58 protein-coding genes and 1 pseudogene (1 of these 59 running past the window's edge) are annotated in these 56,087 nt (G+C 57.0%); 44 read left to right on the forward strand and 15 right to left on the reverse strand.

Going from position 1 to position 56,087, the window contains the following annotated elements:
* Positions 1 to 544: pseudogene (locus ACR1XU_RS19870) on the reverse strand (tyrosine-type recombinase/integrase); the annotation flags it as partial.
* Between the two features lie 230 nt (positions 545 to 774).
* Here ACR1XU_RS19870 and ACR1XU_RS19875 point away from each other — a divergent pair.
* Positions 775 to 1,440, forward strand: a complete 666-nt coding sequence (locus ACR1XU_RS19875; protein WP_050605729.1) for a hypothetical protein — start codon at positions 775 to 777, stop codon at positions 1,438 to 1,440.
* 4 nt (positions 1,441 to 1,444) lie between these two features.
* Here ACR1XU_RS19875 and ACR1XU_RS19880 read toward each other — a convergent pair whose 3' ends face one another.
* Positions 1,445 to 2,464 carry a transporter gene (locus tag ACR1XU_RS19880; RefSeq protein WP_170775027.1) on the reverse strand — a complete coding sequence of 340 codons (1,020 nt, stop codon included), beginning with the start codon at positions 2,462 to 2,464 and terminating at the stop codon, positions 1,445 to 1,447.
* 326 nt (positions 2,465 to 2,790) lie between these two features.
* Here ACR1XU_RS19880 and ACR1XU_RS19885 point away from each other — a divergent pair, with 326 nt between their 5' ends.
* From ACR1XU_RS19885 to ACR1XU_RS19905, 5 genes are all read left to right on the forward strand, one after another.
* On the forward strand, positions 2,791 to 4,785 hold the full coding sequence (locus tag ACR1XU_RS19885; protein ID WP_170417870.1) for a heme lyase CcmF/NrfE family subunit: 1,995 nt from the start codon (positions 2,791 to 2,793) through the stop codon (positions 4,783 to 4,785).
* 4 nt (positions 4,786 to 4,789) lie between these two features.
* Positions 4,790 to 5,359 carry a DsbE family thiol:disulfide interchange protein gene (locus ACR1XU_RS19890; RefSeq protein WP_170417873.1) on the forward strand — a complete coding sequence of 190 codons (570 nt, stop codon included), beginning with the start codon at positions 4,790 to 4,792 and terminating at the stop codon, positions 5,357 to 5,359.
* The gene (locus ACR1XU_RS19895; RefSeq protein ID WP_170417876.1) at positions 5,356 to 5,844 is read left to right on the forward strand and encodes a cytochrome c-type biogenesis protein; all 489 of its coding nucleotides are present in this window, start codon (positions 5,356 to 5,358) and stop codon (positions 5,842 to 5,844) included. Before ACR1XU_RS19890 ends, ACR1XU_RS19895 begins: the two co-directional genes overlap by 4 nt.
* Entirely contained in the window at positions 5,841 to 6,989 is a 1,149-nt protein-coding gene (gene ccmI, locus ACR1XU_RS19900) for a c-type cytochrome biogenesis protein CcmI (protein WP_170417878.1), read from the forward strand. The genes ACR1XU_RS19895 and ccmI overlap by 4 nt, the downstream gene beginning before the upstream one ends.
* Positions 6,990 to 7,103: 114 nt before the next feature.
* A complete protein-coding gene (locus ACR1XU_RS19905) occupies positions 7,104 to 7,562 on the forward strand; it encodes an ATPase (protein ID WP_170417881.1) in 459 nt (152 codons plus the stop codon).
* Between the two features lie 9 nt (positions 7,563 to 7,571).
* Here the strand turns inward: ACR1XU_RS19905 and ACR1XU_RS19910 are convergent, their stop codons facing one another.
* From ACR1XU_RS19910 to ACR1XU_RS19920, 3 genes are all read right to left on the reverse strand, one after another.
* Positions 7,572 to 9,668, reverse strand: coding sequence for a protein-disulfide reductase DsbD family protein (locus ACR1XU_RS19910; RefSeq protein WP_170418009.1), 2,097 nt, complete (start codon positions 9,666 to 9,668; stop codon positions 7,572 to 7,574).
* Between the two features lie 117 nt (positions 9,669 to 9,785).
* Positions 9,786 to 9,959, reverse strand: coding sequence for a hypothetical protein (locus ACR1XU_RS19915; protein WP_170417885.1), 174 nt, complete (start codon positions 9,957 to 9,959; stop codon positions 9,786 to 9,788).
* Between the two features lie 39 nt (positions 9,960 to 9,998).
* Positions 9,999 to 10,310: a DUF2933 domain-containing protein gene (locus ACR1XU_RS19920; protein ID WP_255612174.1), complete on the reverse strand. Its 312-nt coding sequence runs from the start codon at positions 10,308 to 10,310 to the stop codon at positions 9,999 to 10,001.
* A gap of 374 nt (positions 10,311 to 10,684) precedes the next feature.
* Here ACR1XU_RS19920 and ACR1XU_RS19925 point away from each other — a divergent pair, with 374 nt between their 5' ends.
* The 9 genes from ACR1XU_RS19925 (at position 10,685) to ACR1XU_RS19965 (ending at position 17,568) form a co-directional block, all read left to right on the forward strand.
* Complete coding sequence (locus tag ACR1XU_RS19925; protein WP_050605720.1) at positions 10,685 to 11,338, forward strand: L,D-transpeptidase; 654 nt, start codon at positions 10,685 to 10,687, stop codon at positions 11,336 to 11,338.
* Positions 11,339 to 11,972: 634 nt separating this feature from the next.
* Positions 11,973 to 12,563 carry a L,D-transpeptidase gene (locus ACR1XU_RS19930; RefSeq protein ID WP_170417888.1) on the forward strand — a complete coding sequence of 197 codons (591 nt, stop codon included), beginning with the start codon at positions 11,973 to 11,975 and terminating at the stop codon, positions 12,561 to 12,563.
* Between the two features lie 67 nt (positions 12,564 to 12,630).
* Positions 12,631 to 13,080 (forward strand): c-type cytochrome, encoded by a 450-nt coding sequence (locus tag ACR1XU_RS19935; RefSeq protein ID WP_170417891.1) that lies wholly within the window; start codon positions 12,631 to 12,633, stop codon positions 13,078 to 13,080.
* A 153-nt stretch (positions 13,081 to 13,233) separates the two neighbouring features.
* Positions 13,234 to 13,416, forward strand: a complete 183-nt coding sequence (locus ACR1XU_RS19940; protein WP_157054267.1) for a hypothetical protein — start codon at positions 13,234 to 13,236, stop codon at positions 13,414 to 13,416.
* Positions 13,417 to 13,476: 60 nt separating this feature from the next.
* Positions 13,477 to 14,046, forward strand: coding sequence for a c-type cytochrome (locus ACR1XU_RS19945; RefSeq protein ID WP_170417895.1), 570 nt, complete (start codon positions 13,477 to 13,479; stop codon positions 14,044 to 14,046).
* Positions 14,047 to 14,055: 9 nt separating this feature from the next.
* Entirely contained in the window at positions 14,056 to 14,955 is a 900-nt protein-coding gene (locus ACR1XU_RS19950; protein ID WP_170417899.1) for a c-type cytochrome, read from the forward strand.
* A gap of 39 nt (positions 14,956 to 14,994) precedes the next feature.
* A complete protein-coding gene (locus tag ACR1XU_RS19955) occupies positions 14,995 to 16,365 on the forward strand; it encodes a multicopper oxidase family protein (RefSeq protein WP_170417903.1) in 1,371 nt (456 codons plus the stop codon).
* On the forward strand, positions 16,365 to 16,838 hold the full coding sequence (locus tag ACR1XU_RS19960) for a c-type cytochrome (RefSeq protein ID WP_170418019.1): 474 nt from the start codon (positions 16,365 to 16,367) through the stop codon (positions 16,836 to 16,838). The genes ACR1XU_RS19955 and ACR1XU_RS19960 overlap by 1 nt, the downstream gene beginning before the upstream one ends.
* A gap of 1 nt (position 16,839) precedes the next feature.
* On the forward strand, positions 16,840 to 17,568 hold the full coding sequence (locus ACR1XU_RS19965; RefSeq protein ID WP_414478956.1) for a DsbA family protein: 729 nt from the start codon (positions 16,840 to 16,842) through the stop codon (positions 17,566 to 17,568).
* A gap of 37 nt (positions 17,569 to 17,605) precedes the next feature.
* Here the strand turns inward: ACR1XU_RS19965 and ACR1XU_RS19970 are convergent, their stop codons facing one another.
* Positions 17,606 to 17,803 (reverse strand): heavy-metal-associated domain-containing protein, encoded by a 198-nt coding sequence (locus ACR1XU_RS19970; RefSeq protein WP_170417905.1) that lies wholly within the window; start codon positions 17,801 to 17,803, stop codon positions 17,606 to 17,608.
* A gap of 173 nt (positions 17,804 to 17,976) precedes the next feature.
* Between ACR1XU_RS19970 and ACR1XU_RS19975 the strand changes: the two genes are divergently transcribed.
* From ACR1XU_RS19975 to ACR1XU_RS20000, 6 genes are all read left to right on the forward strand, one after another.
* A complete protein-coding gene (locus tag ACR1XU_RS19975; protein ID WP_170417908.1) occupies positions 17,977 to 20,487 on the forward strand; it encodes a heavy metal translocating P-type ATPase in 2,511 nt (836 codons plus the stop codon).
* A 15-nt stretch (positions 20,488 to 20,502) separates the two neighbouring features.
* Positions 20,503 to 20,889 carry a Cu(I)-responsive transcriptional regulator gene (cueR, locus tag ACR1XU_RS19980; RefSeq protein WP_152460772.1) on the forward strand — a complete coding sequence of 129 codons (387 nt, stop codon included), beginning with the start codon at positions 20,503 to 20,505 and terminating at the stop codon, positions 20,887 to 20,889.
* A 617-nt stretch (positions 20,890 to 21,506) separates the two neighbouring features.
* On the forward strand, positions 21,507 to 23,702 hold the full coding sequence (locus ACR1XU_RS19985; RefSeq protein ID WP_170417912.1) for an efflux RND transporter periplasmic adaptor subunit: 2,196 nt from the start codon (positions 21,507 to 21,509) through the stop codon (positions 23,700 to 23,702).
* Positions 23,699 to 26,878: an efflux RND transporter permease subunit gene (locus ACR1XU_RS19990; protein WP_170417917.1), complete on the forward strand. Its 3,180-nt coding sequence runs from the start codon at positions 23,699 to 23,701 to the stop codon at positions 26,876 to 26,878. The genes ACR1XU_RS19985 and ACR1XU_RS19990 overlap by 4 nt, the downstream gene beginning before the upstream one ends.
* A gap of 29 nt (positions 26,879 to 26,907) precedes the next feature.
* Positions 26,908 to 27,249, forward strand: coding sequence for a copper-binding protein (locus ACR1XU_RS19995; protein WP_170417920.1), 342 nt, complete (start codon positions 26,908 to 26,910; stop codon positions 27,247 to 27,249).
* Between the two features lie 565 nt (positions 27,250 to 27,814).
* Positions 27,815 to 28,435, forward strand: a complete 621-nt coding sequence (locus tag ACR1XU_RS20000) for a class I SAM-dependent methyltransferase (RefSeq protein WP_170417923.1) — start codon at positions 27,815 to 27,817, stop codon at positions 28,433 to 28,435.
* 73 nt (positions 28,436 to 28,508) lie between these two features.
* On the opposite strand, the gene ACR1XU_RS20005 is transcribed toward ACR1XU_RS20000, so the two are convergent.
* The gene (locus tag ACR1XU_RS20005) at positions 28,509 to 29,906 is read right to left on the reverse strand and encodes an ATP-binding protein (protein ID WP_050605707.1); all 1,398 of its coding nucleotides are present in this window, start codon (positions 29,904 to 29,906) and stop codon (positions 28,509 to 28,511) included.
* Positions 29,903 to 30,628, reverse strand: a complete 726-nt coding sequence (locus tag ACR1XU_RS20010; RefSeq protein ID WP_170417925.1) for a response regulator — start codon at positions 30,626 to 30,628, stop codon at positions 29,903 to 29,905. The genes ACR1XU_RS20005 and ACR1XU_RS20010 overlap by 4 nt, the downstream gene beginning before the upstream one ends.
* Before the next feature lie 172 nt (positions 30,629 to 30,800).
* On the opposite strand from ACR1XU_RS20010, the gene ACR1XU_RS20015 reads away from it, so the two are divergent.
* The 9 genes from ACR1XU_RS20015 to petA all read left to right on the forward strand — a co-directional run bounded on the left by ACR1XU_RS20015 (position 30,801) and on the right by petA (position 39,179).
* Positions 30,801 to 31,316, forward strand: coding sequence for an EF-hand domain-containing protein (locus ACR1XU_RS20015; RefSeq protein ID WP_170417928.1), 516 nt, complete (start codon positions 30,801 to 30,803; stop codon positions 31,314 to 31,316).
* Between the two features lie 251 nt (positions 31,317 to 31,567).
* Complete coding sequence (locus ACR1XU_RS20020) at positions 31,568 to 32,290, forward strand: TVP38/TMEM64 family protein (RefSeq protein WP_331252139.1); 723 nt, start codon at positions 31,568 to 31,570, stop codon at positions 32,288 to 32,290.
* A complete protein-coding gene (locus ACR1XU_RS20025) occupies positions 32,287 to 32,655 on the forward strand; it encodes a hypothetical protein (RefSeq protein WP_157054266.1) in 369 nt (122 codons plus the stop codon). Before ACR1XU_RS20020 ends, ACR1XU_RS20025 begins: the two co-directional genes overlap by 4 nt.
* A gap of 84 nt (positions 32,656 to 32,739) precedes the next feature.
* Positions 32,740 to 33,099: a hypothetical protein gene (locus tag ACR1XU_RS20030; RefSeq protein WP_152460765.1), complete on the forward strand. Its 360-nt coding sequence runs from the start codon at positions 32,740 to 32,742 to the stop codon at positions 33,097 to 33,099.
* Positions 33,100 to 33,231: 132 nt separating this feature from the next.
* Entirely contained in the window at positions 33,232 to 34,281 is a 1,050-nt protein-coding gene (locus tag ACR1XU_RS20035; protein ID WP_170417931.1) for a YncE family protein, read from the forward strand.
* A gap of 132 nt (positions 34,282 to 34,413) precedes the next feature.
* Positions 34,414 to 36,699, forward strand: a complete 2,286-nt coding sequence (locus tag ACR1XU_RS20040; RefSeq protein ID WP_170418025.1) for a copper-transporting P-type ATPase — start codon at positions 34,414 to 34,416, stop codon at positions 36,697 to 36,699.
* The gene (locus ACR1XU_RS20045; protein ID WP_255612171.1) at positions 36,696 to 38,030 is read left to right on the forward strand and encodes an APC family permease; all 1,335 of its coding nucleotides are present in this window, start codon (positions 36,696 to 36,698) and stop codon (positions 38,028 to 38,030) included. Before ACR1XU_RS20040 ends, ACR1XU_RS20045 begins: the two co-directional genes overlap by 4 nt.
* The gene (locus ACR1XU_RS20050) at positions 38,027 to 38,305 is read left to right on the forward strand and encodes a DUF2933 domain-containing protein (protein WP_170417934.1); all 279 of its coding nucleotides are present in this window, start codon (positions 38,027 to 38,029) and stop codon (positions 38,303 to 38,305) included. Before ACR1XU_RS20045 ends, ACR1XU_RS20050 begins: the two co-directional genes overlap by 4 nt.
* Positions 38,306 to 38,630: 325 nt before the next feature.
* The gene (gene petA, locus ACR1XU_RS20055; protein ID WP_050605700.1) at positions 38,631 to 39,179 is read left to right on the forward strand and encodes a ubiquinol-cytochrome c reductase iron-sulfur subunit; all 549 of its coding nucleotides are present in this window, start codon (positions 38,631 to 38,633) and stop codon (positions 39,177 to 39,179) included.
* A gap of 292 nt (positions 39,180 to 39,471) precedes the next feature.
* Here the strand turns inward: petA and ACR1XU_RS20060 are convergent, their stop codons facing one another.
* The gene (locus tag ACR1XU_RS20060) at positions 39,472 to 40,722 is read right to left on the reverse strand and encodes an MFS transporter (RefSeq protein ID WP_170417937.1); all 1,251 of its coding nucleotides are present in this window, start codon (positions 40,720 to 40,722) and stop codon (positions 39,472 to 39,474) included.
* Positions 40,709 to 41,737 carry a lysylphosphatidylglycerol synthase domain-containing protein gene (locus ACR1XU_RS20065; protein WP_170417940.1) on the reverse strand — a complete coding sequence of 343 codons (1,029 nt, stop codon included), beginning with the start codon at positions 41,735 to 41,737 and terminating at the stop codon, positions 40,709 to 40,711. The genes ACR1XU_RS20060 and ACR1XU_RS20065 overlap by 14 nt, the downstream gene beginning before the upstream one ends.
* An 89-nt stretch (positions 41,738 to 41,826) precedes the next feature.
* On the opposite strand from ACR1XU_RS20065, the gene ACR1XU_RS20070 reads away from it, so the two are divergent.
* Both ACR1XU_RS20070 and ACR1XU_RS20075 read left to right on the forward strand, forming a co-directional pair.
* The gene (locus ACR1XU_RS20070) at positions 41,827 to 42,240 is read left to right on the forward strand and encodes a heavy metal-responsive transcriptional regulator (protein WP_170417943.1); all 414 of its coding nucleotides are present in this window, start codon (positions 41,827 to 41,829) and stop codon (positions 42,238 to 42,240) included.
* Between the two features lie 530 nt (positions 42,241 to 42,770).
* Positions 42,771 to 43,001 (forward strand): DUF411 domain-containing protein, encoded by a 231-nt coding sequence (locus tag ACR1XU_RS20075; RefSeq protein WP_480915654.1) that lies wholly within the window; start codon positions 42,771 to 42,773, stop codon positions 42,999 to 43,001.
* A gap of 211 nt (positions 43,002 to 43,212) precedes the next feature.
* Here ACR1XU_RS20075 and ACR1XU_RS20080 read toward each other — a convergent pair whose 3' ends face one another.
* Both ACR1XU_RS20080 and ACR1XU_RS20085 read right to left on the reverse strand, forming a co-directional pair.
* On the reverse strand, positions 43,213 to 43,431 hold the full coding sequence (locus ACR1XU_RS20080; protein WP_237215937.1) for a GDCCVxC domain-containing (seleno)protein: 219 nt from the start codon (positions 43,429 to 43,431) through the stop codon (positions 43,213 to 43,215).
* Between the two features lie 4 nt (positions 43,432 to 43,435).
* Positions 43,436 to 43,759, reverse strand: a complete 324-nt coding sequence (locus ACR1XU_RS20085) for a hypothetical protein (RefSeq protein ID WP_170418031.1) — start codon at positions 43,757 to 43,759, stop codon at positions 43,436 to 43,438.
* A 145-nt stretch (positions 43,760 to 43,904) separates the two neighbouring features.
* Between ACR1XU_RS20085 and ACR1XU_RS20090 the strand changes: the two genes are divergently transcribed.
* Positions 43,905 to 44,324 (forward strand): MerR family transcriptional regulator, encoded by a 420-nt coding sequence (locus tag ACR1XU_RS20090; RefSeq protein WP_170417953.1) that lies wholly within the window; start codon positions 43,905 to 43,907, stop codon positions 44,322 to 44,324.
* Positions 44,325 to 44,587: 263 nt separating this feature from the next.
* On the opposite strand, the gene ACR1XU_RS20095 is transcribed toward ACR1XU_RS20090, so the two are convergent.
* From ACR1XU_RS20095 to ACR1XU_RS20105, 3 genes are all read right to left on the reverse strand, one after another.
* On the reverse strand, positions 44,588 to 45,541 hold the full coding sequence (locus tag ACR1XU_RS20095) for a LuxR family transcriptional regulator (protein WP_170417956.1): 954 nt from the start codon (positions 45,539 to 45,541) through the stop codon (positions 44,588 to 44,590).
* Positions 45,542 to 45,728: 187 nt separating this feature from the next.
* The gene (locus ACR1XU_RS20100; RefSeq protein WP_170417959.1) at positions 45,729 to 47,018 is read right to left on the reverse strand and encodes a helix-turn-helix domain-containing protein; all 1,290 of its coding nucleotides are present in this window, start codon (positions 47,016 to 47,018) and stop codon (positions 45,729 to 45,731) included.
* Between the two features lie 367 nt (positions 47,019 to 47,385).
* Positions 47,386 to 47,880: a hypothetical protein gene (locus tag ACR1XU_RS20105; RefSeq protein ID WP_170417962.1), complete on the reverse strand. Its 495-nt coding sequence runs from the start codon at positions 47,878 to 47,880 to the stop codon at positions 47,386 to 47,388.
* A 383-nt stretch (positions 47,881 to 48,263) separates the two neighbouring features.
* Here ACR1XU_RS20105 and ACR1XU_RS20110 point away from each other — a divergent pair, with 383 nt between their 5' ends.
* The 11 genes from ACR1XU_RS20110 to ACR1XU_RS20160 form a co-directional block, all read left to right on the forward strand.
* Positions 48,264 to 48,620 carry a hypothetical protein gene (locus ACR1XU_RS20110; protein WP_142638830.1) on the forward strand — a complete coding sequence of 119 codons (357 nt, stop codon included), beginning with the start codon at positions 48,264 to 48,266 and terminating at the stop codon, positions 48,618 to 48,620.
* A gap of 48 nt (positions 48,621 to 48,668) precedes the next feature.
* Entirely contained in the window at positions 48,669 to 49,082 is a 414-nt protein-coding gene (locus ACR1XU_RS20115; protein ID WP_170417964.1) for a thermonuclease family protein, read from the forward strand.
* A gap of 462 nt (positions 49,083 to 49,544) precedes the next feature.
* Positions 49,545 to 50,228 carry a lytic transglycosylase domain-containing protein gene (locus ACR1XU_RS20120; RefSeq protein WP_331252774.1) on the forward strand — a complete coding sequence of 228 codons (684 nt, stop codon included), beginning with the start codon at positions 49,545 to 49,547 and terminating at the stop codon, positions 50,226 to 50,228.
* Complete coding sequence (locus tag ACR1XU_RS20125) at positions 50,225 to 50,506, forward strand: HAD family hydrolase (protein WP_152460685.1); 282 nt, start codon at positions 50,225 to 50,227, stop codon at positions 50,504 to 50,506. The genes ACR1XU_RS20120 and ACR1XU_RS20125 overlap by 4 nt, the downstream gene beginning before the upstream one ends.
* Positions 50,507 to 50,509: 3 nt before the next feature.
* A complete protein-coding gene (locus ACR1XU_RS20130) occupies positions 50,510 to 50,788 on the forward strand; it encodes a VirB3 family type IV secretion system protein (RefSeq protein ID WP_152460684.1) in 279 nt (92 codons plus the stop codon).
* Entirely contained in the window at positions 50,781 to 53,147 is a 2,367-nt protein-coding gene (locus ACR1XU_RS20135; protein WP_170417967.1) for a VirB4 family type IV secretion/conjugal transfer ATPase, read from the forward strand. Before ACR1XU_RS20130 ends, ACR1XU_RS20135 begins: the two co-directional genes overlap by 8 nt.
* On the forward strand, positions 53,144 to 53,281 hold the full coding sequence (locus tag ACR1XU_RS20140) for a hypothetical protein (RefSeq protein WP_170417970.1): 138 nt from the start codon (positions 53,144 to 53,146) through the stop codon (positions 53,279 to 53,281). Before ACR1XU_RS20135 ends, ACR1XU_RS20140 begins: the two co-directional genes overlap by 4 nt.
* Positions 53,281 to 54,027, forward strand: a complete 747-nt coding sequence (locus ACR1XU_RS20145) for a type IV secretion system protein (protein WP_170417973.1) — start codon at positions 53,281 to 53,283, stop codon at positions 54,025 to 54,027. Before ACR1XU_RS20140 ends, ACR1XU_RS20145 begins: the two co-directional genes overlap by 1 nt.
* Positions 54,024 to 54,524 carry a hypothetical protein gene (locus tag ACR1XU_RS20150; protein WP_170417977.1) on the forward strand — a complete coding sequence of 167 codons (501 nt, stop codon included), beginning with the start codon at positions 54,024 to 54,026 and terminating at the stop codon, positions 54,522 to 54,524. Before ACR1XU_RS20145 ends, ACR1XU_RS20150 begins: the two co-directional genes overlap by 4 nt.
* Positions 54,521 to 55,576 carry a TrbL/VirB6 family protein gene (locus ACR1XU_RS20155; RefSeq protein ID WP_170417979.1) on the forward strand — a complete coding sequence of 352 codons (1,056 nt, stop codon included), beginning with the start codon at positions 54,521 to 54,523 and terminating at the stop codon, positions 55,574 to 55,576. Before ACR1XU_RS20150 ends, ACR1XU_RS20155 begins: the two co-directional genes overlap by 4 nt.
* 17 nt (positions 55,577 to 55,593) lie before the next feature.
* On the forward strand, positions 55,594 to 56,087 hold the 5' portion of the coding sequence (locus tag ACR1XU_RS20160; protein WP_170417982.1) for a VirB8 family type IV secretion system protein. The gene runs 151 nt beyond the window's last position; the window shows 494 of its 645 coding nt (coding positions 1–494); the start codon lies at positions 55,594 to 55,596; the stop codon falls past the right edge of the window.

The following is a 56,087-nucleotide window of genomic DNA, read 5'->3' on the forward strand; positions in this document are numbered from 1 at the left end:
CCCGGTCGCGGCAATCGCGCCGCGACCCCCGGCAGGTGGTCAGCAACTGCTCGAGAACATCGCGGGTAATCGGGTGCTGCGATTTTGGGGCAGGGGGCCGGGCTGTAGCCCGGCGCGCCTTGGCACGGGCCTGCTTCACCTGCGGCGCACCGAAAGGACTGGTCAGGTTCTTCATTCGATGAAAGGCAAGCCAGGAGGCGATGCGCCGGTCCAGCGTCGAAGGGGCAGGACAGGCGAGGGACTTCCGCAGCCCCTGAGTAATCAGCGCTTCTGCGGTTTCGCGCGCCACATCCGTTTCTGGTGCGTCATTCAGATCGCGAGCGTGATCGAGAATGAAGGTGAGAGCGGTGGCCTCAGATTCCGGCCAGTCCAGCGTCGCTGCGAACCGCGCGGACTTCCAGGCGGTGATATAGAGCAGGTCGCGCTCATAAGCGCGCAGCGTATTGGCTGGCGTGCCGCGCACATAAAGATCGGTGAGCGCCTCCTGATCTTCTGCGGAGAGGGCTGGGGAGGGGCTGGGGAGGTAAGGCGCAAGGGGCTTCATGAGGCACATTCTGCGCGCATTTTCCGGCGAAATCAATCAGTCATGATAAGCGATACTTATCGAGTGTAACTTGAAACTGATAGCGCAACAAAAGTAACGAGCAAAAGTAACAGATTTTGCGCGTAAAGTAGGTAGAGGGCTTGCGGAATAATAAAATCGGAGGTTCTGTCGCAGGTCTGTAAACCAATTGGCATCGACATTGCGCTGGAACCGTTGGCAAACTAAATGAAATGAACAGATATTTTGCCACTGAATTGCCTTTCTGGAAGTTTGCCAGAAACACGCTGATCGTCAGTTGCCTTGCGTTGTTTCCGCTGTTGGCCATCTTCGTTTTGCGCACGCCGGGCTTTGCGACGCACCTCCTGAACAGTGGTCCCGCGTTTGTTCGGTTTTTGCGTCAGGTGGTGACGAATGGGTTGCCGGTCGTTTTCCTTTTAAATTATCTCAGCTTTTTTCTTTTCGCCGTTGGGGTAAGGGCGCGGGGCAGGGGGGCCATCCCGGCCCGGTATCTGCTAATTGACCTGCTGCTACGGGCCGTCCTGTTCATCGCGCTGCACGCGCTGATCTACGCGCTTTCGGCAGACTGGTTCGGGTCTTTCGGCGGTGATCCCGTAGTGGCGTTGCGGGTAGTCGGTCCGACGCTGGTACGCTCCGCCTACTTCGAGAACATCTCAGGCGTTTACCTGTACGCCACGCTGGTCGGAGCGCTGCCGCTATACCTATCCGTCGTTCAGAGCCAGATCGCCCACGGTACTGGATTTGCAGCCCAACTGGCACGTCGCGTACCTGGGCGCGGCGGACCTGTGACATTGGCCCTGCTACTGATGGCGGTGTCAGTGGTCGTTCTGACCACCGCGGCGGCGCTGATTGTCCGTTTACAGTCGGTTTGGGGCTGAAGGGTCAGAACGCCCTGCGTATCGCGAAGGAGACTGCGTAATCGCGTTCAAGCTGGGGCCCATCCAGATCTTGATACACAGGGATCACGCCCTCGATACCCAGGCGCGTGCCCGCCAAAACGCCCGACCCCGGCACAAGGTAATTCACTCCGATTCCGATACTCAGAAACTGGCCGCCGCGCAGGGTCGGATCAGCGGTGGGCACCATGCCTGGGTTCAGGCGCGCATCCGACCCGTCAATGTTTTCCACGATGTCGCCGACCACCCGCAACGAGGAGCTGAACTGGTCATTCCAGCGCCGTGCACCCCAAACTGTTGCTGAATAGACGTCACCCAAGGTGTAACCGGCATCATTCTCACCCATCCGGATCACGGCGGCCAGCTGGGCGCCCCAAGACCAATCCGCGTTCTGGCCCGTATAGGTGACGCCCGGCAGCAGGTCGTAGGTGCCTGAACCCAGTTGCATGGGGTAGGGCAGCAGCTGGTCCGGCCCAGCTGGCGTGGTGTCGGTCTCGTCTATCGAGCCAGTCGGCAGACTGAGGCCAAGAGATAGTTCCAGCACCTGCCCGTCGGATTTGTAGATATCATATCCGCCGATGATCTTCAGATCGCCAAACCCCTGTGCCCTGGTCTTAAAGGTCTGGCCCATGCGGGTCTGGTGCTTCATCGTCTTGCGGGTATAGGGCAGCATCGCCATCACCGAGATCTCGTCGGTCACACCGTACATCAGGCCGACCATCGCCATGTTCATGCTCATGCTGAGCGGCGCGATCGGATACTGCGACAGAACGTTCGAGGTAGACAGCGACTGCGTTCCGGTACGATTTCCGTCCATCTCCATGTTCATGTAAGAGAACACAGGCATCAAAACACCCTCGGGTGGATGCATACCGCCAACGACACCCGTTGGCGGCACCGCGTCGGGGCGCATCATCCTGGACATGCTTCCCATACCTGACATGTTGCTGGAGGCTTGCGGGTTCATCGCCACGTTGTCAGCCGGACGGGTTTCCGGTTGGGCCATGGCAGTTGACCCAAGGCTCAGCCCCCCAGCCAGTATTACAGCCTGGAGGCGTTGCCAGACGCACGTAATCTTGCTGTTGCTCCGTGTCATGATGCCCTCGTGTTCGTTTGTTTCCTGAGTCCCTGCCCTGAAAACAAAGTGTTCGGTACGTCCATCGGTGAAGTCGAAATGGTGGGGGTCTCCAGCGCTGGAAGGTCAAGGCCGCCGGCCAGATTTGCGCTCGTCAAGCATGCATCAGCCGAAGGGGGTGCGGCAATAATGCGCTTGACCCTCCAGCGCTGGATTGTCGGACAAGGCCGCAAAACCGGAAATCCGGAGGGATTGGAATGATACCGGAAATCGGGCAGTTCGCCCTGGCGCTTGCCCTGGCCGTGTCCTTGGTGCAAAGCGTATTTCCCTTGATTGGAGCAGCACGGAACAATGTCATGTGGATGCGATCGGCATCTGCGACCTCGGTCCTACTGACAGCGCTGGTTGCTATCGCCTTCGCCGCTCTGATGTGGTCCTTCGTGGTCAGCGATTTCACTGTGCTAAATGTGGCCAGCAATTCTCATTCGCTGAAACCGATGCTTTTCAAGGTGGCTGCGACCTGGGGTAGCCACGAAGGGTCGCTGCTGTTGTGGATTCTGATATTGGTGATTTTCGGGCTGGGTGTGTCTCTGTTGGCTCGGAACATCCCACTGAAACTCAAGGCGCGCACTCTGGCAGTGCAGGCCTGGATCAGCGCGGGGTTCCTGTCATTCATGCTGTTCACCTCGAACCCGTTTGACCGGGTGTTTCCGGCACCGCTGGATGGTCAGGATTTAAATCCGCTGTTGCAGGATGTCGGCCTGGCTATGCACCCGCCGTTCCTATACCTGGGTTACGTCGGCTTCTCTATCGTATTTTCTTTCGCCGTGGCTGCCCTGATTGAGGGGCGGGTCGATCCGGCATGGGCGCGGTGGGTCCGACCCTGGACATTGGCGGCCTGGGTGTTTCTGACACTTGGTATCGTTCTGGGCAGCTGGTGGGCCTATTACGAACTGGGTTGGGGCGGCTGGTGGTTCTGGGATCCGGTCGAGAATGTCTCGTTTATGCCCTGGCTTGCTGGCACAGCGCTGTTCCATTCGGCCATTGTGACCGAAAAGCGCGGCAGCTTCAAAAGTTGGACGATCCTACTGGCCGTTTTGACCTTCTCGTTGTCCTTGTTGGGGACATTCATTGTCCGCTCAGGCTTGCTTACATCGGTCCATGCGTTTTCGGTCGATCCCGAACGCGGCATTTACATCTTGGCGCTGTTGGCTGTCGCGATCGGTGGTTCATTGACGCTGTTTGCCATACGCGCACCGGAGATGGAGGGCGGCGGTCTTTTTGCCCCGATCAGCCGCGAGGCCGGTTTGCTTATTAACAACCTGCTGCTGGCCACCGCAACGGCGACGGTTCTATTCGGTACGCTTTATCCGCTTTTGCTTGAGGCTGTGACAGGTGAAAAGATTTCGGTTGGACCACCTTATTACAACGCCAGTTTCGTGCCGATCATGCTGGTTCTAGTCGTTGTAATGGGGATTGGGCCGCTGTTGTCATGGAAGCGGGCGGATTTGCGCGGTGTTCTGTCCCGGCTCAAATGGGTGGCCGGGGTTAGCCTGCTCGTAGCGTTGCTTGTGTGGTATCTGGATACCGGCGGCCCAGCCTTGGCGGTAGTGTCGATCGGCCTTGCGGTTTGGTTGCTGGGCGCTGTGCTGACAGAGTGGGCCAGCCGAATTAAGCTGGGTGAGGCACCGTTGGCCGAGTCCCTGCGTCGGGCCCGCAGCCTACCGCGTTCTCATTACGGCATGGTCGTGGCCCATGCGGGGTTGGCTGTCTGTATGATCGGCTTTATCGGGTCCAGCGCTTGGAAATCCGAGGTCGTGACTTTTGCCGAGCCCGGAACACAGATTGAGATAGCAGGGTTCGACGTGCGTTTTGACGGTGTGGAACAGCTTCGCGGTCCGAACTATCTGTCTCGCGCGGCCACACTGACGGTATTTCGCGATGGCGCTTATGTCACCACGCTTCAACCCGAGCGCAGGGCCTATCTCGTGGCGGGTACCAGTACGACCGAGTCAGCAATTCGAACGACGTTGGCAGGGGACCTTTACGCCTCAATATCGGAACCGGCGGCGGAATCAGAACAGAGCAAATGGACCCTGCGTATCTTGTATGAGCCATTGGTGGTCTGGATCTGGATAGGTTCAGGATTGTTAGCATTTGGTGGTGTCTTGTCACTCTCCGATCGGCGTCTACGCGTCGGTGCACCACGAAAACGGACTGGGCAGAGCTCCGTTGCGGTGGCGGCGGAGTAGGGCAATGAAACGTCTATTTGCACTGTTCCCAATTACGATTGCCGGCATCCTGGGTGCCTTCCTGCTATGGGGACTGAATCCCGATCGCGATCCAAACGAAATCCCGTCTGTTTTGATCTCGCAGCCGGTGCCTGAGTTCGACTTGCCGCCGGTCGAAGGGCTGGATACCCACGGGCTGTCCAGTACCGATCTGGTGGAAAATGACGGGTCAGCTCCGATCGTGGTCAACGTGTTTGCGTCCTGGTGCGTGCCCTGCCGGGCCGAACATGCGGTGCTGACGCGTATGGTACGCGATGAGGGCATTCGCCTGATGGGCATTAACTACAAAGACAAGCCGCAGGACGCGCGGAAATGGCTCGACGATCTGGGCAACCCTTATGAGCGCATCGGTTCCGACCTGGACGGCCGAGCCGGGATCGAATGGGGGATTTCCGGCGTGCCGGAGACCTTTGTGATTGATGGCGCGGGCAAGGTCGTATTCCGTTTTGTCGGCCCGGTGCTGGGCGACGAGGCAATTTCAAAGATGCGCACCGCGCTGGATCAGGCGCGGGCGGCCGGAGGAGAGGCGTCATGATACGTCGCATTGTAATTACCGCGGTCACTCTGGCGATGCTGGTGTCGCAGCCGGCATTCGCGGTTGAGCCCGACGAGATACTTGCAGATCCGGTATTGGAAGAGCGGGCCCGGGCGATTTCGAAACAGGTGCGATGCGTGGTGTGCCAGAACCAAGACATCGACAGTTCTAACGCTGGCGTGGCGCGCGACCTTCGTCTGCTTGTGCGCGAACGGCTGGTGGCAGGCGACACGGACCAGCAGGTTATGGACTTTCTGGTTGCGCGTTATGGCGACTATGTTCTGTTCAACCCGCCATGGAAGCCATCAACTTACATTCTGTGGGTTGCGCCTATCGTCATCCTGGGGCTGGGTGGTATCGCGACTGCAGCGGTATTGACCCAAAATGCGCGCCGATATCGGAAGTCGCGAAAACAAGAGACGGAACGCGGCGCGAGCGAAGAACGGAATCCCGAAAACCATTCACTCACGGAGCCGCACGCATGATCTGGATTATCTTTTCATTCATGGCCGTGGCGGTGTTTCTGACGCTCGCCCTCTCCGGCCTGGGGCGCAAGACCTCGGACTTGTCGAGACGCGAAAGCGCCTCTGCCATCTTTTCCGACCAGATCGGCGAAGTGGAGAAGGACCTGGAACGAGGAATTATCTCAGCCGAAGAGGCCAAGGCCGCCAGAGCCGAGATAGAACGTCGCCTGAAGGCGATTGACCGGCAATCGGACGACAAAGCGATAATGGGCCATTCCGGGCGTGCGCTGATTTTACTTGCCGCGCTGGTAGTTCCAGCGCTCGGAGCCGGTCTTTATTGGCAACTGGGTAGTCCCTACATCCCCAGCCAGCCATTTGCCCAACGCGAGGGGGAGCAGGCCGAAGCCCGTGAAATCGCCGACCTTGCCGTGCGCCTGAAGTCGCGGCTTGAGGCGGATGAAACCGGCGGGCCAACCGAGGGATGGGTGTTGTTGGCTCAGACCTATATGCGTATGGGACGCTTTGGAGATGCCGCAGACGCGTTCGAGGGGTTGCTGGACCGACCCAATGCGAATTCAGCGCTGGTGTCGCAATATGGCGAGGCGTTGGTCTATGCCGATGACGGTGTCGTTACGCCCAAGGCCGATCGGGCGTTTGAACGAGCCTTGGAACTGGACCCATCGAACCCAGCAGCGACATTCTACAAAGCCATTGGTCTGGAGCAGGCTGGATCGCCTGATAAGGCCTATGACCTACTGAAGACGCGGATGGACGCCGAAGAGGAGTTCCGGCCATGGATGGAGAGTTTTGTGGCCCAGCTTAACCGCATCGCCCCGTCGATCGGACGGGCTCCGGTGAATCTGGCGGCTTTTGCCCCTTCCATGCCCGGCCCAACTGCCGATCAGGTGGCGGCGGCCGAGGAGATGTCAGACGAAGACCGGCAGGCCTTCATCCGCTCGATGGTCGAACGGCTTGCGAGCCGGATGCAGGAAAACCCAGGCGATCTGGACGGCTGGATGCGGCTGGGCAACGCCTATTCGGTGCTGGGCGAGACCGACGGCGCCCGGAACGCCTATGGCAGGGCAAGGGATCTGGCGGATGACCTGCCGCAGGGGGATCCGCGCAAGGTGGCAATCGACCGGGCATTGCTGGAACTGGGGGGTTGATTCCCGCAGCCCGGCGTGGATCGGGCCGGCGCCGACTTCGCGCTGATGCCCAGTGAGCCATCTGGAAAATTCCGGTTTAGGCTATCGCATGCCGATCTTTAGGAGGTTGAGACCATGAAAGTTGAAACGTTTTCTGATCTAATTGTCTGGACGCGGGAAATGCATCATTGGCTCGCCGAATGTTTGGCCCACTGTTCGACACAGTCAGAGCAGGAGCTGGCCAGGATGTTGCTTACCTACCTCGCCGATCATGAGGCTGCTCTGGAGAAAATCGTCGATGGTTTCGTGAAACGAGCCGATCCCAAAGCGCTCAACACCTGGGTATATGACTATTTGGGCAATGAGCCGATCGACCCACATCGCGCCTGCGACAGGCCGTTCGCACAGATGAGCGTCGATGAGATCTGCGAAGCGGTCTTCGATCTTCACAATCAGGTGATCGACTTATATCGGTATTTGCACGGGCGTGCCGAGATACCCGAGGCACGCGAACTCTTTCAGGCGATACTGGATATGGAAGAGCACGAGACCATGCGTTTAGCGCAGCAGAGCAACCGCGTCCGGGATATGTGAACTCCGGGGTCAGGATCCGCTTTCCACGGCTCCGCCCGCAATCGGCGCGGCCTGTTCCATCGCGTCGAGAATGGCGTTCGTGGTCAAGATCTCTGGCAGGGCGATGCCTTCGGGGGCCGACGGGCCGTAGACGATGTTGAAGGGGATCCCGAACCGTCCATTGTCCTCAAGGAAACGGGCGATCACATCGTCGGGGCGGGTCCAGTCGGCCTGCATCGGAATTGCTTTGTCCGATTGCAGTGTTGCCAGAACCTCGCCGCGTTCCAGCACCAGCGCTTTGTTGGCCTTGCAGGTCAGACACCAGTCGGCTGTGACATCGACGAAAACCACCTCGCCGCGCGACACAAGGCGGGCGATTTCGGGGCGGCTGAAGGTAATCCAAGGGATCTCTCCGGCTGGTTCAAGCAGCCTGGACCGGTCTTTGCCGGCAATCGCAACCGGTGCGGCAAACGCTGCGGTCAGCGTCAGCAACAGGGCTGTCCAGCGCAAAACGGGTGGCATCATCGTACTTTTCCAGATCAACAGGACCAGAACAGTTGCAGCCAGCACGGTAGCAGTTGCAGCAGTGTCTCCGGCCACCCCGACCATCACCCAGACCAACCAGCCGATCGTGGTCAGCAGTGCCGCCGACAGGGCCCATTTTAATCCCACCATCCAACGCCCCGGTTTAGGCAGAGCGGCGGTAAGTTTCGGGTGCACTGCAACCAGCAGGTAAGGAATGGCCAGCCCGACCCCCATTGCGGTGAAGATCGCCACGATATCCACCGGTCGGCCGGTCAGGGCAAAGGCCACCGCCGTGCCGAGGAAGGGGGCCGAGCAGGGCGTCGCCAGAACTGCTGAGAAGGCTCCGGTCAGGAAATCCCCGACCAGCGACACGCGGCCCTTTTCGACATGGGCAAGCCGGGTGTTCAGCGACTGCGGCAGCGTGATCTCGAACAAGCCCGCGAGGCTGGTTGCAAAAACCGCCAGCACCACGATCATCACCGCAAGGAAAAGCGGATTCTGGAACTGGATGCCCCAGCCGACGGAATAGCCCAGCGACCGCGCCGCAATGGTGATAGCCGCCAACAGCCACATGAATGTCAGGATTCCGGCTGCCGAAGCCAGGAACCCGGCGCGAATCTGAGCCGCAGAGCGGTCGCGAGCCTTTACCGCCGAGGAAAGCTTGATCGAAAGCACTGGCAGTACGCAGGGCATGACATTCAGAATCAACCCGCCGCCCACCGCCAGCAAAATGATCCAGACCAGCGCGCTGGCTGAAGTTTCGGCGGCCGCGATCTCATATGGTGGCGGGGTAGGGGGAGCGTCGGTACGGGGCGAAAACTCGGCCACGCGGTTGGTGTCGGTAACCGTGACGGACAAGGCGGGGGGGTCCTGTGCCAGAGCGAGGACCGGGAACTGCACCCATAGCTGACGCCTGTCGCCAGCGAGCCGGATGTCGGGTGCACCAAACGCGGTGTCACGTCCCATGTCGGGAAAGACATCAGGCGCATCAAAGGGCAGGTCGCTGGTGAAATTCAGCGTCAGCATCTCGGACTCGGTATCCAGGGTCGCGGCGTCGGACTTCATTCCGCTTGTGTTTCCCGTGGTTGGCACCCGCGACAGAAAGGCATTTATAAGCCGGGCCGAGTCCTGATCCCGACCCGTTCCCTGAGTCAGCGACAAGTCCAGCGAAAACTCGACCGGCACACAGATATCGGAACAGATCAGCGTTGTCACAGCGGCCTTCAAGTCAACTGGCGCTCCGGGGTTCTCGAGTGTGACGGTCAGCGGAAAGACCACTTCGTCCTTGTACCCGAAATTCTCGATCCCGAAGGCGCGAAAACGGATCGGCGCGGGCCAGTGAAACTGTACGTCGCTGACGTTTTGCGAGCCGTTCCAAGTGATCTTGGGCGGAATTCCCACCTCACCAGGCGACTTCCAGTAGGTTTTCCAATCTTCGCCCAGTTTCAGATGCAGTCCTGCAGTGATCGTCTTGACGTCAGGCGCGATCCCGTCCTGCGCGGTAATTATGTGTGCGACCAGGGGCTCTGATTCATACGCTTGGGATGTAGCTGCAAGGCTTGTCCCGGCGGAAGTCTGGCCAAAGATTAACCCCAAGATCATAATACATAAATTTAGGAGTGTTCTTGCCATTGCGCGTTGCCATCGGTTGTTTTGCACCCGTCTCTGCCAGATTCCAGCGCTGGAGGGTCAACGAGCCGGAATGTCACATCCCCACGATCAGCTCACGAAACCTTCGCGCCCGTCTTCGCAGATGAAATAGGCCCCGCCATCCGCGCCCTCCCATTGAACCCGGCAACCTTGGGGCAGGGCGTATTCAGGCTGCGGCGGTTGCAGCGGGCATAGTTTAGGGCGTGGTGCGCAAGCCGCCAGCGAAAGAGCGGCCAGCGACATGGCGGCCAACCTTGAGCACCAAAGCTTCATGATTGAAGATTATTGCCGGTGTACTGGGTTCGGTCCGACCGCGGCGTCTGTTGCCTTTGGTCTTTCCGATTCAGATTTGTTCGAATGACAGGATTTTTCCATCGCCTTGTGCATAAAGAAATGGGCTCCGAGGCACAGGATCAACGGTGCGAAAAGACCCAAGGAGTCAGAAAGCCCACCAACCGTCCCGCCGGCGATCAAGTAGAGAGCGATCGGCGTTATCATGGCAATGCAACATACCATCATGCCCCATTTCATTATCTTGCCGCCGCTAACCGGTACTGACGCCTGCGGCGCGTTTGCAGTCTGTTTTTCTTTCACATTCAACTCCAAAATTTGGATTGGAGACCTCTGCTAACGCCTTCCCACGATGGAAGGTCAAGCTGTTTTGGCGCGAAGCGAATTTGACGCTGTCAAACCAGTCCAGCATTTGCTTGGGCCTTACTTGGTGCATAGACACGGCCGGAACAGGGAAGTTTTTAGGGGTATGAACAGCAGGCATTGTCGTCCCGACGCCTGGTGAAGTTTCAGGTTAAACACGAAGCTGCCTAGGTCACTTTAAGCCTTGAAAACTCGCGGGTGGGTCGAAGCGATATCGAACGAATAATTGAATGGACAAATCTTCCCCCGTCGCGGATTGTCTAATCCCCTGGGTACTAACTCCAGACACCAACCAGCCAATAGGAGCGCTATCAATGCTGACCAGACGACATTTTGTTGCAGCCTCGCTCGCCATTTTCTCTCAGCCGGTTTTTGGAGTGACGTCGGCGGCGGCCTCGCAATGGTCGGAGTGGGATGCGCAAGTAACTCCAGCCAATTTTGATCCCGCAACATCCAATCCCTGGGGTTTACACCCACGTTTCCTGCCTCAGCGTGTGCAAACCAATCGACCACTTACTCCGGGTGACATTCATGTCGACGCGGTGGCACGATATCTGTATTTCATCGAAGACGGTGGCACAGCAATGCGTTACGGCGTAGCCATTGCCCGAGGCAATCTTTACGAGCCCGGAGTCTACACGATCAAGCGAAAGGCCAAATGGCCGCGTTGGACTCCTACAGCCGAAATGATTGAGCGCGACCCTGATGAATATGCGCAATTCGCAGATGGTGTGCCCGGTGGGCCGACAAACCCATTGGGATCAAGGGCGTTTTATCTGTTCGAAGGTGGTCGCGACACATACCTGCGAATTCACGGAACGCCTTATCCAAGATCTATCGGAGGTCGCGCAAGTTCTGGCTGCGTAAGGATGGCGATGCCACATATCATCGGGCTTTATGATCGTGTCAGGCCAGGGTCCACGGCTCATCTCTACCCTCCCGAGCGGCTTCTGACCGCGACCAGCTGACAGGCGCTTGTCAGGCGCGCGTACAGATTGGGCGCCCTTCAATAGTCCTAAGTGGTAGGTAGGTTGTTTCAACTGGCCCAACATAGCGATACCAATAGCAACCGTCCTCAGGCATGATTTTCACTGCGTTCAGGTCCTGGCCCGGAGCAGCAATCTGGGCTACGGCGTCAGGAACTTGGGAAAGCGTTCCGGGCTCGCTATCTGCAGATATTGACGTTGTTTCGGTACAAGCGCCGATGAACAAAAGTGCGGCCAGTGCTTGGAAAGCTTTCCTGAAGGACATGGTGTTTAGTCCACTGTGATTGTCATTTGTAGTGCCTGCTACCCTCGCATCGACGGGTGATCACATCAATTCACCAAGAACTAAGCAATTGTTAGCGTTGCTTTTTTGTGTTCGGTTGATTCAAGAAAGTCAGGTTTTGCTTAAAGCAGCCTGGAGTTACGTCCAAGAAAAATTGCTTTTCCACAATGACTTGATGATTTGGGTCCGCCTTCTAAGGAAATATCCCTGCGCCAACGGCAACGACAATTCAGACGAGACATCCCATATGAAATGTCATTTGCGTGTTGACCTTCCAGCGCAGGAACCGGGCATACGAGTTATTTGAGTCGGAAAAAAAGAATAAACTTTGGGATGGCAGGCATGAAACGGAGCAAAGAAGGAAAGGTTGTTACGCGACGTGGAGTGATTGCCGCGTTTGCTGCGACGACGCTTTTTCCAGCACCGGCCGTTTGGGCCCAATCAACGGCAACTGAGGGGACGCGCCGCAATGTTTCCTCATTCCGCGTTGCTAAATGGCAGGACCACTTTGATACGCTTAAGAATGGTGTGATCCTGTCCGATACACAGTCCAAGGTCCTGCAATATTGGTCGGAAGACGAAAGCGTCTACCGAATGTATCCAACCAGCGTACCGCTGACGGAAGACCTTACAAGGCTGGGCTACACCACAGTTACTCGCAAGGTCGAAGGGCCGTCTTGGCGACCGACACCAGCAATGAAAAAGCGCAACCCCGCTTGGCCCGATTATGTGGGCCCGGGTCCGGAGAATCCTCTGGGGACACATGCACTTTATTTGAGCTGGCAATACTACCGGATCCACGGCACCAACGACACGCGCAAGATCGGGAGAAGATCCTCCAACGGCTGCATTGGCTTGTACAACGAGCAGATTGCGGAATTGTTCGAACTGGCCACTGTGGGCACTCAGGTAAAACTGATCTGACCTTGGTCAGGCCGATTTTTTTTGCGCGCGTTGAACCTAAGAACTGACAATCATGTGAAGAACAGAGATGGATAAACTTACACTCTTGATCGGCGGAGTAGTGATCGCAGGCGCCGCCGCGTTCGTCTACAACTTAAATCAGCAACCAACAGGTCACTCGATGACGCCGCCCGATACGTCAGCACTGGAGCAAGGAGACCCAATCGAAAACGTCACTCTGCCGGACCAGCTAAGCGAATTTGCGGCCGTCGGCAAAGTGGCATTCGACGCCAAATGCTCGGCGTGCCATGGCGCGAATGCAACAGGTCTGGAAGGCCTTGCACCACCTTTGGTGCATAAAATCTATGAACCAAGCCACCATTCGGACGAGTCATTTTATGTGGCAGTCCAGAATGGAGTTCGGGCACACCATTGGAAGTTCGGCAATATGCCGCCGGTCGATGGCTTGACCCGTGCGGATGTGAAGGGCATCGTGGCGTATATCAGAGAGCTGCAGCAGGAAAACGGGATTTTCTGAAGGTGACGAGCCGAATGGGCAGTGCAATTCGTTACATCATACTGTCAATGGTGCTGACCATTGGCGGGCTGCTTGTGACGGCCGATTCTGCTCATGCACATGGCAGTGGTTCTCAGCACGTGATTGACCAAACGGACTCCGCGGACGTTGAGCATGTCAAGCAGGGTCATCCCGGACATTGTCATGGCGGAACGATTTGCAACGCTGTTGGTCTATTTTCGATGGGTCCACCACCGCCTGGCCCCCAAGATACTGAACAAAGATACTCGATCCCTCGAGCCCAATACCGGGTTCTCGGTATCGCGGCGTTTGACCCACCACCGCCGCGTGTCCTGATCTGACCAGTCGAATTGCGCTCAACCTGGGCGCGTCGAAGCAGACGACAAGGACAAAACAATGAACATTCTGAAAATGACCACAGGCGTTGCCCTGGTTTCTCTGTTTGCAGCCGCCGCCCTGGCGCATGGTGGCGCAACCGGCATCGTCAAAGAACGCATGGATGGTATGTCCGCGATGAAGGACAGCATGAAGATCCTTACGCCGATGATGCAGGGGAAAACGCCCTACAATGCGCAAACGGTACGAAGCGAGGCCAAGAAAATCGGGCGTCACGCTGGCGAGAGCATGACAAAGCTGTTTCCAGAGGGATCTGATGGCAAACCCTCGGAGGCCAAATCGGAGATCTGGCAGGATTGGGGTTCATTTGCAGAGTTAGCCAGGCAGTTGGAATCCTACTCTGAAGGCCTTGTGCTTGCGGCGGACAACGGGTTGATGATGTCCGGGTCGGGCCATGGTTCGGGCATGATGGGCGGCGCATCCATGATGGGTGGCGGTTCTATGATGGGTGCCGGAATGATGGGCGGCAGTCCAAACCAGGCACAACTTTCTGAAATGCCGGCAGATGGTGTGTTCATGATGCTGAGCCAGACATGCTCGGCGTGTCACACGCAATTTCGGTCGGAATAGGAATGCGTCATGAGACCGATATTCCGATTGGGCCTTGCTGCCGCCGTAGCGGCGTCAGCGGGACTTGTTGCTGTGATGGCTTGGCCGATTGGCCAGCCCTTACAAGCTCTCGACATTCAGGGTGACGTTAACCGCGGGGCGTATCTGGCAAGGGCAAGTGGTTGTATCGCTTGCCACACAGATTTTGCCAAAGGGGGCGCGGCCTTGGCCGGTGGGGTGGAGTTGGATACCCCGTTCGGCACGCTCTTTTCGCCGAACCTGACCACAGATCCCGATCACGGGATCGGTGATTGGACAATCGAGGAGTTCGCCCGCGCGGTGCGTCAAGGCGTATCACCCGGCGGACAACCCTATTACCCGGCCTTTCCTTATCCATTCTATGCCAATTTCACGGATCAGGACATCGCCGATCTCTGGGCCGCATGGCAAACAGTTCCACCGGTAGCGGAACCGTCAAAAGAACAGGAAATGGCGTTCCCCTTCAATCAGAGATGGGGCCTGAAGCTGTGGCGCGCGGCTTTTCTGGAACCACCCCGCACTGATCCCGTGCCGGGCAATGACGAAGTGTGGAACCGGGGCCGGCTACTGGTCGAAGGTGCCACACATTGTGCGGCCTGCCACACCGGGAGGAACCTGGCTGGCGCAAGAAATTCGGACACGGAACACTTCAAGGGAAGTGACTCTCTGCCGGGCGGTGACAAGGCACCGGCCATCGACTTTGAGACCCTGCAAAAGCGTGGTTGGACGGTAGATGATTTGGCCTACGCGTTGCGCACCGGCGTCATGCCTGATGGCGATGTCTTCGGCGGCGCCATGGGAGAGGTCGTAAACTATGGCACCAGCTTTCTGACAGACGAAGACCGGAAGGCAATGGCGACCTATCTGCTGGATGTGCACGACGGGGGGTAATCGAGTGAGAGATCAAATTTTCTTTGGAGGGAAGTCCTCATGAAGCTCAATCGCAGGCAATTCGTTGCAGGCACGTCGGCACTAATCGCAGTGCCGACTATCGGGAGGGCGGCTACCGCCCCCCGAATAATCGAGGCGCGTTCAGGATTGGCACGTGTTGCCCCCGACAGCTATCCTGAAACCGAGATATGGGGATATGATGGCGGTGTTCCGGGCCCCGAAATTCGTGCCCGGCAGGGCGAAACGGTTCGCCGGACACTCCTGAACTCACTGCCTCAGCCTACGGCAATCCATTGGCATGGACTGCGGGTTCCAAACAACATGGATGGGGTGCCGGGTCTTACACAGGAGGCTGTACCAACAAGCGGCGAGTTTCAGTATGACTTGCCTCTGAAGGATGCAGGAACCTTCTGGTACCACTCTCATAACCAGTCAACGGAACAAGTGGCCAGGGGCCTTTACGGCGCGTTCATCGTCGACGAAATGGACCCGCCGGACACGGATCATGACATTACGATCCTGCTGGATGACTGGAGGTTGGGTCAGGACGCCCAAATCGTCGATGATTTCGGCGCGATGCATGACTGGACGCATGCAGGCCGAATGGGAAACTACGTTCACGCACACATATCGCCCATGACAGAAGTTCTGACAAACCAGCGTTTGCGACTTCGAATGGTCAACGTGGCAACTGATCGGATCATGTATGTCTCAGTAGGTGGCGCAAACGGGAAACTGGTCGCTTATGATGGCATGCCTGTAAGGCAGCCAGAGGATTTTGAAACCCTTGTTTTTGGGCCTGCACAGCGAGCAGACTTAATTGTTGATGTCACAGCGGAATCGAACGAAGCCGTTCAAATAACTCTTCACGAACGCGATGAATCGTTTGTCATTGCTGAAATCCCGGTTTCGGGAAGCGGTGCATCCGCAAACCGCGGTGCAATAGAAGCCCTGCCACCCAACCCTGTTTCCTTTCTCGAAGATGTTTCTGACGCTTTGACAATCCCATTAGTGATGGAAGGCGGGGCGATGGGCGGACTGCGTCAAGGCACTTTTAACGGCCAGGTCATGAGCACCAATGAATTGGTTCAGGAAGGGCAGATCTGGACATTCAACGGTGTCGCCGGGTTACCTGAAAACCCCCTTGCTGCCGTTTCGCGTGGCGACATAGTCCGGATTCAGATGCAGAACGACACCGTCTTTCCGCACGCTATGCACTTGCACGGGACGCACTTTCAGGAAGTTCTGCCAAACGGCAACCTAGGGCCGCTGCGGGACACAATCCTGGTTGACCGGATAGAAAAGCGGGAGATTGCGTTCGTTGCGGATAACCCGGGGGATTGGCTGTTTCATTGCCATATGCTGTCGCATCAGGCCGCTGGTATGAAGACCTGGCTGAGCGTGGCATGATGAACAAGAGTTCGGCGAAATGGGTGTCACTGGCTGCTGTAGTGATCATTGTCGCGGTCGCTGGCTGGGGCCTGAGTGGGCGTGCGCAGAACAGTGCATCAGCGGATTCGGCACGTGGTGCAGTTTTGTACGCCGAAAACTGCGCGTCATGCCACGGGGCAAATTTGGAGGGTCAGCAGGATTGGCAAACACCTGATCCGGATGGCGTCTTGCGGGCGCCCCCGCATGACCGAACCGGGCATACCTGGCATCACGGCGACAAGCTGTTGTTCGACTATACAAAGTTTGGCGGGGACCAAACTTTGAAACAGATGGGTGTCGCTGACGTCAAAAGCGGCATGCCAGGCTTCGGGGACACTCTGTCGGATCAGGATATCTGGGACATCCTCGCCTTCATCAAGGAGAGTTGGCCGGATCGGGAACGCAAGCTGCAAGAGCAACGCACCGAAGCAGAACAAACGGAAGGAAACTGATGTGAAACGAATACTTGCAGGCTTAGTCGCTATCGCCATGTCGATTGGCATTCCTATGGCACGCGCCGACGAGCTGTCTGACTCCGATGTAAAACGGCTGGCTCTCGAAGCCATTTTGGAAAACCCTGAGATCATCATGCAGGCGATTCAATTGCTTCAACAGCGCGAGGATCAGGCAAAAGCCGAAGCAATTGGAAGCGTCTTGGAAAATCAGCGTGAATTGCTGGAACAGGATCCGAATGCGCCTGTAATCGGAAACCCGGAAGGCGATGTAACCGTGGTCGAGTTTTTCGACTATAACTGCCCATATTGCAAACGCGCTGCCCCGGTCGTGAAGAACGTAATCGCGGGCGATTCCGATGTGCGAATTGTTTATCGAGAATGGCCCATACTTGGAGAAGGTTCCGACTTCGCGGCACGCGCTGCGCTGGCCTCACGAAACCAGGGAAAATACGAAGAATTTCATTGGGCGCTTATGGCTCTGAACGGTCGTGCCACTGAGGCCAGTGTACTGAAAGTTGTTCGGGAACTTGGCCTGGACGAGGATCAATTGCGCGCAGATATGGAAGCGCCGGAAGTCGACGCGCATATTCAGATTTCCATGGAATTGGCCCGACAGCTTGGCTTCAGTGGCACTCCTTCGTTTGTGATTGGAGATGCGCTTGCCCCGGGTCTGATCACCGAAGATGAAATGACCCGGTTAATCGTGGCAGTCAGAGACGCAAGATAGAACCAAGGGGGCGACAGCATGTGCGCTCCTAAGTTTATCATGCGATCGTGGCTTCGTATCCCTCGGACTTCAGCGCTGCAAGGATATGATCAAGTGAATTGGTGCTTAAGACACGTACCCTGCGGTTTTCCATGTCAAAGTCCAACTGTGCGGAGGAATCCACCGTGGCAACGGCTTTTTCGATAGCTGACTTGCAGTGCCCGCAGCTCATATCCGGGATATTTAGGGTCGTCATGGATGTTTGCTCCTGTGTTCCGTCGTCCCGGCTAAAGTATTCCAGCACAGGAAGGTCAAGTCGTGATTATTGGATCGTCAAAATTAGTGGCAAAGAAAGTCAGCCCCATCCCTTGACCTTCCACTTGCTGGAACCCTTATGTTTCCCGTCAGCAGAACATTGGTGGTGACAATATGACTGAAATTTCACATGCAAGGTTTCAAGTTCAGGGTATGAGCTGTGCGTCCTGCGTAGGGCGGGTTGAGCGCGCGTTGAAAGATGTGCCAGGGGTAGATGCCGCTTCGGTTAATCTCGCCAGCGAAAGCGTTCAGGTCGATTTCCGCGATCCAGCCGATAAAGCGGCCATTGCTGATGCGTTAAACAGCGCCGGATATCTGGCACGGACGGAAGAGGTAACGCTGGATATTCAGAACATGTCCTGCGCATCGTGCGTGGGGCGCGTTGAACGGGCATTGCAAGCAGATGATGGCGTCTTGTCCGCGTCGGTCAATCTGGCCACCGAAAGTGCAACTGTACGTTATGCTGAGGGAGTCACAACACCCGAAGCCATCGCGGCGCTTGCGGCATCTGCTGGCTATCCGGCGAGCCTGCGATCCGCGACGCAGACCGAACCACAAGACCGCAAAGCCAAAGAGATTCGCCAATTGGCCCGGCGAACAAGCTTTGCCGCCTTGCTCGCTTTGCCGGTCTTTATCCTTGAAATGGGCTCGCATGTTATTCCGGGCATGCACCACCTGATAGCGAGCACGATCGGCATCCAGAACAGCTATTACCTGCAATTCCTTCTAACCACGATCGTTCTTTTTGGGCCAGGTTTGCAGTTCTATACTAAGGGATTCCCTTCCTTGTTCAAAGGCGCGCCGGACATGAATTCTCTGGTGGCTCTGGGCACTTCGGCGGCTTATGGGTTCTCGCTTGTTTCCACCTTTGCGCCGGGTGTTCTTCCCGCCGGAACCGCAAACGTCTACTACGAGGCCGCAGCGGTGATCGTGGTTCTCATATTGCTGGGGAGGTTCCTCGAGGCGCGCGCCAAGGGGCGAACTGGTGAAGCGATCCGAAAACTGGTCGGTCTGCAGGCAAAAACAGCGCGCGTTGAGCGCGACGGATCGGTTGTCGAGCTACCGATCGAGCAGATCGTTGTAGGGGATATTGTGCACGTTCGACCGGGCGAAAAAATCGCGGTGGATGGTGCCGTAGTGACCGGCGCGTCATATGTCGATGAAAGCATGATCACCGGCGAGCCGGTTCCTGCCGAAAAGACCGAGGGCGCAACTGTGGTCGGCGGAACAGTTAATGGCGCGGGCGCATTGACGTACCGGGCTGAAAAGATCGGCGCAGACACTATGTTGGCCCAGATCATTCAAATGGTCGAACAAGCACAGGGTGCCAAGCTTCCGATTCAAGGCTTGGTTGACCGCATCACGCTGTGGTTCGTGCCGGTAGTGATCGCTGTGGCCGTAATGACTGTGCTGGTTTGGATGTTGTTCGGACCCGATCCTGCGCTCAGCTTGGCGTTGGTAGCCGGGGTTGCGGTACTGATCATTGCTTGCCCCTGCGCCATGGGGTTGGCCACACCCACCTCAATCATGGTCGGCACCGGCCGCGCGGCCGAGATGGGTGTCCTGTTTCGAAAGGGCGACGCCTTGCAAATGCTGCAGGAAACCACCGTTGTTGCGGTGGACAAGACGGGGACCTTGACCGAAGGGCGTCCGGAGCTGACCGACCTGATTGTGGCCGAAGGATTGGCCGAGGATGAGGTTCTGCGCCTTGTTGCTGCCGTTGAGGTCACATCCGAACATCCGATCGCCACGGCCATCGTGCGCGCGGCTGAAACCCGTGGTCTGGAGCTTTCGAAGCCAGAAGACTTCACGTCGATCACCGGTTACGGGGTAAGCGCCTCAGTCGAAGGCCATACAATCCTGATCGGGGCCGACCGCCTGATGAGTCGCGAAGGGGTTGAAATGGGCGCGTTGTCTGATCGGGGCGCTGAACTCGCAATCAACGGAAAGACTCCACTTTATGCCTCCGTAGACGGAGTTATCGCAGCCGTCATCGCCGTGGCGGACCCAATCAAGACCACCACGCCAGACGCAATTGAAGCTTTGCACGGACTGGGGCTGAAAGTAGCGATGATTACCGGCGACAATACCGCTACAGCCAAATCCATCGCGGCGCAGCTTGGCATCGATCATGTCGTGGCCGAGGTTCTGCCAGAGGGTAAAGTATCCGCGTTGCAAGATCTGCGCTCAAATGGCGGAAAACTGGCCTTTGTGGGTGATGGCATCAATGATGCCCCCGCTCTGGCGGCGGCTGACGTAGGAATTGCGATCGGGACAGGCACTGACATCGCCATCGAGGCGGCTGACGTCGTTCTGATGTCAGGCGACCTGACAGGCGTGGTCAACGCCTTCGATATTAGTCAGCGCACCATGCGTAACATCCGCCAAAACCTGTTCTGGGCTTTCAGCTACAACACGCTGCTCATACCGGTTGCAGCGGGGGTGCTCTATCCGTTTGGCGGCCCGTTGCTGTCGCCGGTTTTGGCTGCAGGTGCCATGGCGCTGTCCAGTGTATTTGTCCTGACCAACGCGCTGCGGTTGCGCTGGGTTAAGCCGATCAAAGTTGGGCGAGAACAGATCTCGCAGAATGAAGAGCAGGCGCTGCGATCAGCGCCTGCTGAATAGAATAGGAGAACCGCTGTGAATATCGGAGATGTAGCAGAACGTTCGGGTCTGCCTGCCAAAACCATCCGTTATTACGAGGATATCGGATTCATCAAACCCAGGCGCAGTCTGAACGGGTATCGACATTTCGACGAAAAGGAACTGCACAAACTGGCCTTCATCGGGCGGGCCCGCTCATTGGGCTTTACCATTGAGGATTGCCGTTCACTACTGGCGTTGTACGAGGACAAAGAACGCGCAAGCGCGGACGTGAAGGATATCGCCAAACAGAACCTAAAAGAAATAGATGCCAAGATCGCGGACCTGAAGGCCATGCATGCTACACTGTCTCATTTAATCGATGAATGTGCCGGAGACCACCGTCCCGACTGCCCGATCCTGAAGAACCTCGGCCAAACTTAGATGCGCTCATCGTATGAACTGCCTCCTATTTTGGCAGTTTGTTACGTGTATTCGCGGGAATCCGCTTCATTTCGATACAGCGCACCAACTCACCTGTTTTTTCCTCCGACTGGCTTGAACACTCGTTACGTTCGTCCTAACTGCACGGGATGAAGTGGAAGTTTTTCTCAGTGTTGCGAATGACGTTTCTGACATGCGTCTGCTTGGCGATGACCTTCGTCGGCACTGTTGTGGTCGCGAGCAGTGACGTCAAAAACAGTAGCACCTCTGAGCCTCACGGCGTTTCAATGGCTGCAAAGTCATCAGACTTCAAACACGACCATAGCGGTTTGCATCCGACGACTGGCCAAATCCACACGGATAGCCACGTAAATCACAGCGGAGAATGTCATTCCGGTATCTGTTGTGTTGGCGAATATCCGACCCACGTAGGACTTGCGGTTTTGGCTGAAGCTTTTGGCCAGAAAAACCGTAACATGGATTCCGACATCCACAACTCTCAAGCGCCTCTGACGCCCGATCGTCCTCCACAAATCTCCTAACATCCACAGGCCCGTCAGCGCGGGTTTTCATGTTGTTTCGGTTCGAGCATGCACTGCGACCGTCAGGAGATTATTATGCGTGGAAGATATGCGGCACTATCAGTACTTGCCTTGGCGATTGGCCTGGGTGGAGGTGTCTTTCTTGAAAGACTGTACCTGAATCCAATTGATCAGGGCCAGTCGAACGAACCAGAGGTCCTTTATTGGGTAGCACCGATGGATCCGAATTTTCGGCAGCCTGGACCTGGAAAATCGCCGATGGGTATGGACTTGATCCCGGTTTATTCTGGGCAGGAACCTACCGGCGACCCTGAAGAAGTCACCCTGAGCGCTGCGGAAATCAACGCAATTGGTGTGCGAACTGCGGTTGCACGCATGACTGATATCGAACCTCGCATCGAAACGGTGGGTTTCGTCGGCTTTGACGAACACCTGACCAATCACGTTCATACGCGTGTTGAAGGTTGGATTGAGCAACTGAAAGTTCGAGCGGTCGGTGATCGCGTTGAGAAGGGGCAAGTTTTATTTGAACTCTTTTCACCACTGATCGCAGCTGCGACCGGCGATCTTGTACGCGCAGTCGAAGCTGGTGACCCGCGGATTTTGGACGCGGCGCGCAATAAGTTGATCAGCCACGGTATGTCCGCTCGTCAGGTTGCTGAGATTGAGGCGGGCGGTGAGTTGGTTCGAAATGTGGAAATTGAGGCACCTCAAAACGGTGTCGTCATAGCTCTGAATGCCGCCGATGGCATGTACCTGCAGCCAGGCACGCTTGCTTTTTCGGTAACCGATCTTTCTGAAGTATGGCTGATCGTTGATGTATTTGAACGAGATATTGCACGTTTGTCGGAAGATATGCGCGCGATAGCAAGGTTCGAGCACCTACCCGGTCGCACCTTCGAAGGCGACATCGACTATGTTTACCCTGAGCTTGATCCGCAAACCCGAACTCTTCCCGTAAGGCTTAGTTTCGATAACACCGACGGCGTGCTGCGGCCGGGCATGTTTGGCAGTGTTAGCCTTATACCGGATGAAAGCCGAAATGTTCTCACTGTTCCATCAGAGGCGTTAATTCGTACCGGTTCGGCGGAACGCGTCATCTTAAAAACAGGCGATGGTACTTTTCGCCCGAGACTGGTGACTACAGGTCTTCGAGACAGTTTCGGCGAGGGGGGTCGAACAGAAGTTCTGCAAGGGCTTGAACCTGGTGAGGAAGTTGTCGCATCCGCACAGTTTCTAATCGACAGTGAAAGTGCTTTGAGCGCCGGTTTCACCCGAATGGCACCAACGGATACCGAACCAGCACGCGGGGCAGGCACCCTGGTTTCACTCGATGCCCAAAATCGTATGGCAACTGTTCGTCACGATGTTCTCGAAAGCCTCGATTGGCCCGCAATGACTTCGCAGTTTCCGGTGAGGTCTGGTGTTTCGCTCGACAGCTTGAGTGCAGGCGACGCAGTCGCTTTCGTGATCGCACGGGGTGCGGATGGGCTTCTGAGCCTGATGGAGCTTGCACCAGACGATGGTATTGCCGGAACTGGTGCCGGAATCGCGCGCGCCGTCACTTCAGACGGCAAATTGACGCTTGAGCACGGACCGATCCCCGAGCTCGGTTGGGCCGCCATGACAATGGATTTGCCTGTTGTAGGAGTAGATCTCACTACCGTGCCAATCGACATGCCAATTGAGTTTGATCTGGCTGAGGGAGAAGGGGGGATGTTCTCGATTGTGGCAATTCGCGAAGAGGGCTCGCCGCCGACGGATTCCGTTGAACCCGAAGAAACCGACACGCCTTCTGCTCCACCGATTGTAGTCACCGGCACGATCAACCTCGTTAATGCTGAGGCGGGAACGGCAACCATCACTCACGGGCCGATGACTGAGATTGGCATGCCCGGAATGACCATGGATTTCCCATTAGAACCTACATTGGACACAAGCATGCTCGAAGTCGGTTCTGAAATGACTCTGACTTTCGCGCGTGCAGATGGCATGACAATGGTGTTGGCTGCGGCAACGCCTATTGCACCGCCACTTCAGGTTTCTGGCCGGATTAACAGTATCGACCCGAACGCGCGTACCGCGAACGTAACACACGGTCCGATGACTGAGATCGGCATGCCGGGCATGACCATGGATTTCCCGGTTGCGGAGGGGATTGAGGTTTCTAACTTGCCTGTAGGGATTGATGTTTCTTTGATCCTTCGCCGCAATCCCGACTTTTCGATGACGCTGTTAGAGGTCGCGCTTGATGGGAGTGTTACGCAGTGATCACGGCCATCATTCGTTCTTCGCTCGCCAACAGGTTCGTCATCTTGGCCCTCGCATTCATGATAGGAGTTGCGGGTATTTGGGCCATTCGTGAGACGCCGGTTGATGCAATCCCGGATCTGTCGGATGTCCAGGTAATTGTTCGCACGCCATATCCCGGGCAAGCGCCTCAAGTTGTCGAAAACCAAATCACATATCCACTTGCGACAGCCCTATTGGCCGTACCCGGTGCAAAAGACGTTCGCGGGTTCTCGTTCTTTGGAGACAGCTTTGTATATGTTGTCTTTGAGGACGGGACGGACCTCTACTGGGCTCGGTCGCGTGTGCTCGAATACTTGGGCCAGATTACCGGCAGCTTACCTGAGGGCGTGTCACCACAACTTGGCCCTGATGCGACTGGGGTCGGGTGGATTTATCAGTATGCGCTGGTTGACAGAACCGGAAATCATGATCTGGCTCAGCTCAGGACTCTGCAGGATTGGTTTCTGAAATACGAATTACAAGCCGTGGAAGGCGTCTCAGAAGTCGCCACCATCGGCGGAATGGTCAAACAGTACCAGGTCGTCGTCGACCCAAACAAACTACGTGCCTATGACATAACACTTGCACAATTGAGGACGGCTATTCAGGCGGCCAACCGCGAGACGGGCGGCAGCGTCATTGAGATGGGGGAAGCCGAATTCATGGTCAGGTCCTCGGGCTACATTGACGAATTGTCAGACCTTGCAAGCGCGCCGTTGATGGTCAACGACCGTGGCGCCGCTCTGACGCTTGGAGACGTCGCTGAAATCCGTCTGGGGCCGGAAATGCGGCGCGGTGTCGGAGAACTCGACGGGCAAGGAGACGCGGTTGGTGGAGTAGTCATTCTGCGATGGGGTGGGAATGCGTTGGCAACGATCAAAGCGGTGGAGGCGCGCATCGAAGAGTTGCGCTCAAACCTGCCGGAGGGGGTCGAAATCATAACGACCTACGACCGATCTGGTGTGATCGAGCGTGCTATCGATAACCTCCAGAAGAAACTGACGCAGGAATTCATTGTCGTTGTTCTTGTGTGCGCGGCTTTTCTACTTCATCTGCGGTCATCCCTCGTAATTCTTCTGTCGCTCCCTCTGGGAATCTTTGCCGCATTTATTCTGATGAAGGCGCAAGGAGTAAACGCAAACATCATGTCGCTCGGCGGCATAGCCATCGCTATTGGTGCGATGGTCGACGCATCGATTGTGATGATCGAGGCGATGCACAGGCGGTTGGAAAAAGAAAAGCTCACAGCAGAGAACCGATGGCGGATTGTGCAAGAGTGCGCTTCTGAGGTGGGACCAGCCCTTTTTTATTCTCTGGCGATTATCACGGTTAGTTTTTTGCCTGTTTTCGTTCTGGAAAATCAGGAAGGTAGGCTCTTCTCGCCACTCGCTTATACCAAAACCTACGCCATGGCTGCAGCCGCCATCCTTTCGATAACGCTGGTTCCGGTCTTGATGGGTTACTTTGTAAGGGGGCGTATTCTACCGGAGCGAAAAAATCCGCTAAATCGCTTGGTTGTGTTCGTGTACCGCCCATTTCTGGACGCGGCAATTGCCTGGCCATGGGCAACAACACTGTTGGCCGGCGTTCTGGTGACGTCCATGTGGTACCCGTACCAGAGAATTGGCTCTGAATTCATGCCCGAGTTGAACGAAGGTGATTTTCTCTACATGCCGAGCTTCTACCCCGGGATCTCGACGGGAAAAGCCCGTGAGGTACTGCAGCAGACCAACCGCCTGATCGCGACCGTGCCAGAAGTCGAAACTGTTCACGGTAAAGTTGGGCGTGCGGAGACTGCAACCGATCCAGCACCTCTAACGATGGTGGAGACCACAATCCAACTCAAGCCGGAAGAAGAATGGCGCCCCGGCATGACAATGGAGAAAATCCGGAATGAGCTCGATCGTATCGTTCAGGTTCCGGGCGTTACAAATGTTTGGATCCAACCTATCAAGAACCGCATCGATATGCTTGCGACAGGTATCCGTACTCCTGTCGGTGTCAAAATATCCGGCACCGACTTGGAGGTCATTACAGATATAGGGATCGAAGTAGAGCGTGCGGTCGCTGATATTGATGGAACGGCTTCCGCCTACGCAGAGCGACCTGTTGGCGGGCGTTTCATCGAAATCGACGTCAAACGAGATGCCGCCTCCCGATACATGATGAGTGTTCGAGAAGTTCAGGACGTAGTGCAGACCGCAATTGGCGGTATGCAAGTGTCGGAATCTGTGGAGGGGCTGGAGAGGTTTCCTATAAACCTTCGGTACCCTCAGGCATGGCGAGACAGCCCGGAACGGCTCGAAAATCTTCCTGTCGTCACGCCGTCGGGTGCTCATGTGCCACTGTCCGCTCTCGCCGATATTCGAATAGTTGACGGGCCGGGAATGATACGATCAGAGAACGCTCGACGAACTGGGTTCGTGTTCATCGACATCGCGGGGCGCGACCTGGGCGGCTATGTGGCCGAAGCACAAGAGGTGGTTACAGAAAAGGTCGACCTGCCTCCAGGTTACTCGCTGACTTGGTCAGGGCAGTATGAGTACATAGAGAGAATGCAGGACAGGTTGACGATCGTTGCTCCTGCAACCCTGCTAATTATCACGCTCATGCTTTTCTTGGCGTTCAATCGGGTGATTGAGGTCGGGATAATTCTTGCGGCGCTCCCGGTCGCATTGGCAGGTGGGGTTTGGTTCTTATGGTATCTTAACTTCGATATCTCAATTGCTGTGCTCGTGGGCTTCATCGCGCTGGCGGGAGTTGCCGTGGAAACAGCGATTGTCATGTTGTTGTACCTCAATCTTGCTTGGGAGAAACGTCGAGGGCTGGCGCAATCGGAACAGCGAAAGCTGACACGTGACGATATCGAAGACGCGGTGTTCGAAGGAGCCGTTCTTCGGGTTCGGCCGAAGGTAATGACTGTAGCCACGATCTTTGCAGCACTGATACCCATCATGTACGGCACCGGTACAGGCTCTGAAATCATGCAGCGGATCGCTGCGCCGATGATTGGGGGCATGGTGACAGCGACCCTTCTTACGCTTTTTGTCATTCCCGCAATATTCGTGATTTGGAAACGGCTCGCGCTCAATCGCGTGAACCGAGAGATCTCCCACACGATCCAGGAAGTGCCCCCTGCGCTTCCGGCAGAATAATACCCACAACCTTGAAACAGGAGCATCTGATGAAAACTTTGACTGCAATTTTGGCCCTATTGGCCGTGTCTACAACATCCGGCATCGCGCAAACGAACCACGGCATGGACCATTCCAACATGCCCATGTCTTCCGAACAGATGGAAGGTGCGGTCCACGCAAAGGCTTTGGTGAACTCAATTGGCGACGAAACCGCTAACGTCAGCCATGATCCGATCCCCGAGATCGGGTGGCCCGCGATGACGATGGATTTGCAGCTTCTTGAGAATGCCCAGATGATGGGTGAGATCAGCGCAGGTGACGAAGTCACACTGATGTTGGTCAAAAGCGATGATGGTATGTATGCGATCGGCGCGATCATGAAAAACTGAGTCTGTTGATGCGGCAGCTATTCACCAATGATGTGATTGTTCGCCGTTTCAACGACTGTAGGAAATTCTATGAACTAAGAGAAATGGAGTAGGAGCCACTCAAGAACCAAATCGTATTTCAACGATCTGTGGCTCTGCTCATAAGTTATCAGTCCATTGTCGGTTAAAGGCGCTTTAAGCAATTCGTTGACTGATTGAAGCTCCAAAGCTCAGAAAATCTTCCGGCTATACTGATTGAACAGAGCAATCCAGGCAAGCAGTACACAAACTGCCAACGCTTCGGTATCTCCGGCCCGCGCCACTGCAGTTAAACTGCGCAAAATTCTGGAGCTACTTGCGCAGCCCAGTGGAAATCTGACCGACAAGCAAATCCCACCTAAAACATTTCACAATTGGAATGTGTGTACTACATTGTCGCCGAGATGACTTCACGCGGCCATTCAACGGACCAGCGTCGAATTGTCTGGGGCGTTGCCTTGTTGGTTTTTGCTTCAGTCGAAAACGCAGCGCGGAGCGGTCAAAATGAGGATATCTCCAGGGCGACGACTTGGGAAAACGATACGACATGACAGCTAACACAAGAGAGCACTGGGACGATGTCTATGGCGAGAAGTTTGACACCCAATTGAGTTGGCACGAGGATGATCCAGAGATATCGCTTGAACTCATCGAGTTGATCAGAGTGTCTAAGCCTTCATCCGTCATCGACATTGGTGGAGGTACATCTCGTCTTGCTGGAGCGTTGCTTGCGAAGGGGCTCCATGACGTGACAGTTCTCGATCTATCGCAGGTCGCGTTGGACACGGCCCGGGAAAGGTTGGGGCGCGCCGCTGAAACAGTCACTTGGATTTCTGCAGATATAACTTCTTGGGTCCCCGATCGCAGATATGACGTCTGGCATGATAGGGCGGTTTTTCACTTTCTCGTGGATACATCGCAACGCGCGGCCTATCTGGAAAGCGTGAAGAAAGGGGTAAAAATTGGCGGCCATGTGATCATTGCTACGTTTGCACTTGATGGGCCGGAGACTTGCAGTGGTCTCCCTGTCGCCCGCTATAGTCCGAGCGATATCGCCGTGCTTTTTGAGGAACACTTTGAACTCGTCGCGCATCGCCATCACCTGCACCAAACCTCTTGGGGGGAAAGTCAGTCTTTCCAGTTCAGTGTTCTCCGCCGCTGCGTTTGAGCCCACACCTGAAACTGGCCCAAAGCGGTACGCTTCCAATAAGCTTTCGGGGCATGCCGATTGTGTTCACAAGTTACGTTTGGCCCTCAAAAACTGGCAGAACCACCTTAGCGCACAAGCCGCCAGTTTCCCCGTTTAGCAATTCTATCGTGCCACCGTGCGACTGGATGATCGTACGTGCGATCGACAGCCCCAAGCCGGTTCCGCCAGTCTCTCGCGAGCGGGATGTTTCAAGCCGCACGAATGGGTCGAATACCGCATCGAGCATATGCTCGGGGATGCCGGGCCCCTGATCCTGGATCAATATTTTTGCCTCATTCCCCTCTTGCATGACTGAGACGTTGGCCCGGGCACCATACCGGCAGGCGTTTTCAATGATATTGCGCAGAGCTCGCTTCATCAGCATCGGCCGAAGCGTGACGGCCGGATTGTCTGCGACCGATACTTCAACCGTGTCACCGGCTTGCACAATGTCTTCGGTCGTTTTGGTTACGAATTCACCAATTGGGACGGTACTGGAAGGTTCGCGCGTGGCCACGCCCTTGGCAAATGACAGGGTGGAGTCCACCATCTCCTGCATTTCCTCGATGGTCTCGATCAGATGGTCACGGGTCTCCTCTTCCTCCACCAGTTCGGCGCGAACCCGCAATCCCGTCAGTGGCGACCGCAAATCGTGACCCAGCGCCCCCAATAGTCTGGTCCGATCGGCAACATAGCGAGTCAGCCTATCACGCATATGGTTGAACGCCTGCGTCAAATCTCGCACCTCGGTCGGACCAGAAACCGTCAGTTCCTGGACGTCTTCACCGCGACCAAACTGGTCTGCAGCCAGTGACAGGCGGCGCAACGGGCCGGTCAGCCGTGTCAGTAGAAACCAAATGGCTGCTCCAAGAATTAAAGTTGCAGTGAAACCGAAGCTGACGAAGGACTGCAAAGGCCATTGCAGAGGAGGGTTATGGAACCGGGTATCCACGTTGAGCCATTGATCGGTCGTCAGAGCGATCGACAGCTGCATTTCAATTGCGGAAACGTGATCACGCATCATTGCCATGTGCATTTCAGCCATTGTAGACGGAACACCTTCAACCGGCAGCATATCGGGAGAGAACTCATGCAACTCTACCCGGATGGGACGGTTTTCATAGCCTGGCAGAATTCTGCGGATTGTGTTTTCGACCGTCCCACCAGCGCTATGTCCGGTGTGATCGACTGCGGGCGTATCTGTAAGGCTGAAACGCACCAGTGGAGAACTTGCCGCCCGCAGGATCGCGTCGTGCATCTCGGGTGGAGCTTCTTCAATCAGCCGCGCGATGTTTGCGGCGCGTCCGGCGGTTTCCAGGCCAAGGGCCATGTGCACTGCCATTGAGCGTTCGTCGACGAACAGCCACAGGCTGACCAGTTGCGCGGCAGCCAGCGCGGCGATGATCAAAAGGATAAGCTGACCGCGCAGACTTTGGGCAAAGGCTTTCATCCCGTAAGCTCGCTCACGTCGGTCGACAGGCAATAACCGCCACCTCTTATCGTGGTGATGAGCTTCGGCCGCGTTGGGTCAGCTTCGATCTTGCGACGCAAGCGGCTGACCTGGTTGTCGATCGTACGGTCGAACAAGTGCGGGCTGCGGCCGGCGGTCAAATCCAGCAGTTCGTCTCGCGACAGGAGTTTGCGGGGCCGCTGCAGGAATACGGCCAGCAGCCGGACATCGGCGGTGGTCAGACTTTCTTCGGCCCCTTCGGCGGATATCAAGGTGCGACTGTCGGCATCCAGAACCCAGCTTCCAAAGGCGATCCGTTTGCCGCTCAGATCGCCAGCCGGGGGGACGGTGGTTTCGGAACGCCGCAGGATCGCCTTGATCCGGGCCAGCAATTCACGTGGGTTGAATGGTTTGGGCAGGTAGTCATCGGCGCCGATCTCTAAACCCACGATACGGTCGGTGTCATCGCTGAGGGCTGTCAGCATCAGGATCGGCGGGCCACCGGCCGCGGACAGGCGGCGACAGACCGACAATCCGTTTTCGCCCGGCATCATGATGTCGAGTACGATAAGATCAATCCGACCGGCCGCCAGTCGTGCGTCCATCTCGGTTGCGTCGCGCGCGGTACTGGCGCGCAACCCATTCTTTTCCAGATAGCGGCTGACAGCATCACGGATTTCGCGGTGGTCGTCGACAATCAAGATATGTGGTGCTTCAGTCATGGCGCAATCATAAGCCCCGGCGCGGTACAAATCCCGGCTTTTTTGTATCCCTTTGTATCAGTTGGGCGGGCTGCGACACAACGATACAAACCGGGTTGAGCAGGGGGGTGGTGGCGCGACCGAGGGCGGCCATATGCTTTGTGTAGAAACAAAAACCCGAGAGGTGAAAGTCATGAAACGTACCTTCACGCTGGCCGCTGGAGCCATTGCCGCGACTTTGATGGCGCTGCCCGCGCTTGCCGCCGGTCAGCATGGCAGCAGCGCGCAGATGCAGGGCCATGAGGGCGGCATGATGCAGGGTGCGCCCGGCGGCATGATGGGCGATCACGCAGGCATGATGCAAATGATGGTGAAAATGCATGGCCAGATGATGGGCGGCAACTGGCTGGCGGTTCTGGACATGGACGAGGACGGTCGCCCGAGCGAATCTGAGATCGCCGAAGGTCTGAAGGCCCGGATGCAGGCGCATGACGTCAATGGAGATGGCAACCTGTCGATTGATGAGTTCGAAGCGCTGCATTCCGGGATGATCCGCGAAACCATGGTGGACCGATTTCAGCATCTTGATGCCAATGGCGATGGCGTTGTGACCACAGGGGAAATCGAGAAAGGCGCAAAGACGATGTCGCCGAAACACGGCATGAAGGCCTCGAAACCTGTGACAAAGGCTTCTGAAACCAACAACTGAAACGCAACCGTGTAGCCGGGTCATCGCACTCGGCACAAACCACTGAGGAACAAAGCGATGATGGGCTATGGCGCTGGAATGGGGTTTGGAATGATCTGGATGTTGCTGATCGCAGTGTTGATCGTTCTGGCGATCGTAGCGCTGATCAAATACATCGCTAAGTGACCTCGGAATCCGTCACTCCCGTTTAGGGGTGGAGGGCTATGTCATAGGAGGAACGAAAGCTGGAGGGCCTGCACAGCAATAGCCGTTTGGTTTTCATCGCGGTTTTGATCGCGTTGCTGATCGCCACCATCTGGTTGTGGCTGTCTGGCGCGTTGGACGCAGGACTATCGCGCGAAGTCATTACTGCGTGGGTGGATTGGGCCGGCCCGTTCGGACCCGTTGTCATCATCGGCTTCATGACAGCCGCAGTGGTTGCCAGCCCAATCCCCAGCGCTCCGATCGCTGTCGCTGCCGGGGTGGCATATGGGCATGGGCTGGGAACCGCATTGGTTGCTATCGGAGCGGAGTTGGGGGCGCTGCTGGCGTTCCTGATAGCCCGTTGGTTGGGGCGCGACGCGCTGCGCCAGTGGTTCGGCGACAAGCTGGACTTGGGGTTGCTTGGATCGCAGAATGCCCTGATGTTGACCGTGTTCACCAGCCGCCTGATGCCTTTCGTTTCTTTCGACATGGTCAGCTATGCCGCCGGTCTGACCCGACTTCAATTTTGGCGGTTCGCACTGGCCACCTTGGCTGGACTCCTGCCGGCCAGTTTCGTTCTGGCCCATCTGGGCAGCCAGATTACCGAAACCGCGACAGGCGGCACCAGCCTTGCGGTTATCGGGCTTGGGCTGTTGACGGGGGCGCCACTTATCTGGTTGGCTTGGAAACGCAAGATGCCTGTTGGCTCTTCAGACCACGAATTGAGCCAGATCAATGCGACCGGTCCAAGCGGCCCTAAACTGTTGGAGAATGGAGGAAACCCTAAGTGATCCGCGCACAATGGATATCAACTGCGACACGGACGGCCCGAGCCATGGGCCGGCTGCAGGTCCTGTTGATCTGTGCGTTGGTGGTTTCGATGCTGATCTCTGTTGTGCCGTCCCATGCCGGGCATGACATCGCGAAGGCCGCCACCCAGGCCGAGCTTGTGATCGATGACAGCGGTGGGTATCCCGCGTCTCATCCATCAGAAGAATTAGACTGCTCAGTGCACCCGGGCTGCTATGCGATGGCAGTTATGGCGGCACCTGAATTGCTCTCGATGCGTATTGCTACGCCCGTGGCGCCAGAACGGTTCCGGCCACGCGCAAGCCTGCCGGTCGCACCACTACCACATCCGCCAAACCTGTCCTGAACGTGACCGGCAATGGCTCCGGAATCGCTCCGGGGTCTTGCCCAAGCCGTTGATTGCGGCCCAACTCAGTTCAGGACACTTACCATGCTTACCATTCTGTACTTTTTCGTCACGGGCGTGGTGCTATTCGCACTGTTGCGCCTGACCTGTGGCCCCTGTGTGATGGGGACACAAGAACATCATCCCGGTGTTCCGGTGACAACCCTTGGCTGGGCGCTCAGCCTGTTTCTGGCCGCAACCTACCTGCTGTGCGTGGCCTTTGACCTGATCTTTCCAAGTTTTGCCATGTACCGGGCTTGGATCGGCCTGATGCCCGGAATGACTTGGCTCAGCCTGCCCTCATTCCTGTTGGGACTGTTATGGGCGTTTCTCTACGGCTGGTACGCCGCGTTGCTGTTCGGCGGACTGTTCAATGTCTTTGCGGCTCGCACAAAACTCAACTGATTGAAAGGACAAAGCCATGAAGGCCATCGCTCTGACCCTGCTTTTGACGCCCTTCCTGATGGCCGTCATCTACCGGATTTTTCTGCACGTGCCCGCCAATGCGCGCGTTTCAGTTGACGAAAGGAAACCTAAATGACCCTGTTCAATCTGGCCGCAGGCCTGTCCGTCGCAGCTTTGACTGCGCCTTCGCTCACGCTGGCGGCAACCGTGTTCATTCCCGAAGGCAGCGCGGACTCGGTTCTGGTGATCGACTCCGAAACCGGCAAGACCGTCGAGCGGCTGCCGAGGCTCGTGGCGGTCCATGGGCTGGCCGGCGCGCCCGGCTTTAAGTACCTGGTCGCGGGCAGCTACGCAGAAACCGAGGCCACAACGCCACCAAAACCCGAAGGTATGTCCAAGGATGAACACGCTGCGCACCACGCCAAGCGCGATGTCACTGCGTTGCCCAAAGACAAGGGGCGGAGCCTGCTGACGATCCTTGATGCGGAAACACGCGAGGTCGTCCGCCAGATCGAGGTTCCAGGTGCGGTGCATCACACTGCGGTGTCGCCCGACGGGCGGTTCGCGGTGGCGACCCATCCGGGCGGTGACGGTATTTCGATCGTCGATCTCGATAAGCTCAGCTTCCTTGGTTTCGTAGCAACCGGGCCAATGCCCAACTATGCGGTATTCGCGCCTGACGGCGACAGGGTCTATGTCACCAATACCGGCAATGGTACACTTAGCGAAGTGGATGTCGTCAAAGGCTTCGTCGTACGCAACATGCCCGTCGGCGAAGGCCCTGAGCATCTTGTACTTAACGCCACCGGCAGCGCCGCCTTCGTAGCCGACAGTGATGGTGGCAAGGCCTTCCGCGTAGATCTTGCCAGCGGTTCTGTCACCGAAACCTATGACATTGGAGGCGAGTTGCACGGGATCGGCCTGTCCGACCGCGAGGGCGTACTGTTCGTGGCCGCCAAAGGCACCGACCGGTTGTTGTCGATTGATCTTGCTACGGGCAAACAGCGCTCGACCAACCTGTCACCGGCACCTTATCACCTGACGACCATACCGAACTCAGGCAAAGTGATGGTATCAAGCCGAACCGAACCGAAGGTCTGGATCGTCGATCAAGTCAGCCTGACGGCTATTACCGAAATGCCGATACTGGGTGAGGGCCACCAGATGGTTGTTCTGCCCTGAAGGACTGTGCCCGGCATTGCGTAATTAAACGGCTCTACGACCAAAGCTTAAACCAGGGAGCAGAACATGACAGAAGACCACGACATCAGAATCCACGCGAACGGCCCGACCGAGGTCGCTTACGTCTGCCCCATGCATTCTGACGTGCGTCAATCTGGGCCCGGCGACTGTCCCAAATGCGGGATGCACCTTGTGCCCGAGGGCGAGGTGGATGCGCATGCGCATCACCACCATTCCGCGCATCATGGCGCGACGGACGAGAACGGTGAATATGACATCGTTCCGACAGGCTATGACGGACCCGTATATACCTGCCCGATGCATCCGCAGGTGCGGCAAACCCATCCCGGGTCCTGTCCACTCTGCGGCATGGGGTTGGAGCTGGAAAGCGCGGCGATGGTGGACGAGGGGCCGAACCCGGAACTGGTGGATTTCACTCGGCGCCTATGGGTAGGTGCGATTCTGACGCTTCCACTTTTGGTTTTCACGATGGGCCCCTACGTTGGGCTGTCTGGTGTGCGAGAGATTTTTGGTGAGCGAACAACCCTATGGATTGAACTGATACTTGGCACTCCGGTTGTTCTTTGGTGCGGTTGGCCATTTCTGGAACGAGGGTGGAATTCGTTTCGCACCATGAACCTGAACATGTTCTCGTTGATTGCCATGGGGGTTTCGGCCGCGTGGCTGTTCAGCGTTGTCGCCGTATTGATGCCCCACATATTTCCGGACGGTTTTCGAGATTCAGAAGGCCATGTTGGGGTCTATTTCGAAGCGGCCGCAGTTATCGTTACACTTGTTCTGCTCGGGCAGGTGATGGAACTGCGGGCACGCGAAGGCACAGGAAAGGCAATCCGCGCTTTGCTGGACATGGCCGCAAAGACCGCCCGCATTATCCGCCCTGACAGCAGTGAAGAGGAAATTCCGCTTGAAGAAGTACAGGTAGGTGACCGCCTTCGCGTACGCCCCGGCGACAAGGTGCCAGTAGACGGCATTGTACTCGAAGGGCGCTCATCTGTTGACGAAAGCATGATCTCTGGCGAACCGGTTCCGGTCGAAAAGGTACAAGGCGAGCCGGTCACAGGGGCCACAATCAACGGCACCGGTAGCCTTGTGATCGAAGCAACCCGAGTGGGCTCTGACACAATGCTGTCCCAGATTGTCGAAATGGTGGCCAACGCGCAACGCTCGCGCGCACCAATTCAGAAATACGCTGACAAAGTGGCGGGCTGGTTTGTACCGGCGGTCATAAGTATAGCTGCGCTGGCCTTTATTGCATGGGCAATTTGGGGACCGGCTCCGGCGCTCTCCTACGCCTTGATCGCAGCGGTGTCGGTACTGATCATAGCTTGCCCGTGCGCGCTTGGCCTGGCCACTCCGATGTCGATCATGACGGCCACGGGGCGCGGGGCGCAGGCCGGAGTGCTGATCAAAAATGCCGAAGCGCTGGAGCGGTTCGAGAAGATCGATACTTTGATCGTCGACAAAACTGGCACGCTGACCATGGGCAAGCCAAAGCTTGTGGCTGTATTACCCGAACCTGGCCATGACGAGGTCGAGGTGCTGCGGCTGGCCGCAACGCTGGAGAAGGGCTCGGAGCACCCGTTAGCTGAGGCAATCGTCACAGGAGCCGAGGAACGTGGCGTAGCCCTGTCCGACGCCAGTGACTTCGAGGCGGTGACTGGTAAAGGCGTGAAAGGCACGGTGGATGGCCGCCCCGTCGCGCTCGGCAATCTGAAACTGGTCACCGATCTCGGACTCGAGGCGGCCGAACTGACGGCCAAGGCCAATGCGCGTCGGGATGACGGCGAAACGGTGATGTTCGTGATGCTTGATGGTTCAGTGGCGGGGTTGGTCTGCGTCGCCGACCCGGTCAAGGAAACAACACCAGCCGCACTCAAGGCGCTGCACGAACTGGGTTTCCGGATCATCATGGCGACTGGCGACAACGAACGCACTGCAAAGGCGGTGGCCGAACGTCTGGGTATCGATGAGATTCGAGCCGACGTACTGCCCGAGGACAAGGCCCGCATAATTCGCGAACTGCAGGAGAAAGGCGCAAAGGTCGCCATGGCGGGTGACGGAGTGAACGACGCACCCGCGTTAGCGCAGTCCGATGTGGGCATCGCCATGGGGACCGGTGCCGACGTGGCGATCGAAAGTGCAGGCTTCACGCTGGTCAACGGAAGCCTTGATGGCATCGTGCGCGCCCGTAGGCTGGCCCGCGCTACCATGCGCAATATCCGGCAAAACCTATTCTTTGCCCTGATCTACAACGCCTCGGGCGTTCCGGTGGCGGCGGGTCTTCTGTTCCCGCTTTTCGGCATCCTGATCAGCCCGATGTTTGCGGCCTTCGCTATGAGTGCTTCATCGATTTCAGTGGTGTTGAATGCGCTGCGATTGCGGGGGGCGAAGATTTGAGCACGCACGAGCATAGTACCCACGGCGCCAGTGGCGCGCTGAAGCCCGGATCAATCTCGCTGACCGGAGCCGTCGCCATGGGGACCGGCGTGATGATTGGCGCTGGGATCTTTGCACTTACCGGACAGATCGCCGGGCTGGCGGGGCCATGGTTTCCGCTGTCCTTCGTGGTCGGGGCCGTGGTGACGGTTTTCAGCGCCTATACCTATATCGCCATGTCCAACGCCTGGCCCTCATCAGGCGGCATCGCCATGATCCTGACCAAGGCATATGGGCCCGGGGCGGTTGCGGCGGCGGCCTCGCTGCTGATGGCACTGTCGATGGTGATCAACGAAAGCCTCGTCGCGCGTACTTTCGCGACCTATGCGCTCCGCCCGTTCAACATCGAGAGCGGACCGCTGGTGTCTTTGGTCGCTGTTGCGCTGATCGTCTTTGCCTATGCGGTGAACCGGTCGGGCAACCGGTCGGTGGGGTTGTGGTCGATCATCATGTCGGCGCTCAAGATAGGCGGGATCGCAATATTCGGCATCGCCGCACTTTGGGCTGCGGGCGGAACCTGGCAGGTTCAGGGCTCGGAACCGGCCGCGCCGCTGGGGTTCGTCGCCTCGGTAGCCCTGTCGATCCTCGCCTTCAAGGGCTTTACCACCATCACCAACAGCGGGGCCGAGATCGTCGACCCGCACCGCAATGTCGGGCGCACCATCATGATCTCGATCGCGATCTGCGCGGTGGTCTACCTGCTGGTCGCCCTTGCCGTCGGTGTCAGCCTGCCGCCCGAGCAAATCCGCGCGGCGCAGGACTATGCCCTGGCCGAGGCTGCCAGGCCGGTGCTGGGGCAGGGCGGGTTCTACCTGACCGTGGCGCTGGCGATGGTGGCGACGGCCTCGGGGCTGATCGCCAGCGTTTTCGCTGTGTCCCGGATGCTGGCGATGCTGACCGACATGAAGATGATCCCGCACAGCCATTTCGGCATGACGGGCAGCATCCAGTCTCACACGCTGATCTACACGGTCGTGATTGCGGGCCTGCTTGCGGTGTTGTTCGACCTGTCTCGCATCGCCTCGTTGGGGGCGTTCTTTTACCTGGTGATGGACATGGCGGTGCATTGGGGTGTCTGGCGACGCTTGCGCGGTCAGATCAAAGCCCGTGGATGGGTCTTGCTGACCGCCCTGGCGCTGGACTGCGTAGTCCTGACCGCGTTCACAATACTCAAGCTGCGCTCCGACCCGATGATCGTAGTATATGCCGTTGCTGGCATCGGCTTGGTCTTCGTCTATGAGCGCATCTTTCTCAAACAATGGATCATCGAAAAGGAGACAAATCAGCTATGACCCAATCAAATTTCGACGAAACCCGCGCCACACAGGAGACGACCGAAAGGGTCAGCTCTGACGTAACGGCCGAAGCGCCCAAAACCGAAGATCAGACGGCCAACGGTGCCAAGCGTAATTGGCTCCCGGTTGTCATTGCGATCGCGTTGGGCGCCGCTGTTCTGGGCTGGGAATACCGCGAGACACTCTATCCTTTGCTCAGTTCTCCGTTGCTGTTCTTGCTGGTCTGCGTGGGCATGCATTTCTTAATGCATCGCGGCCACGGCAAACACTGAGAACGGCGCCCTGTATGGCTGGCGGCTTTGCGGCAAGAACACTGCGCAACAAGGAGCAGCAACGGCCAACTGATCAGAACAAATTTGTAACCCAATAAGGAAGGGAAATTGCCATGTTAGCAAATCCAATTCGGAGAGCAGCAACTGAACTGCACCTGACGGCCGGTGCACTAACTGTAAAGGCATTGCACGGTGACACCGACGAAGATCACTCTGATGAATAGGGAATGGGGCATCGCGGTGAAGAAGAGGACCAAGGCGACTGATCCACCTCGTCCGAGTCCTATAATTCGATGAACCCGTCCTGACGCACAGGAGGAACAATATGTCTGAATTTTCTGAAAGACAGGCACCTTCAGAGCCTGAAACTCGGCGCGATTTCTTATACTTCGTCACCGGCGGTGCCGCCATCGTGGCCACGGGCGCGGCGGTCTGGCCACTTGTTAACAGCATGAACCCCAGTGCAGACATCTCCGCCCAAGCCGTTGTCGACATAGATCTTGAAGGTGTCGGACCAGGAACGAGGATCACTGTTAAATGGAAAGGCAAGCCGATCTTTATCGACCACCGGACTAAAGAGCGGATCGCGCTGGCGATAGCAGAAGACGATGCACCAATGATCGACCCGCAACCTGACGCCGAGCGCGTACAGCGACCGGAATGGCTGGTAGTTATTGGCGTTTGCACCCATCTGGGATGCATACCACTCGGGCAGGGCGGCAGCGAACCCACCGGAGACTGGGACGGTTGGTTCTGTCCGTGTCACGGTTCACATTACGACACGTCTGGCAGAATTCGGAAAGGCCCCGCGCCCCGCAACCTCGATCTGCCCCCTTACGAGTTCGTCACCGACACACGGGTCAAAATTGGGTGACGGCGCGGTGAACTTTGTTCAGAGGCGCGTGCCTCACCAAGTTCGTTTGTCAGTCCTCGAATATCCCTCGATCAGCGCCGCGATGCTATGTGGCGGAATTCGACATGTACCCCGCTTTCTGGAGTTTTCGAGAAGAGACCTCGCCGTCATGTTCTGAACGGAACAATTCTAATCGCTGCGCTCAACGTTTTCTGCTTCGCCCATGTTTAGACATGCCATCTTGCCTTTTGACAGGATCGCATCTGAATTGCGGGTTGAGAGGAAACGCTTTGGTCCTGAACAAGGTGCTATTTCAACCCCGTGTCAGCCGCGCGGCGATCGCGACCTGTCCCAGCGCGGCCAGGATCGCAGCGATGAACACGGCTTCGATGGCGATCATGCTGACCACCACACCGCCCACAAGCGGCGCCAGCGCCGCCGGGGCCGCAAAGCTGTTGAACCACGCGGAATAGGCCGGGCGGCGGTCGTCGGGCGAGATCTCCAGCAAATAGCCGAGATAGCCGATGGTCACCCCGTTCATCATCGCGCCGATCAGGAAGAACAGCACCGCGAAACCGGTCAGCCCCGAACCCGTGACCACAAGCAGCAAAACCAGCACCGGAGGTCCGAGACGCACCAGTGCCACTATCCCCAGCAGGCGCAATTTGCCCGCCTGGTCTCCGATGTGGCCCCAGAGCGGATTCGAGGCCAGCGCGCCGACAGTCTGCGCCGCCAACAGCGTTCCGACATCCGCCGCCCCGAGGCCGCTGCGGCTGGCGGCAACGACATAGAACGGCAACGCCATCAGCGTCGCTGCACCAAGCCATTGGAAGATCAGGAACAGCCGGAACCGGTGGTCCTGCCGCAGCGTCGAGAAACCTTCGCGCAGAAATCCAGACAGATTGGCAGGACGGTCCCGTGGCGCCCTTGCAGCGGTAGCGGGCTCACCCGCGGAGACAAAAAGCGTCGCAGAGACGATCATCAGCACCGCGCCGAGCCAGAAGATCAGCGCATAGGCCCTGAGCGGCGGCATCACGTCGAGCGCGTGTCGCAGAAAGCCCGCCACCAGAACCGCCAGAACACCGCCGCCGAAAAAGCGCCAGGCCAACATCCGGCTGCGGCGCTCGGACGGGATCGCCCGGCCGACGATGTCGTTGTAGGGCACCGCGACCACGCCGCTGACAAAGGCATAGACCGTCCACAATCCCAGCATCCCGAGCGCCAGCGGAACCGGAGGCCAATCGACCTGAGGCCAGTCGGCCCCCCACCACAGAAGAATACCGATCATCGCGACCGTGATCGCCCGCCCATAGGCACCAAGGGCGTAGAACGGCATCCGCCGATCGGTGCGCTCGGCGAGGTAGCCCACCGCGAACTGGGGCAGCAGCCAGCCAAGACGCAGGACCGTGCTGGCATAGCCCACGGCCAGCGCGCTACCGGTCAGCATATGCACCAGACTGGCCACCACCGTCGCGCTGTCCACCGCCGCCGACCCGCCCTGAAACACCGCACCAGCACCGGCGATGCGCCAAAATCTCGTGTCTTCGGGATTACGCCTTGCCATTCGCCGCCTCTGCCTCCGCCCGGGCGCGGCGGATGTCGATGCCGCTCTGCCACAACACCGTCAGGCCGATCCCGACCACCAGAAGGATCGTCAGCACATAGTTGAACAGGATCATCAGAAGGGCGGTTTCGTCCGGAACGCCAAGCACCTTGAGCGCGAACCCCGCCCCAAAGACAAAGCTCGCCGGGATGCGCACGAAACGACCCAGAACCATGGCGAACCCGGCAAACACCATCAGGAACAGGTAATCCCACGCGCTCAGCACCACGCCAACCGCCAGCCCGGCCCACAGGAAATGGGTTGTCGCCACCAGCTTACCCGCAATGGCTGCGGCAATGGCGGCGACGCGGCGGGCCCGTGCCTGTGGCCAGACGATCCCTTCACCGAGCGCGGTGCGCAGATACGCGCCATCGGCCCCGATGCGGGCGGCAGCCCAGTCGAAGAGTCGGCAGACCAGAGGGTCCTCGCTCAGAAGTGACGCGCGGAACCGGAACAGAACCCAAAGCAGGCTGCCGAAAAGCATCAGGTTCAACAGGCCCGCAACGCTCAATCCCAGCCGCAGGTCACCCTCGATCTGTGGAATCTGGCCGGCGGCGGCCACCGCTCCGGCAAAAAGGGCGAAAACGACGCCGTCGAGGAACCGGGCGATGATCGCGGTTGCAAGCACGGTCGCCATCTTCAAGCGGTCGAGCCGGGCAACCAGCCAGGCCCGGACCAGCGGGCTGATGCCGAGCGGGACAAGGACATTTGCGCCATAACCTGCCAGTAGCGCCCCCGTCAGCCGCAGGGTGCCGACGGGTTTCACGTCGAACAGGATCTGCCGCCACTTCCAGCCGCTCATCAGCTGCTCCAGCAGGATGGTGGCGGCAAGAATCGCGATCCAGAACATGTTGGCTCCGCGCAGGCCCTGCAGAAACAGCGCAAAATCGAGGCTGCCGTAGAGCGCAAACACCAGATAGAGCGCCAGGGCGGAGCCGAATATCGGCAGCAGCCACCGTTTCAGGAAGGTCCGCATTTGACATCCTCGCAACTACCAAGACCTCAATGTTTTAACCTCCGTATCATGATACGGTGTCAAGATGACGGTGACGGAGGGAGACTGCGATGCAACCACTCAAGATCGGCCAGGCCGCGCGCGAGACCGGGATAGGCGTCGAGACGATCAGATTTTATGAAAAGAAGGGCCTTGTCACTCAGCCGCCGCGCCCAATTGACGGCGGCGCGCGGGACTATGGTGGTGACACGCTTTGGCGGCTGAAATTCATATCCGGCGCTAAGAAGCTCGGATTTTCGCTGGCAGAAATCGCGGAAATTTTGGAGTTGCGCACGGCACCAAATACCGAGTGCGTCGCGATGCAGGCCAGAGCGCGCAAAAAGCGGGACGAAATTCAGGAACGGATCGAAGGGCTTGCACGGTTGAGGAACAATCTGGACGAGCTGATCGCGGCGTGTCCGGGGCGTGGTGGAATTCAGAACTGTTCGATCGTGGGCGCCATAGAACGCAGCAGTGAGAAATAGGCGCAATTCCGGCCTTGAACGGAGGGTAGCGGCGTTGCTTGCGAACCGGGTTATTGCCAAGCAGGACCCAGAACGGCAGGTGCAGCGAAAAAAGGAGAGCGAGGGTTCCGCTTCCGAGCAGAGTTTGCGCCAGATCATTGTGAGAAATCCCTGCGTCGCCCAGAAAGCCATATCTGATGAGTGTCGGAGGGTGACGGACAAGTCGGCCCTGTAAATGCGGTCCAGCTTTTATCCTACCGGTGCGATTTTATATCGGTTTAAGACAAGTTTACCCAAGAGGGAACATGACAATGAATAACCTGAGCCGCCGCCGCTTGATGCAAGGAGCCGCGGCAATTGCGTGCAGCGCGGCGCTTCCCGCCTTCGCGAAAACCGGTCCCTCAATCCATGTCCTGAAGGATCCGAATTGTGGGTGCTGCGGATCGTGGATCAAAATCATGCGGGCGGAAGGTTTTGAAGTAGGCGTGGAAAACAGTGCTTGGGAGGCCTTGAACGCTTACAAAACCGCCAATGGGATTCCGGAGGGCATGATGTCATGCCACACGGGTCGCGTGGAGGGCTACATGATCGAAGGACACGTCCCATCCGCTGACATTCGGCGCCTGCTGGGCGAACGCCCGAATGCTGTCGGACTGTCGGTTCCGGGAATGCCTTTCGGCTCACCGGGCATGGGGCCGGAAAGTGAACGCGAAGCCTTCGACGTCTTTCTGATCCGCAAGGATGGAACCACAGAGGTGTTCGCCAGCTACCCGGCCGCATAATTTCCCGATGGCGCTGGCAAGATCCTGACAAACACGGCGCTCGCTTCTGCTGCCTGGTTTACGTGACATTCTTCACGGCAAACCAGTTGATCCGTGACTTCACGCCTGCCTTGTCCTACCGGGCAAGTTCCAGCCTACGGTGAAAAAATACCTGCGTCCGCAAAGCCTGATGACCGGCTTTGCGGACAAAACCGACATCCCGGTCGCCGTATCAACCGCAGCATTTGTCGCCCGCCTGAATTGGCGGGCATGGGGCCGATCCGTAGGAACAGTAGACGCAGCAATCGCCGGGAAGTGGCTTCAGGACTTTTCCGCAAGATGTGCATTCGTAGAACCACTGGCACGCGTCTGTTGGCATCGTTTCAGGCCTTGAATGTCCACATTCCGGGCAGATGATCGTGCTGACAAGGTTCGGGTGCTTTTCACTCATGGCGTCACATCAAGGTTATCAGGAAATCATTTATTCGGATTTCGTTGAGCACGATAACCCAAGCGATGGCCGTCAACGCAAAACTGCCTGTCAGCCACCATTTGAAGCGGTCGAGCGAACCACGGCGATACGCGACGATGCCAGAGAGAAACAGCAGGGCCGTCGAACCGCCGAGCACGTAATAACTCGCGGCGGCGATCTTGCCGAATACGGCCAGCCAGCTCCCTCCCAAGCCAAGCAAAATCAAGGCCATCGGCAAGATGCAGCAGGTCGCAACGCCAAGTGCGGTAAACGATCCAAGAAAGCTTGCGCCAACAAACTTGCTCATGGTCAGCTTTCTCCGGCTTTGACGAACTCGAGCGGAAGCCGGTTCGACTTCCTCGATTTTTGCTTCGCGCGGTATGTGAAATTCGACATCATGACCGACAACATGCACCCTGTAGTAGCTACAGGTTCAAGGGAAAGGTCATCACATGATTGCGATTGGCGAAGCGGCGAGATTGACCGGTCTGTCGGTCGAGACGATCCGCTACTACGAACGGGAAGGCATAGTCGAGAAAGCCGGTCGAACCGCCTCGGGACGCCGCGCATACACGGAACGGGAAATCTCCGAGCTCAGATTCATCAAACGCTGCCGCGATCTTGGCTTTACCATTCAGGGTGCATGCGCACTTCGCGAATTGTCCAAAGCGCCCGAGCAAGCTTGTCGTGACGTCGAAGACGTCGCAACAAGACATCTCGACAACGTCAGGTCAAAAATCGCCGCCCTCCAACGGTTGGAGCAAGCACTGGCAGAACTTGTGCAGACCTGCACCGAGGGTACGGCCTCATGCCCCCTGCTAACGGCGTTGCTCAACGAGCCTATCGCCAAAGAAAAAATAAACGACACCTAATTGCAACGCCCGGAAAGGATCGAATCTGGCCAACTCAGTTTGCGGAAAGACTACAATGCGGCTCAAATCCGGCTCGCTCATCATTACCCACCCCATGCCCGAACTCTCTGCCTGTCCTCATCGCAGGCGAGAGTGACATTCCTGAATTGCTCATGGGTGACATTTGAGCTTTGCGGCTACAGATTGCGGAAGCATAAGTGAAATTATGTGAAACTTGCCCCTGCTCACAATTTTGCAAATCAAGCGGTGCACGTGGGCCGAACTCAGAGATGCCTGATCCACACGCATTGATCCCGGTTGGGTCCAAGTTCTTCGAGGATCCTTTCAGCATCCAGATTGAAGTCTTTGGCAATTTCCTGGACCTGAACCGCCTGAAAGCTATCCAAGTTCCGCACCGTTCGACCATCTTCAAAGGTGATCAACTCGTGTGATCTTCCAGACCAACGCACGATCCCGCCGCAAAGGGTCTGTCCTTCAACATCCGCAAGTTCGGCGACCGGGTCGGCAAAGAAATCGGTCCATTTAAGAATACCTGTGCTGACAGCTCTCGCCACTGCTTGTTCCGTTGTCCGGCACTTGAGTTTTGTGACGATCGAAGACGTCAAAGCATGCACCATCCTGGAGGAGAGCCCCGTCTGGCCAGCAACTACGGATGGGATCAATCCTGATGCGAGCATCTTCAGAACATCCATCTCCTGATCGGACAACGCATCCGTAGGAAAGTTGAAAACTGTATCAATCACATCGAGCGCGAGTAGATGCAGGACCTGCGCTTCGTGGCGAAGGGCAGGGAGCATACTCCCGACCAAGGCGTCCCAGTCGGATCGGCGCAGGTTGGAGGTAACCGTAAAGACACCACGCTCCCCAAACGGATTGATAACCGGAATGGATAGTCCGTGCTGACCCACACCAAATTTTCTCGCTGCATCGAATAGCGGTGCGTGTTCACGCTGATCATCAAACACAGCCCAATCAATTGGTGCGATCATTGCGGCGCCAAACCGGATGAGGGGATCGACCAGGACCATGTCGTTGTCGACGTAGTGCCTGACCCATTCGGCCGGGAACGTGGTGCAGCCGTGGACAACGTTGTGATGCTTGTCGATATGGGCGTAGGACGCATTCTCCAGTCCGAACCTCGAACAAATTTCCTGAAGGCGCGCCTCCCCGGTCTGCCTGAAATCCAGTTCAGAATTGCCAATGTCCGCGATTTTCATAGATCGTCTTTCTGTTCCGCGTTGCCGTCGAGGCCGCTTAGCAACCTAAAGCTGAACAAACCACTCGGGAATTCCCGTAGCCAATCATGCATTTGAATACAGTTCTGTTCTGGAGGCGGAAACGGAGCGAAAACCTGCCGATGAGACACATGAATTGGAGAAGCTGGCGGCTCATAACCCGGCACGGCTAAAACCCGCTGCAGTGATCTTGCGGAAGCCCGTCTTCCTCCTCTCGGGCTCTACGCGCCAAAAGCCCCATGAAACTGGAAATCAGGTTCAGTTCACCGCGCTCATCTGCGTGCACCATACCGCGCAGATATCCGCCCGGATTAACCACTGGCGGCAACCGTGGATCGCTCAGCCTCGCGTCTGTGATCAACCCGGCCAGGATTGCACCCATCACGGTCAATCGGTCAATCGCCGTACGCCAAGCCGAGGCATTGGCGCCGATCTCCGACAATCGCGACCAAACGCCGGTCTCAATCGCGTAGAGCGACGGGCTGGAATTCTGATCTCCGCCACCCGCGATATCGATATGCATGCGCAGCTCGGGTGAGGCCAGTTCATATAGGATGCGGTTATTCACCCGCGGTAGTTTTTGGGCCTTGCGCGATGCCGTATCTGTCGGATGATTGCTTTCTAAGCAATGCGGAGGGCCGTCAGGCCCGGAGCCGGAACAATCTGGTTCCGAGGCTTTTGCCGAGGACATTGAACTCTCGCCATCGGCGTTACAGGACAGAATTGTTTCTTCAATTTGGTCTTGTATATGGCACCCGAAACAAGCTTCGGGTTCACCCGAAATTTCACCGGGTTTTGCGACATGCTCTTCGATCCGGCTCCAAAGGTCGTAAGCCGCCTGAACATGTAGCTTGAGCGCCTCCAGCGTCATGTATTTCAACTTGTCGGCGCGCGGCCAGGATCGAAGTTCCTCCTTCATGCCTTCCAGACTTTCAGGAGGGCAGGGGAGTAAGAGAAGCACGGCCAGACTATGTTTCACATATCGGTAAAGCCGTGATCGATCCCCGCGCAGCTCGTCCTGTTCTTTCTTCTCGGCCTTGCTGCGCACGTCCGCGTCGCGCATCTCGGGAATGAGGTTCAGGGCAGGGGTCAGGAAGAGTCCAAGCTTCTTGCGCTTACAGCGCGCGCCATTTGCGCCAAGCCTGCGTTCGATCAGACCAATCCTTTCCAGCTCACGTTCGTGATTGTGGATTGTCCGATCTGTCACGCCTCGCCCGGCAATGAGGGTTTCCTGGCGCGCGTAGCAAAAGGGTTCCTGAGACGGGTCTCGAAAAGCACATGGCGTAATCATATCGATGATGATCTCTAAGGTGCGAATACACTGGGCTGATGCGCCTCTGATCTGCGCATATCCCACGCAGAGCTGACGTAACCTGTCACGGTTCCAGCCCTCAGGAAGGCCGTTGTGAAAGCGAATATTATCGTGGTGATGGGCGGATGCGATCTGCCGAAAGCTCATGGATTTGGCCTCATTTGGCAAAGGTCAGTGTTGATATCGCGGCTTCGCGGGGCAGGGTGTTCGGAATGGTTCAACGGTCTCATGGTCTGCTTCTCATTGGGGAAGCAAGGCGGCTCGAACCTCAGCAAAAAGACACAGAAAAACCGTTCGCACAGATGCGTTTGTCCTTGTCAGTAATTTTGGAGTTTCCTATAAATCAGGTGATCAAACGTGACTTAAGAAGATCCCCGCTGAGGCCCCGCCTTGCGGGGGTTTTTGTTTCTGGGATTAAGTTTTTCCTCCGGGCCAATCGGCCTGGTTTAAAAATGCAGCTGGCGATTTTTGGTGGCATAGCCAGGAGCAACGCGTTGTACCGCAGGTCAGCACCTCAATATCGGATGAGTTCGTAGTCGCTGAACCCGAATGTGTCGGTCCACTCGACGCCAACGCCGCGGAAGTAGCTGGGAGGTTCACAGCGATTGCCCAGTGGCAGCCAGTAAGGGATTGGGGCAGGAGCGCGCTCGGACCAGCGAAAATTCGTATTATCGTCGTAGGTGCCAACCACAAGATCAAGCGAACGCTCGCAATCTCCCTCCCTTGAACGACGGCGATAGCTGTAGTGGCGCACATCCCAAACCCTGATGGATCTCACAACGTCGAAATCGGAAGAAGAAAGATCGACGCTGATCGGGGTGGCTTGGAAACCGTCACCGTATTGGCCGTGATGTGCATCGATCCTTCCTATCGAGATCGCTGCGTCTACCAGTATTGGCTTAGCGGTGTCATCCGATGGAAGCTCTGGAACTGGGCTAGCACTGGTGCGCTTGATGGCTTCCAACCGTTCCATAGGACCCAAGTCCGAGGGGCTGTGTGACGTATTCATCGGACAGCGCCAGAGTTGAAGCGGCGGTTCGACCGGGTAGGGTGTGATGCGCCGAATGAACTCCGCCTTGGCTGCGACGCAATCAGCCGAACTTGGCCAACCCCCGGCGAGGCAAAGGAATATGGCACAGTCAATTGGATAGGCACGAGCCTGCGTGGCTGGCAGTGCAGCGAGTGCAACTGCAAGGGCCTTCGCGCGAGTTCGATTTCCGGATTTTGAGTGTTTCAAGATGGTCTCTCCTGCTTGCGAATCGCCTAAGCAATATCCGGCCAATATATTTCTGACAATCCAATATCGTATATTGGCGGGTTTTCTTATATTGACGTAGATTGTGTTTTAGTCCACAACTTTTGGATGTAGAAGACGGCCCATAGGGGGTCGTCATGGCGGACAACAAGAGACAATACACTGTGGTAACCATCGAGATGGTCCGGGGCCTGAAAGAGGATCAGGTTCCCTTTACATGCCGCTACGAATTTATCGGACTCGCTTCCCTTGGACGACCTAAGTACCACTGCATTTACAGCTCGCCGAACTATGTCGGGGCCTTGTGCAAGTCGAAGATCTCTCGAGCGGGCGCTGAGCCCAGAGAGTTCGATCTTTGGCCGGGCCTCTTCAAGCATCATCAGGAATTTGGTGATGGGCGCATTCTCTGCGTCAAATCAGACTATACGATCGAGTCGATTACCCCAGAGGGTCTCGAAGCAGCTCAGGCCCTGGACGCGAAATCCAAAACCTGATCGGTCACGTTCGAGAACCCGGCTCATCAAAATGCTGGGGCAGGGCGCATGAAACGGCTCTTGTTTCTCAGCGCTGCACTCGCGTCCTTGTTCATTGCTGCAGTTTGGATTGAACCAGCTAGGAAAACAAAGACTCTCGGCGCATCCGAGGTGATTGCCGTTGACGGTGACACGATCGACCATGGTGACGACCGATACCGGCTTATTGGGTTTGATACGCCTGAGACATTCCGGGCTCAGTGCGATGCTGAGAGAGCTTTGGGTCTACGAGCCAAGGACCGGCTGACGGAGCTCATCAACTTCGCGGGCGTAATTGAACTTGAGATTGAGCTGCACTTTGACGTCCACGATCGCTTCTTGGCGCTTGGGCGCGTGTCTGGACAGAACGTCGGGGCCATCCTGATTTCTGAAGGTCTGGCGCGCCCGTACTCGGGTGGCAAGCGCCAGTCCTGGTGCGGCTGAAAGAAAGGATAAAACAACGATTTATGACAGCAGAGAGAAACGACTAAGCAATAAGCAGTCCTGCCGATTGCGCCAACAATCGACAGGACAAGAAACGCCCTTAATCCATCCGGGCATTCCTCCAACATCAAGAGAGAACTGTACTATGGTAAAAACAGTAGTCCGAGATGCCGGTCCTAGATTGGGCAGCACCGCGACAGAGTCAATGGGTGCAAACCTAGACAACGCGTCTGCACCTCCGATCCCTTAGCGCTGTCTGACGATTGAGGCGCGCGGGACATCCGAACGTTCCAGCCAAAACATCTGACTAAGAGATCCGAACCAGACATTGGTCTTTTGCGGCGCCACTGAAGGTTCAGTGCTGTGTCCCAGCACCCGATTCCCCACCGCTCAGATGACCTGAAGTCGACCCCATAATAGTAATTATGTAAAAACTACTGACCTAATTTGGAGGACAAATTAGTGACCAGCTCCATCAAAAGCTTCACCGATAACAGATGTCGGATCAACGCCGTTTGGCCGTTGTTGGCGTTCTTGACGGCGACTTTCGGAACGGATGTCTGTGCCCAGGTCATTGAATACGAACCTGATGGAAGCGTGTATCTAAACGGCATTCGCGCAGAAATCGTTGATGGCGTCGTTCGTCCAATCCGGATGCGTGAATACACGCTTAATGAAAAGCCGGAAGCACCAACCCCCAAACCGCAGGCAAAGATCGAGATTGCGGGCAAAGCACCGCGGCCTCGCAGATCCTCGGGCGGCTGGTCGCAAGAGCGGATCGTCAAAGAAATCCATGCAGCGGCAAAACGGCACGACATTCCGGCCGAGTTGTTCATGGCACTGGTCTGGCAGGAAAGCCGGTATCGCGCTGATGCTCTGTCGCCCAAGGGTGCCTATGGCTTCGCACAGCTCATGCCCGGAACGGCGAAAGACCTGGGCGTGAACCCAAAGAACCCTGCAGAAAATCTCGACGGTGGTGCCCGCTATTTGGCGGCGCAGTACCGCGAGTTCGGAACCTGGAAGCTGGCGCTTGCCGCCTACAACGCCGGGCCTCACCGCGTCGTCGAATACGGCGGCGTCCCCCCCTTCACCGAAACCCGCAACTACGTGCGGATCATCCTAAGCAAAGTGAGTAAAGACCTATGAAAAGAACCCACTTCTACCAGCAGATGGCGTTTTTCGCGATCACTGCGTTCATCATCACCGCAGCGCCCGCCTCCGCTGGCTGGCTGCAAGATGCCATTGGCGATTTCATCAACGAAACACTGGCCGACTCGAAGGTCGTTGGCGTCAGCCTTGCCGCTGTCGGCTTCATCTGGGGCTGTCTCGCCTATGTGTTCGGCTGGGGTTCGTTGAAAGGCCCGGTAATCGCTATCGTCGTCGGCGCTGTTATCGGCCTCGCTGATACATTCATCGGAGGCTGATTGATGCCGCGCCGCAATACGGTCTTTCGCGGCCTGAGCCGCCCCGCAGAATGGGGCGGCCTACCCGTGATCTATCTGCTGGTGATCCTCGGGATGACCATGCTTTCGTTCTTCATGTTCGGGATAGCGCCAGCAATCATTGCGGGTTTTGTTTTCTACACCGGGCTTCGCCTCTTTTACGAATGGGAACCGGCTTTCTTCCGCGTCCTGTCCGTAACCCTTTCCAAAACTCCGCGCACCAAAAACCGCCAGCATCATGGGGGAGATTACTATAGTGCCTAAGCCTGCTGCACAGGATTTGTGGACCCTTGCCCGCTCGTTGATCGAGCCGAGCTGGCGCAAGGATGAAATGAGCCTCTTTCAGATGTTGCCTTATGGCTATGTCGTGGACGATGAGGTTATTTCCACACGCAACGGTGGCCTTATCGCCGCTGCAGAAATCACCGGAATCAATGCAAACACGCTGGACGAAAACGAGTTCGAGTTCCTGGCCGAACGGTTTGAGCGTGTGTTGCGCACAACACCCAATGAGGTGGCATTCTACGTTCATCGACTGACCGTCCCGGCTGAGACGGGTCATGTCATCACAGATCCAACCGGCTTTGCCGGTGCAGTGGCACAGGCCATGCGCTCAGCTTCCGTCGATGCAGAGCTGAAAGAACGCAAGATCATCATCAGCGCCATTCTGCAAAAGCGGCAGGATGAGCGGGCAAAACAGATGTTCGGCATGTCGTCTGGAACGATAGACGAGGAACGCCGCGAAATGATCGAACAGCTCGACGGTGTTTTCACAACACTGGCGGGCACGCTGGGCGAAAGCCGGGTGCGCCGGCTGAAGCTCAGCGAGGGGCGTTGGCTCGGCTATTATGGAATGCTGTTGAACGGTCGGTATCAGCCGATCATTCACACGAACATTGCAGAACCCATCGCCTTCAACATGCCGCAAGAGGATGTGCTGTTTCAGGGCAAGACCGGCAAACTGGTCACGGGCGACGATCAGGAACGCTCCATCCGTGTCTATTCCCTGAAGAATTACCCGATGGCTTCGTTCCCCGGCATTTTCGACGGGCTGGACCTGCCGGTTGATGTTGTGATTTCGCAATCCTTCCTGCCGATCAGCCGCGCCCAGGCGCAGGAAATGGAACGCCGCAAGTCGGGACAAATGCGCTCGGCAGGCGACAAAGCGAAGTCGCTTGAAGAAGATTTGTCCATTCTGGCGGACGGCATTGCCTCCGGCACCATGTCACTCGGCAAGCACCACCTGTCGATCTGTGTGTTTGGGAACGAGGAAGATCTGAAAACCGCCGAAAAACACATCATCGGTGAAATCCAGATTTCGGGCGGCACGGTCAAACGCGAAGCGATGTCGGCGCGGTCGGTGTACTTCGCGCAGCACCCCGGCAACTTCGCATTCCGTCCTCGTGAAGAACTGATCACGGACCAGAACTTTGCGGACATGGTTGCGTTCCACATGCGCCCTAAAGGGTTGGATGCGGAAAAGCTGCCCTGGCCGGGGCCATTGGCGACTTTGCCGACAACGCACGGGGACAGCTACGATGTTTCGCTGCACCTTCCCAAGACCAGCAAAGACGCTGAAAACCTGCCCTCCGGCCACACAATCGTTCTGGGGCCGAACGGATCGGGTAAAACTGTGACCGCGATGCTGCTGGCGACAACGGCGGTTGCACAGGGCGCGCGGATCATCGCTTTTGACAAAGACCGGGCGATGGAGGCCCCCATGCGTGCGCTCGGCGCACAGTACACCCGCGTCCGAGTTGGTGAACCAACCGGCATGAACCCGTTTCAGACCGAGACGGATGAGGCTGGGCAAAGCTGGCTCGCCAATTGGGTCATTGCCCTGTTGAGCTATGACGAACCACTGACCACCGATCAAAAGGATGAAATCACGCGGGCTTGCCAAGCGAATGCCACTTTGCCGCCTGCGCTTCAGAACTTCGATTCATTGGTGGAACGGTTCAGAGCCTTTGACGATGACAAGAACCTGTACAAGCGTGCAAGTGAATGGGCTGGCGAAGGCCGCTTGTCCTGGATGTTTGGCGAGGGTGGCTCAGATCCGTTTGCTGCTGGCGCCCGTCATCTTGTTTTCGACATTTCCGAGGTTCTGGATGACGAGTTGGTGCGGCTGGCATGGATCAGCTACGTCATGCGCCAGATCGAACGCCGCTGCGCCACCAAGATACCCACTGTCTTTGTGATTGATGAAGCATGGGTAATTGCTGGCAACCCTTATGGCGCTGGCATTCTCATAAATGCCTACACCACGTATCGGAAGCTGAACGTCATGATGATGATGATGACGCAGATCCCCGATCACCTCCTGTCGTCGGCGGCAAGTAAGTCGATCCTGGAAAACACCAGCACGCAGCTCTTGTTCCCCTCTCGATCCGGCAATGAAGCAGACTACCGGGCAATCGGCTTGAACGATTCAGAGCTGGCCGCGCTGAGGGCGCATTTTGGCGACCGCGTAATGCTCATGAAAAAGGGTGATGAGAGTGTTTGGCTCGATGTCGATGTCGGCGCTCTCGGCCCGCTTCTCCGTGTTCTGAGCGGATCAGACGGAAAATCGTTCCCTGATCCTGACTGGCGAAAAAACCCCAACTTCTGGAAGGAAATCACATGAAAACCCGCCTTGTAATCGCCCTTGTAGTTCTGGCCGCTGTCTCAGCCTGCACCAGCACCTATTCGGGCTATCGCAGCAAATGCGCCTGCGACTTTGAGCGCATGACCCCCCCTGAAAACTTGGAGCTTGTCTGATGAATATTTCAAAGAAATTCCGCACAACCATTGCTGTTTCAGTTCTGGCCGCCCTGCCCGTCATGGCATCGGCCCAGGGTGTTCCGGTGGTGGACTCTGCATCCATCACGCAGGACGCCGCCAATTCGGCCAAAGAAATCGCTGAAATGGTCCGCCAGTACGAGCAATTGCTGGAACAGTACGAGAAACTGGAACAACAGCGGGCATTGCTCGAAAACTCCTTCAAAACCATCAGCGGTTTGACAGATCTGGATGAGTTCAACAGCCGCAGCTTTTTGAAACTGGCGACTGCTGCTGACACGCTCGGCTACGCACTGGATGCAGCGGAGGGCGGTATCTCCGGCCTGCCCGATGTCGCTGCGCAGGCAATGGAACGTCGATCAATCAACCTCGGCCTGAACGATGGCATCTTGTCCGACTTCAGCGGATCGGATGTGCAGGCTCGCCGCATCCTGTCTGAGCGTGGTGGTGCGGGCCTGATGGCGTCGGCGTTGGGTGAGAATGGCTATGACATGGCCGGTCAGCTCTCCGAAGATGCTGAAAAACTGCGCGGTGAAATCGGTCAGCAAGAAGATCTGAAGGATGCAATCGACTATAACACGGCGGTTCTCCTGAAACTCCTGCAAGTTGAAATTGAAATCTTGCGCGCAACCTCGGCTAATGCTCTGGCGTCGGGCACGGATCTGGCTGCAACCGCTGCTGATCTTTCGACACTCAGCAACTATGTACGAGGAACCTCACAATGAAACTCCGCTCAACTCTCATCCTGACCATTGCAGCCGCCGTCGTTATGTCGGGTGCTGCATCGGCACAGGTGAAGCTGCGCCCGTCACCCAAGGTCGATATGCCGTTCGATGAATATCGTAAGTGCCTTGGGTACTCGGGCGCGAGTGAGTACGGTCGTCAATTCGTCAAAGACGATCAAGCGCGCATGGCCGAAGCGGGCCAATCCGCAGACAAGCAGCCTCTTGTGACCAACTGGTCGGTGGTGATCCTGAATGAACAGGTCATAGCAGCGCACGAGGCCACCATCGAGCAATGTAATCTGCGCAAGTCTGGCGAGACCTACAGCACCGAATGTCCGCTGGGTGGTTTGAGCCGTGAGGACGCGGCCCAAAAGGTCGGAGCTGACCAAGACGAGTTTTGGACCCAACCGTCCGACAATCTTGCCGCGCTTAAAAAAGAGCAACGGACCCGTCTGGAAGCTCTGCGCCCTGCAATTGAGGAGGCTTGTGGGCCGTGATCCAAGATTTCGTCAGCTCGATTGAGGCTGCGCTTAATAACTTCTCGCAGCAAGCATACAACAGCCTGGCGGCGGATCTTGCATCCGCCCTCTGGGCAATAGCCGCGCTGATCTTCGTGGCAATGCTGATCAACGGTGTGCTTCAAATCCGGGAAATCGGGTTTGGTGGCTATGTCGGCTGGATCATTCGGGCGACGATCATCATTGGTATGGCTTCCAGCTGGAGCTTCTTTCAGCCCATTTATCAGGGCATTTCGAGCCTCCCAGACACGATTGCCGGAGAATTGACCGGCACAACAAATGTCTGGGAAGCACTCGATGACATTGCGCTTCAGTGTTTCTTGATGGGCCAGCAGGCCATTGAAAACGCGACCTGGGGCCTGAGCATCACCGGGGCTATTCTCTGGGTTGTTGGGGCTGTCATCGTAGCTTTTGGCACCGGCATGGCGCTGATCGCAAAAGGCGGTCTGGCGGTCCTGCTGGGACTAGCGCCTGTTTTCATCGCAACGCTGCTCAGCTCAGCAACAGCCAATATCTTCGCAGCCTGGGCGAAAACGACTGTTGGCCTGATCATGGTCATCGTCGTTCTGACAGGTATTGTTTCTCTTATTCAGGCCCTTTTCAGCTCAGAACTGACCGCTGTTGAGGATGTGAACAATATGGAGGCCAGTGGCCGGTTTTTGGCGATCTGCATTGTGTCAATCGTGATGCTCACGCAGATCCCATCGCTCGCGGGCGGAATGTCGGGTGCAATCGTTTCGGCATCCTCGGGTCTTGCCGTGGCAACTGGTGCCGTCGCTGCCGCAAGAAGTGCATTGGGCACTGCAAGCGACGGCGCAAGGGGTGCAGTAGCCGGTGGGAAAACCGCCGCCGCGATGGCCTCCGCAGCCCGCGATGGGACAGGTGTTCGTGACAGCGCCTCGCGCGCGATGCAAGCGCGTCGGGACATTGCACACAGAGCCCGCAATCAGGATGGGGCGGCTCGACAGAGCTACGCCGCTGACCGTTACCGGCAGAGCATTCGACAAGCTCGCGTCAATAAATCTTCCTAAATCGAGGTATTGAGCTGATGTCACACGTGACAGATCACGAAAAAGAACTCTTTCTGGGTGCACGCCGCGATGCCTTCAAATGGCAGGTATTCGGCATGGTCGGCATGGCAATGGGCGTGGCCTCTATGATTGGTTGGGCGATGCTCCTTCCCTTGAAGGAAATCCGCGCGGTGCCATTCTCCATTGATCCGGACACGAAACTGCCGGTCCTGCTGACTGAAAAAGTCGAAGAACTGGAACCTTCTGAGGCGATGGCCTTCCGTGAAGTCGCAAATTATGTGCGCGACCGGGAAACCTATGATGTCCAGGACAACAACGAGCGCCTGAAATCGGTGCTGCGTCGTTCTGATGAGCTGGCCGAAACGTCCTACCGCGAACTGTGGGACGGGTCGAACGACAACCATCCGGACGAAATCTATACGCCCAAGACAAAGGTGCAGACCGAAATTCTGGGCGTGTCGCCGGTCAACGATGCGACGGTGCAGGTCGAGATCCGCAAGTCCCTGATCGT

This window comes from Ruegeria sp. D1(2025) (genome assembly GCF_056536425.1).

Coding starts and splice junctions, on each gene's coding strand:
- ACR1XU_RS19875 (WP_050605729.1), top strand. CDS start 775: ATGAACAGATATTTTGCCACTGAATTGCCTTTCTGGAAGTTTGCCAGA.
- ACR1XU_RS19880 (WP_170775027.1), bottom strand. CDS start 2,464: ATGGCCCAACCGGAAACCCGTCCGGCTGACAACGTGGCGATGAACCCG.
- ACR1XU_RS19885 (WP_170417870.1), top strand. CDS start 2,791: ATGATACCGGAAATCGGGCAGTTCGCCCTGGCGCTTGCCCTGGCCGTG.
- ACR1XU_RS19890 (WP_170417873.1), top strand. CDS start 4,790: ATGAAACGTCTATTTGCACTGTTCCCAATTACGATTGCCGGCATCCTG.
- ACR1XU_RS19895 (WP_170417876.1), top strand. CDS start 5,356: ATGATACGTCGCATTGTAATTACCGCGGTCACTCTGGCGATGCTGGTG.
- ccmI (WP_170417878.1), top strand. CDS start 5,841: ATGATCTGGATTATCTTTTCATTCATGGCCGTGGCGGTGTTTCTGACG.
- ACR1XU_RS19905 (WP_170417881.1), top strand. CDS start 7,104: ATGAAAGTTGAAACGTTTTCTGATCTAATTGTCTGGACGCGGGAAATG.
- ACR1XU_RS19910 (WP_170418009.1), bottom strand. CDS start 9,668: ATGATCTTGGGGTTAATCTTTGGCCAGACTTCCGCCGGGACAAGCCTT.
- ACR1XU_RS19915 (WP_170417885.1), bottom strand. CDS start 9,959: ATGTCGCTGGCCGCTCTTTCGCTGGCGGCTTGCGCACCACGCCCTAAA.
- ACR1XU_RS19925 (WP_050605720.1), top strand. CDS start 10,685: ATGCTGACCAGACGACATTTTGTTGCAGCCTCGCTCGCCATTTTCTCT.
- ACR1XU_RS19930 (WP_170417888.1), top strand. CDS start 11,973: ATGGCAGGCATGAAACGGAGCAAAGAAGGAAAGGTTGTTACGCGACGT.
- ACR1XU_RS19935 (WP_170417891.1), top strand. CDS start 12,631: ATGGATAAACTTACACTCTTGATCGGCGGAGTAGTGATCGCAGGCGCC.
- ACR1XU_RS19940 (WP_157054267.1), top strand. CDS start 13,234: ATGTCAAGCAGGGTCATCCCGGACATTGTCATGGCGGAACGATTTGCA.
- ACR1XU_RS19945 (WP_170417895.1), top strand. CDS start 13,477: ATGAACATTCTGAAAATGACCACAGGCGTTGCCCTGGTTTCTCTGTTT.
- ACR1XU_RS19950 (WP_170417899.1), top strand. CDS start 14,056: ATGAGACCGATATTCCGATTGGGCCTTGCTGCCGCCGTAGCGGCGTCA.
- ACR1XU_RS19955 (WP_170417903.1), top strand. CDS start 14,995: ATGAAGCTCAATCGCAGGCAATTCGTTGCAGGCACGTCGGCACTAATC.
- ACR1XU_RS19960 (WP_170418019.1), top strand. CDS start 16,365: ATGAACAAGAGTTCGGCGAAATGGGTGTCACTGGCTGCTGTAGTGATC.
- ACR1XU_RS19970 (WP_170417905.1), bottom strand. CDS start 17,803: ATGACGACCCTAAATATCCCGGATATGAGCTGCGGGCACTGCAAGTCA.
- ACR1XU_RS19975 (WP_170417908.1), top strand. CDS start 17,977: ATGACTGAAATTTCACATGCAAGGTTTCAAGTTCAGGGTATGAGCTGT.
- ACR1XU_RS19985 (WP_170417912.1), top strand. CDS start 21,507: ATGCGTGGAAGATATGCGGCACTATCAGTACTTGCCTTGGCGATTGGC.
- ACR1XU_RS19995 (WP_170417920.1), top strand. CDS start 26,908: ATGAAAACTTTGACTGCAATTTTGGCCCTATTGGCCGTGTCTACAACA.
- ACR1XU_RS20000 (WP_170417923.1), top strand. CDS start 27,815: ATGACAGCTAACACAAGAGAGCACTGGGACGATGTCTATGGCGAGAAG.
- ACR1XU_RS20005 (WP_050605707.1), bottom strand. CDS start 29,906: ATGAAAGCCTTTGCCCAAAGTCTGCGCGGTCAGCTTATCCTTTTGATC.
- ACR1XU_RS20010 (WP_170417925.1), bottom strand. CDS start 30,628: ATGACTGAAGCACCACATATCTTGATTGTCGACGACCACCGCGAAATC.
- ACR1XU_RS20015 (WP_170417928.1), top strand. CDS start 30,801: ATGAAACGTACCTTCACGCTGGCCGCTGGAGCCATTGCCGCGACTTTG.
- ACR1XU_RS20030 (WP_152460765.1), top strand. CDS start 32,740: ATGCTTACCATTCTGTACTTTTTCGTCACGGGCGTGGTGCTATTCGCA.
- ACR1XU_RS20035 (WP_170417931.1), top strand. CDS start 33,232: ATGACCCTGTTCAATCTGGCCGCAGGCCTGTCCGTCGCAGCTTTGACT.
- ACR1XU_RS20040 (WP_170418025.1), top strand. CDS start 34,414: ATGCATTCTGACGTGCGTCAATCTGGGCCCGGCGACTGTCCCAAATGC.
- ACR1XU_RS20050 (WP_170417934.1), top strand. CDS start 38,027: ATGACCCAATCAAATTTCGACGAAACCCGCGCCACACAGGAGACGACC.
- petA (WP_050605700.1), top strand. CDS start 38,631: ATGTCTGAATTTTCTGAAAGACAGGCACCTTCAGAGCCTGAAACTCGG.
- ACR1XU_RS20060 (WP_170417937.1), bottom strand. CDS start 40,722: ATGGCAAGGCGTAATCCCGAAGACACGAGATTTTGGCGCATCGCCGGT.
- ACR1XU_RS20065 (WP_170417940.1), bottom strand. CDS start 41,737: ATGCGGACCTTCCTGAAACGGTGGCTGCTGCCGATATTCGGCTCCGCC.
- ACR1XU_RS20070 (WP_170417943.1), top strand. CDS start 41,827: ATGCAACCACTCAAGATCGGCCAGGCCGCGCGCGAGACCGGGATAGGC.
- ACR1XU_RS20075 (WP_480915654.1), top strand. CDS start 42,771: ATGTCATGCCACACGGGTCGCGTGGAGGGCTACATGATCGAAGGACAC.
- ACR1XU_RS20080 (WP_237215937.1), bottom strand. CDS start 43,431: ATGAGTGAAAAGCACCCGAACCTTGTCAGCACGATCATCTGCCCGGAA.
- ACR1XU_RS20085 (WP_170418031.1), bottom strand. CDS start 43,759: ATGAGCAAGTTTGTTGGCGCAAGCTTTCTTGGATCGTTTACCGCACTT.
- ACR1XU_RS20090 (WP_170417953.1), top strand. CDS start 43,905: ATGATTGCGATTGGCGAAGCGGCGAGATTGACCGGTCTGTCGGTCGAG.
- ACR1XU_RS20095 (WP_170417956.1), bottom strand. CDS start 45,541: ATGAAAATCGCGGACATTGGCAATTCTGAACTGGATTTCAGGCAGACC.
- ACR1XU_RS20100 (WP_170417959.1), bottom strand. CDS start 47,018: ATGAGCTTTCGGCAGATCGCATCCGCCCATCACCACGATAATATTCGC.
- ACR1XU_RS20105 (WP_170417962.1), bottom strand. CDS start 47,880: ATGAATACGTCACACAGCCCCTCGGACTTGGGTCCTATGGAACGGTTG.
- ACR1XU_RS20110 (WP_142638830.1), top strand. CDS start 48,264: ATGGCGGACAACAAGAGACAATACACTGTGGTAACCATCGAGATGGTC.
- ACR1XU_RS20115 (WP_170417964.1), top strand. CDS start 48,669: ATGAAACGGCTCTTGTTTCTCAGCGCTGCACTCGCGTCCTTGTTCATT.
- ACR1XU_RS20125 (WP_152460685.1), top strand. CDS start 50,225: ATGAAAAGAACCCACTTCTACCAGCAGATGGCGTTTTTCGCGATCACT.
- ACR1XU_RS20130 (WP_152460684.1), top strand. CDS start 50,510: ATGCCGCGCCGCAATACGGTCTTTCGCGGCCTGAGCCGCCCCGCAGAA.
- ACR1XU_RS20140 (WP_170417970.1), top strand. CDS start 53,144: ATGAAAACCCGCCTTGTAATCGCCCTTGTAGTTCTGGCCGCTGTCTCA.
- ACR1XU_RS20145 (WP_170417973.1), top strand. CDS start 53,281: ATGAATATTTCAAAGAAATTCCGCACAACCATTGCTGTTTCAGTTCTG.
- ACR1XU_RS20150 (WP_170417977.1), top strand. CDS start 54,024: ATGAAACTCCGCTCAACTCTCATCCTGACCATTGCAGCCGCCGTCGTT.